Origin of the sequence: Pseudomonas sp. W2-17 (assembly GCF_041060445.1) — a bacterium.
Lineage (GTDB): Bacteria > Pseudomonadota > Gammaproteobacteria > Pseudomonadales > Pseudomonadaceae > Aquipseudomonas.
In genome coordinates this window covers 1-52,200 of the sequence record NZ_JAUFNS010000003.1, presented here as the reverse complement: position 1 = coordinate 52,200, position 52,200 = coordinate 1, and the positions used below count along the sequence as shown (strand labels likewise).

Annotated in this window: 73 protein-coding genes and 3 pseudogenes (1 of these 76 only partly in view); 53 read left to right on the top strand and 23 right to left on the bottom strand. The window is 59.0% G+C overall.

The features are described 5' to 3' along the window. From ispF to rpoS, 6 genes are all read left to right on the top strand, one after another. Positions 1–87, top strand: partial view of a 2-C-methyl-D-erythritol 2,4-cyclodiphosphate synthase gene (gene ispF, locus QWI20_RS04380; protein WP_282369373.1) — the 3' portion only. The gene continues 387 nt to the left of window position 1, outside the view; only the last 87 of its 474 coding nucleotides appear in the window; its start codon lies off the left edge, out of view; it ends in the stop codon at positions 85–87. Then, positions 84–1,142, top strand: coding sequence for a tRNA pseudouridine(13) synthase TruD (gene truD / locus QWI20_RS04375; protein ID WP_369304366.1), 1,059 nt, complete (start codon positions 84–86; stop codon positions 1,140–1,142). The genes ispF and truD overlap by 4 nt, the downstream gene beginning before the upstream one ends. Further along, a complete protein-coding gene (surE, locus tag QWI20_RS04370) occupies positions 1,130–1,879 on the top strand; it encodes a 5'/3'-nucleotidase SurE (RefSeq protein WP_369304365.1) in 750 nt (249 codons plus the stop codon). The genes truD and surE overlap by 13 nt, the downstream gene beginning before the upstream one ends. A gap of 41 nt (positions 1,880–1,920) precedes the next feature. After that, entirely contained in the window at positions 1,921–2,556 is a 636-nt protein-coding gene (locus QWI20_RS04365) for a protein-L-isoaspartate(D-aspartate) O-methyltransferase (protein WP_172610991.1), read from the top strand. Between the two features lie 179 nt (positions 2,557–2,735). Further along, positions 2,736–3,629: a peptidoglycan DD-metalloendopeptidase family protein gene (locus QWI20_RS04360; protein WP_192170840.1), complete on the top strand. Its 894-nt coding sequence runs from the start codon at positions 2,736–2,738 to the stop codon at positions 3,627–3,629. Between the two features lie 103 nt (positions 3,630–3,732). Beyond that, a complete protein-coding gene (gene rpoS, locus QWI20_RS04355; protein WP_065989798.1) occupies positions 3,733–4,737 on the top strand; it encodes an RNA polymerase sigma factor RpoS in 1,005 nt (334 codons plus the stop codon). A gap of 556 nt (positions 4,738–5,293) precedes the next feature. Here the strand turns inward: rpoS and fdxA are convergent. Next, the gene (fdxA, locus tag QWI20_RS04350; protein ID WP_369304363.1) at positions 5,294–5,617 is read right to left on the bottom strand and encodes a ferredoxin FdxA; all 324 of its coding nucleotides are present in this window, start codon (positions 5,615–5,617) and stop codon (positions 5,294–5,296) included. A gap of 239 nt (positions 5,618–5,856) precedes the next feature. Further along, a complete protein-coding gene (gene mutS, locus QWI20_RS04345) occupies positions 5,857–8,397 on the bottom strand; it encodes a DNA mismatch repair protein MutS (RefSeq protein WP_369304591.1) in 2,541 nt (846 codons plus the stop codon). Between the two features lie 235 nt (positions 8,398–8,632). On the opposite strand from mutS, the gene QWI20_RS04340 reads away from it, so the two are divergent. From QWI20_RS04340 to QWI20_RS04330, 3 genes are read left to right on the top strand one after another with little or no spacing between them, the layout of a single operon-like run. Continuing rightward, entirely contained in the window at positions 8,633–9,730 is a 1,098-nt protein-coding gene (locus tag QWI20_RS04340; protein ID WP_369304362.1) for a hypothetical protein, read from the top strand. Between the two features lies 1 nt (position 9,731). Next, positions 9,732–10,058, top strand: a complete 327-nt coding sequence (locus tag QWI20_RS04335) for an STAS-like domain-containing protein (protein WP_369304360.1) — start codon at positions 9,732–9,734, stop codon at positions 10,056–10,058. Next, positions 10,055–10,753, top strand: a complete 699-nt coding sequence (locus tag QWI20_RS04330) for a hypothetical protein (RefSeq protein WP_369304359.1) — start codon at positions 10,055–10,057, stop codon at positions 10,751–10,753. The genes QWI20_RS04335 and QWI20_RS04330 overlap by 4 nt, the downstream gene beginning before the upstream one ends. Positions 10,754–10,758: 5 nt before the next feature. On the opposite strand, the gene QWI20_RS04325 is transcribed toward QWI20_RS04330, so the two are convergent. The 6 genes from QWI20_RS04325 to QWI20_RS04300 are packed head-to-tail and all read right to left on the bottom strand — an operon-like array spanning position 10,759 to position 13,847. Then, entirely contained in the window at positions 10,759–11,742 is a 984-nt protein-coding gene (locus QWI20_RS04325; RefSeq protein ID WP_369304358.1) for a tyrosine-type recombinase/integrase, read from the bottom strand. A gap of 9 nt (positions 11,743–11,751) precedes the next feature. After that, positions 11,752–11,946, bottom strand: a complete 195-nt coding sequence (locus QWI20_RS04320; RefSeq protein ID WP_282372965.1) for a DUF4224 domain-containing protein — start codon at positions 11,944–11,946, stop codon at positions 11,752–11,754. 19 nt (positions 11,947–11,965) lie between these two features. Continuing rightward, entirely contained in the window at positions 11,966–12,619 is a 654-nt protein-coding gene (locus QWI20_RS04315; RefSeq protein WP_369304357.1) for a hypothetical protein, read from the bottom strand. A gap of 54 nt (positions 12,620–12,673) precedes the next feature. After that, positions 12,674–13,123, bottom strand: coding sequence for a hypothetical protein (locus QWI20_RS04310; RefSeq protein WP_369304356.1), 450 nt, complete (start codon positions 13,121–13,123; stop codon positions 12,674–12,676). Further along, complete coding sequence (locus tag QWI20_RS04305; protein WP_369304355.1) at positions 13,120–13,524, bottom strand: hypothetical protein; 405 nt, start codon at positions 13,522–13,524, stop codon at positions 13,120–13,122. Before QWI20_RS04305 ends, QWI20_RS04310 begins: the two co-directional genes overlap by 4 nt. After that, complete coding sequence (locus QWI20_RS04300; RefSeq protein ID WP_369304354.1) at positions 13,521–13,847, bottom strand: hypothetical protein; 327 nt, start codon at positions 13,845–13,847, stop codon at positions 13,521–13,523. Before QWI20_RS04300 ends, QWI20_RS04305 begins: the two co-directional genes overlap by 4 nt. Before the next feature lie 138 nt (positions 13,848–13,985). Here QWI20_RS04300 and QWI20_RS04295 point away from each other — a divergent pair, with 138 nt between their 5' ends. Then, positions 13,986–14,174 (top strand): hypothetical protein, encoded by a 189-nt coding sequence (locus QWI20_RS04295; RefSeq protein ID WP_369304352.1) that lies wholly within the window; start codon positions 13,986–13,988, stop codon positions 14,172–14,174. Positions 14,175–14,220: 46 nt separating this feature from the next. Here QWI20_RS04295 and QWI20_RS04290 read toward each other — a convergent pair whose 3' ends face one another. Then, the gene (locus tag QWI20_RS04290) at positions 14,221–14,838 is read right to left on the bottom strand and encodes a hypothetical protein (protein WP_369304351.1); all 618 of its coding nucleotides are present in this window, start codon (positions 14,836–14,838) and stop codon (positions 14,221–14,223) included. Next, positions 14,835–15,152 (bottom strand): DUF4406 domain-containing protein, encoded by a 318-nt coding sequence (locus QWI20_RS04285; protein ID WP_369304349.1) that lies wholly within the window; start codon positions 15,150–15,152, stop codon positions 14,835–14,837. Before QWI20_RS04285 ends, QWI20_RS04290 begins: the two co-directional genes overlap by 4 nt. Positions 15,153–15,200: 48 nt before the next feature. On the opposite strand from QWI20_RS04285, the gene QWI20_RS04280 reads away from it, so the two are divergent. Next, positions 15,201–16,166, top strand: coding sequence for a hypothetical protein (locus tag QWI20_RS04280; protein WP_369304348.1), 966 nt, complete (start codon positions 15,201–15,203; stop codon positions 16,164–16,166). A 20-nt stretch (positions 16,167–16,186) separates the two neighbouring features. Here QWI20_RS04280 and QWI20_RS04275 read toward each other — a convergent pair whose 3' ends face one another. After that, positions 16,187–17,044, bottom strand: a complete 858-nt coding sequence (locus QWI20_RS04275) for a phosphoadenosine phosphosulfate reductase family protein (RefSeq protein WP_369304347.1) — start codon at positions 17,042–17,044, stop codon at positions 16,187–16,189. A gap of 93 nt (positions 17,045–17,137) precedes the next feature. On the opposite strand from QWI20_RS04275, the gene QWI20_RS04270 reads away from it, so the two are divergent. Continuing rightward, positions 17,138–17,506 carry a hypothetical protein gene (locus QWI20_RS04270; protein ID WP_369304346.1) on the top strand — a complete coding sequence of 123 codons (369 nt, stop codon included), beginning with the start codon at positions 17,138–17,140 and terminating at the stop codon, positions 17,504–17,506. On the opposite strand, the gene QWI20_RS04265 is transcribed toward QWI20_RS04270, so the two are convergent. Further along, on the bottom strand, positions 17,493–18,593 hold the full coding sequence (locus tag QWI20_RS04265; protein ID WP_369304345.1) for a site-specific DNA-methyltransferase: 1,101 nt from the start codon (positions 18,591–18,593) through the stop codon (positions 17,493–17,495). The two genes, QWI20_RS04270 and QWI20_RS04265, sit on opposite strands and share 14 nt — an antisense overlap. A gap of 63 nt (positions 18,594–18,656) precedes the next feature. Between QWI20_RS04265 and QWI20_RS04260 the strand changes: the two genes are divergently transcribed. Further along, a complete protein-coding gene (locus tag QWI20_RS04260; RefSeq protein ID WP_282372979.1) occupies positions 18,657–18,854 on the top strand; it encodes a hypothetical protein in 198 nt (65 codons plus the stop codon). 4 nt (positions 18,855–18,858) lie between these two features. Here QWI20_RS04260 and QWI20_RS04255 read toward each other — a convergent pair whose 3' ends face one another. Next, positions 18,859–19,611: a hypothetical protein gene (locus QWI20_RS04255; protein ID WP_369304343.1), complete on the bottom strand. Its 753-nt coding sequence runs from the start codon at positions 19,609–19,611 to the stop codon at positions 18,859–18,861. A 99-nt stretch (positions 19,612–19,710) separates the two neighbouring features. On the opposite strand from QWI20_RS04255, the gene QWI20_RS04250 reads away from it, so the two are divergent. After that, complete coding sequence (locus QWI20_RS04250; protein WP_192131131.1) at positions 19,711–20,313, top strand: hypothetical protein; 603 nt, start codon at positions 19,711–19,713, stop codon at positions 20,311–20,313. Here QWI20_RS04250 and QWI20_RS04245 read toward each other — a convergent pair. The 9 genes from QWI20_RS04245 to QWI20_RS04205 form a co-directional block, all read right to left on the bottom strand. Further along, the gene (locus tag QWI20_RS04245) at positions 20,288–20,563 is read right to left on the bottom strand and encodes a LexA family transcriptional regulator (RefSeq protein ID WP_192131133.1); all 276 of its coding nucleotides are present in this window, start codon (positions 20,561–20,563) and stop codon (positions 20,288–20,290) included. The two genes, QWI20_RS04250 and QWI20_RS04245, sit on opposite strands and share 26 nt — an antisense overlap. Before the next feature lie 85 nt (positions 20,564–20,648). Continuing rightward, positions 20,649–21,461 (bottom strand): DUF2303 family protein, encoded by an 813-nt coding sequence (locus QWI20_RS04240; protein WP_369304341.1) that lies wholly within the window; start codon positions 21,459–21,461, stop codon positions 20,649–20,651. Between the two features lie 29 nt (positions 21,462–21,490). Further along, entirely contained in the window at positions 21,491–21,838 is a 348-nt protein-coding gene (locus QWI20_RS04235; protein WP_192131138.1) for a hypothetical protein, read from the bottom strand. Positions 21,839–21,916: 78 nt separating this feature from the next. Further along, entirely contained in the window at positions 21,917–22,111 is a 195-nt protein-coding gene (locus QWI20_RS04230; RefSeq protein WP_192131140.1) for a hypothetical protein, read from the bottom strand. Continuing rightward, positions 22,108–22,443, bottom strand: coding sequence for a hypothetical protein (locus QWI20_RS04225; RefSeq protein WP_192131142.1), 336 nt, complete (start codon positions 22,441–22,443; stop codon positions 22,108–22,110). The genes QWI20_RS04230 and QWI20_RS04225 overlap by 4 nt, the downstream gene beginning before the upstream one ends. Positions 22,444–22,919: 476 nt before the next feature. Continuing rightward, positions 22,920–23,105: a hypothetical protein gene (locus QWI20_RS04220; protein WP_369304340.1), complete on the bottom strand. Its 186-nt coding sequence runs from the start codon at positions 23,103–23,105 to the stop codon at positions 22,920–22,922. A gap of 10 nt (positions 23,106–23,115) precedes the next feature. Further along, positions 23,116–23,379 carry a hypothetical protein gene (locus QWI20_RS04215; protein WP_369304339.1) on the bottom strand — a complete coding sequence of 88 codons (264 nt, stop codon included), beginning with the start codon at positions 23,377–23,379 and terminating at the stop codon, positions 23,116–23,118. 417 nt (positions 23,380–23,796) lie between these two features. After that, entirely contained in the window at positions 23,797–24,078 is a 282-nt protein-coding gene (locus QWI20_RS04210; protein WP_369304590.1) for a Rap1a/Tai family immunity protein, read from the bottom strand. Positions 24,079–24,136: 58 nt separating this feature from the next. Further along, positions 24,137–24,907, bottom strand: coding sequence for a helix-turn-helix transcriptional regulator (locus QWI20_RS04205; protein ID WP_369304338.1), 771 nt, complete (start codon positions 24,905–24,907; stop codon positions 24,137–24,139). Between the two features lie 84 nt (positions 24,908–24,991). Here QWI20_RS04205 and QWI20_RS04200 point away from each other — a divergent pair, with 84 nt between their 5' ends. Beyond that, positions 24,992–25,192, top strand: coding sequence for a transcriptional regulator (locus tag QWI20_RS04200; protein ID WP_369304337.1), 201 nt, complete (start codon positions 24,992–24,994; stop codon positions 25,190–25,192). A gap of 71 nt (positions 25,193–25,263) precedes the next feature. Continuing rightward, a complete protein-coding gene (locus tag QWI20_RS04195; protein WP_369304336.1) occupies positions 25,264–25,686 on the top strand; it encodes a phage regulatory CII family protein in 423 nt (140 codons plus the stop codon). Positions 25,687–25,883: 197 nt separating this feature from the next. Here QWI20_RS04195 and QWI20_RS04190 read toward each other — a convergent pair whose 3' ends face one another. Next, positions 25,884–26,294, bottom strand: coding sequence for a hypothetical protein (locus QWI20_RS04190; RefSeq protein WP_369304335.1), 411 nt, complete (start codon positions 26,292–26,294; stop codon positions 25,884–25,886). A gap of 205 nt (positions 26,295–26,499) precedes the next feature. Here QWI20_RS04190 and QWI20_RS04185 point away from each other — a divergent pair, with 205 nt between their 5' ends. The 37 genes and pseudogenes from QWI20_RS04185 to QWI20_RS04005 form a co-directional block, all read left to right on the top strand. Further along, positions 26,500–27,192, top strand: coding sequence for a phage antirepressor KilAC domain-containing protein (locus QWI20_RS04185; protein ID WP_369304334.1), 693 nt, complete (start codon positions 26,500–26,502; stop codon positions 27,190–27,192). Further along, the gene (locus QWI20_RS04180; RefSeq protein ID WP_369304333.1) at positions 27,189–27,980 is read left to right on the top strand and encodes a helix-turn-helix domain-containing protein; all 792 of its coding nucleotides are present in this window, start codon (positions 27,189–27,191) and stop codon (positions 27,978–27,980) included. Before QWI20_RS04185 ends, QWI20_RS04180 begins: the two co-directional genes overlap by 4 nt. Next, on the top strand, positions 27,980–28,660 hold the full coding sequence (locus tag QWI20_RS04175) for a replication protein P (protein ID WP_369304332.1): 681 nt from the start codon (positions 27,980–27,982) through the stop codon (positions 28,658–28,660). Before QWI20_RS04180 ends, QWI20_RS04175 begins: the two co-directional genes overlap by 1 nt. After that, complete coding sequence (locus QWI20_RS04170; RefSeq protein WP_369304331.1) at positions 28,660–29,172, top strand: hypothetical protein; 513 nt, start codon at positions 28,660–28,662, stop codon at positions 29,170–29,172. Before QWI20_RS04175 ends, QWI20_RS04170 begins: the two co-directional genes overlap by 1 nt. 309 nt (positions 29,173–29,481) lie before the next feature. Then, the gene (locus tag QWI20_RS04165; RefSeq protein ID WP_369304330.1) at positions 29,482–29,787 is read left to right on the top strand and encodes a DUF1364 domain-containing protein; all 306 of its coding nucleotides are present in this window, start codon (positions 29,482–29,484) and stop codon (positions 29,785–29,787) included. A 112-nt stretch (positions 29,788–29,899) separates the two neighbouring features. Continuing rightward, positions 29,900–30,316, top strand: a complete 417-nt coding sequence (locus QWI20_RS04160) for a VRR-NUC domain-containing protein (RefSeq protein ID WP_369304328.1) — start codon at positions 29,900–29,902, stop codon at positions 30,314–30,316. After that, entirely contained in the window at positions 30,313–30,471 is a 159-nt protein-coding gene (locus QWI20_RS04155; protein ID WP_369304327.1) for a hypothetical protein, read from the top strand. The genes QWI20_RS04160 and QWI20_RS04155 overlap by 4 nt, the downstream gene beginning before the upstream one ends. After that, entirely contained in the window at positions 30,468–31,769 is a 1,302-nt protein-coding gene (locus QWI20_RS04150; protein ID WP_369304326.1) for a tyrosine-type recombinase/integrase, read from the top strand. The genes QWI20_RS04155 and QWI20_RS04150 overlap by 4 nt, the downstream gene beginning before the upstream one ends. Continuing rightward, positions 31,763–31,969: a hypothetical protein gene (locus tag QWI20_RS04145; protein WP_369304325.1), complete on the top strand. Its 207-nt coding sequence runs from the start codon at positions 31,763–31,765 to the stop codon at positions 31,967–31,969. The genes QWI20_RS04150 and QWI20_RS04145 overlap by 7 nt, the downstream gene beginning before the upstream one ends. Beyond that, positions 31,966–32,277 carry a hypothetical protein gene (locus QWI20_RS04140; RefSeq protein ID WP_369304324.1) on the top strand — a complete coding sequence of 104 codons (312 nt, stop codon included), beginning with the start codon at positions 31,966–31,968 and terminating at the stop codon, positions 32,275–32,277. The genes QWI20_RS04145 and QWI20_RS04140 overlap by 4 nt, the downstream gene beginning before the upstream one ends. A gap of 33 nt (positions 32,278–32,310) precedes the next feature. Beyond that, entirely contained in the window at positions 32,311–32,997 is a 687-nt protein-coding gene (locus QWI20_RS04135; protein ID WP_369304323.1) for a hypothetical protein, read from the top strand. A gap of 207 nt (positions 32,998–33,204) precedes the next feature. Beyond that, positions 33,205–33,592 (top strand): annotated as a pseudogene (locus tag QWI20_RS04130) (hypothetical protein); the annotation flags it as partial. Next, on the top strand, positions 33,576–33,914 hold the full coding sequence (locus QWI20_RS04125; protein ID WP_369304322.1) for a hypothetical protein: 339 nt from the start codon (positions 33,576–33,578) through the stop codon (positions 33,912–33,914). The pseudogene QWI20_RS04130 and the gene QWI20_RS04125, both read left to right, overlap by 17 nt. Next, complete coding sequence (locus QWI20_RS04120) at positions 33,914–34,432, top strand: DUF2514 family protein (protein WP_369304321.1); 519 nt, start codon at positions 33,914–33,916, stop codon at positions 34,430–34,432. The genes QWI20_RS04125 and QWI20_RS04120 overlap by 1 nt, the downstream gene beginning before the upstream one ends. Continuing rightward, positions 34,429–34,557: a hypothetical protein gene (locus tag QWI20_RS04115; RefSeq protein WP_369304320.1), complete on the top strand. Its 129-nt coding sequence runs from the start codon at positions 34,429–34,431 to the stop codon at positions 34,555–34,557. The genes QWI20_RS04120 and QWI20_RS04115 overlap by 4 nt, the downstream gene beginning before the upstream one ends. 274 nt (positions 34,558–34,831) lie before the next feature. Then, positions 34,832–35,191, top strand: coding sequence for an HNH endonuclease (locus QWI20_RS04110; RefSeq protein WP_369304319.1), 360 nt, complete (start codon positions 34,832–34,834; stop codon positions 35,189–35,191). A gap of 203 nt (positions 35,192–35,394) precedes the next feature. Then, complete coding sequence (locus QWI20_RS04105) at positions 35,395–35,880, top strand: phage terminase small subunit P27 family (protein WP_282372748.1); 486 nt, start codon at positions 35,395–35,397, stop codon at positions 35,878–35,880. After that, complete coding sequence (locus QWI20_RS04100; RefSeq protein WP_369304317.1) at positions 35,880–37,613, top strand: terminase large subunit; 1,734 nt, start codon at positions 35,880–35,882, stop codon at positions 37,611–37,613. Before QWI20_RS04105 ends, QWI20_RS04100 begins: the two co-directional genes overlap by 1 nt. Beyond that, a complete protein-coding gene (locus QWI20_RS04095) occupies positions 37,610–37,774 on the top strand; it encodes a hypothetical protein (RefSeq protein ID WP_282372752.1) in 165 nt (54 codons plus the stop codon). Before QWI20_RS04100 ends, QWI20_RS04095 begins: the two co-directional genes overlap by 4 nt. Further along, entirely contained in the window at positions 37,767–39,077 is a 1,311-nt protein-coding gene (locus tag QWI20_RS04090) for a phage portal protein (protein ID WP_369304316.1), read from the top strand. The genes QWI20_RS04095 and QWI20_RS04090 overlap by 8 nt, the downstream gene beginning before the upstream one ends. 3 nt (positions 39,078–39,080) lie before the next feature. After that, complete coding sequence (locus tag QWI20_RS04085) at positions 39,081–39,923, top strand: head maturation protease, ClpP-related (protein ID WP_369304315.1); 843 nt, start codon at positions 39,081–39,083, stop codon at positions 39,921–39,923. A gap of 11 nt (positions 39,924–39,934) precedes the next feature. Continuing rightward, entirely contained in the window at positions 39,935–41,311 is a 1,377-nt protein-coding gene (locus QWI20_RS04080) for a phage major capsid protein (protein WP_369304314.1), read from the top strand. A gap of 49 nt (positions 41,312–41,360) precedes the next feature. Then, complete coding sequence (locus QWI20_RS04075) at positions 41,361–41,789, top strand: hypothetical protein (protein WP_369304312.1); 429 nt, start codon at positions 41,361–41,363, stop codon at positions 41,787–41,789. A gap of 3 nt (positions 41,790–41,792) precedes the next feature. Then, positions 41,793–42,278, top strand: a complete 486-nt coding sequence (locus QWI20_RS04070) for a head-tail connector protein (protein ID WP_369304311.1) — start codon at positions 41,793–41,795, stop codon at positions 42,276–42,278. Then, positions 42,278–42,640 (top strand): phage head closure protein, encoded by a 363-nt coding sequence (locus tag QWI20_RS04065; RefSeq protein ID WP_369304310.1) that lies wholly within the window; start codon positions 42,278–42,280, stop codon positions 42,638–42,640. The genes QWI20_RS04070 and QWI20_RS04065 overlap by 1 nt, the downstream gene beginning before the upstream one ends. Further along, a complete protein-coding gene (locus QWI20_RS04060) occupies positions 42,633–43,094 on the top strand; it encodes a hypothetical protein (protein ID WP_369304309.1) in 462 nt (153 codons plus the stop codon). Before QWI20_RS04065 ends, QWI20_RS04060 begins: the two co-directional genes overlap by 8 nt. Before the next feature lie 14 nt (positions 43,095–43,108). Continuing rightward, a complete protein-coding gene (locus QWI20_RS04055) occupies positions 43,109–43,696 on the top strand; it encodes a hypothetical protein (protein WP_369304308.1) in 588 nt (195 codons plus the stop codon). Then, a pseudogene (locus tag QWI20_RS04050) lies at positions 43,693–43,842 on the top strand (DUF2635 domain-containing protein); the annotation flags it as partial. The gene QWI20_RS04055 and the pseudogene QWI20_RS04050, both read left to right, overlap by 4 nt. Positions 43,843–43,970: 128 nt before the next feature. Then, positions 43,971–45,470: a phage tail sheath subtilisin-like domain-containing protein gene (locus QWI20_RS04045; protein ID WP_369304307.1), complete on the top strand. Its 1,500-nt coding sequence runs from the start codon at positions 43,971–43,973 to the stop codon at positions 45,468–45,470. 57 nt (positions 45,471–45,527) lie between these two features. Next, on the top strand, positions 45,528–45,875 hold the full coding sequence (locus QWI20_RS04040; protein WP_133776789.1) for a phage tail tube protein: 348 nt from the start codon (positions 45,528–45,530) through the stop codon (positions 45,873–45,875). Further along, positions 45,872–46,195, top strand: a complete 324-nt coding sequence (locus QWI20_RS04035) for a phage tail assembly protein (RefSeq protein WP_369304306.1) — start codon at positions 45,872–45,874, stop codon at positions 46,193–46,195. The genes QWI20_RS04040 and QWI20_RS04035 overlap by 4 nt, the downstream gene beginning before the upstream one ends. A 232-nt stretch (positions 46,196–46,427) precedes the next feature. Next, entirely contained in the window at positions 46,428–48,656 is a 2,229-nt protein-coding gene (locus QWI20_RS04030) for a phage tail tape measure protein (protein ID WP_369304305.1), read from the top strand. After that, positions 48,657–50,057 (top strand): DNA circularization protein, encoded by a 1,401-nt coding sequence (locus QWI20_RS04025; RefSeq protein ID WP_369304304.1) that lies wholly within the window; start codon positions 48,657–48,659, stop codon positions 50,055–50,057. It abuts the gene before it with no gap. Positions 50,058–50,061: 4 nt separating this feature from the next. After that, entirely contained in the window at positions 50,062–51,165 is a 1,104-nt protein-coding gene (locus QWI20_RS04020; protein ID WP_369304303.1) for a phage baseplate assembly protein, read from the top strand. Next, a complete protein-coding gene (locus tag QWI20_RS04015) occupies positions 51,162–51,677 on the top strand; it encodes a phage baseplate assembly protein V (protein ID WP_369304302.1) in 516 nt (171 codons plus the stop codon). Before QWI20_RS04020 ends, QWI20_RS04015 begins: the two co-directional genes overlap by 4 nt. Then, entirely contained in the window at positions 51,674–52,078 is a 405-nt protein-coding gene (locus QWI20_RS04010; RefSeq protein ID WP_369304301.1) for a phage GP46 family protein, read from the top strand. Before QWI20_RS04015 ends, QWI20_RS04010 begins: the two co-directional genes overlap by 4 nt. Beyond that, a pseudogene (locus QWI20_RS04005) lies at positions 52,068–52,200 on the top strand (baseplate J protein); the annotation flags it as partial. The gene QWI20_RS04010 and the pseudogene QWI20_RS04005, both read left to right, overlap by 11 nt.

The following is a 52,200-nucleotide window of genomic DNA, read 5'->3' as shown; positions in this document are numbered from 1 at the left end:
AAGGCGACCACCACTGAAAAGCTGGGCTTCACCGGCCGCGAAGAAGGCATCGCCGTGCACGCTGTCGCGTTGTTGATCAGCGCATGACCGAGCTCGAACTTCTGGGCCCGAGAGCCTACGGCGACGCGTTGGGTACTGCTGTGCTGAAGGCCACTGCCGAAGACTTTCAGGTTGATGAAGTCCTCGATATCCCGCTGTCCGGGGATGGCGAGCACCTGTGGTTGTGGGTTGAAAAACGCGGCCTGAATACCGAGGAAGCGGCCCGGCGTCTGGCCAAGGCGGCCGGCGTGCCGTTGCGAACCGTCGCCTACGCCGGTTTGAAAGATCGCCAGGCGTTGACCCGTCAGTGGTTCAGCATTCAGCTGCCGGGCAAGGCCGATCCGGATATGTCAGTGGCTGAAAACGATTCCCTGAAGATCCTCGACAGCAAACGCCACAAGCGCAAGCTGCAACGGGGCGCCCACGCGGCCAATGGCTTTACGTTGCGTCTGACGCAATTGCAGGCCGACAAGGCCGGGCTCGACGCACGTCTTGAGTCGATCAGGCAACACGGCATCCCCAACTATTTCGGTGCCCAACGCTTTGGCTACGAGGGCGGGAATCTGGGTGAGGCCCGTCACTACGCTGAGCGTCAGGCGCTGCCCGAGCAGCGCAATGTGCGCTCTCGACTGTTATCCACTGCGCGCAGTTACCTGTTCAATCAGGTCTTGGCCGCTCGAGTCGCCGATGGCAGCTGGCAACGTGCGCAGGTGGGCGATCTGCTGGCCTTCACCGACAGCCGCAGTTTCTTCCCTGCTGGCGAAGCCGAATGCAGCGACCCACGGCTGGCGATCCTCGATCTGCACCCGACCGGGCCGCAGTGGGGCGAGGGCGATTCCCCGGCTTCAGGCGCCACCGCCGAGCTTGAAAACAGTATCGCCGCGCGGGAGGCGTCGCTCTGTAACTGGTTGATAAAAGCGGGAATGGAGCACGAACGGCGCATCCTGCGACTGCCCATCGGGCGGTTGACGTGGCATTATCCCGAGCCTGACATTCTGCAACTGGAATTCGTCCTGCCGGCCGGATGCTTCGCCACCGCATTGGTGCGTGAACTCGTCGATCTCGCGCCGGCAGGGCAGACGGACAGCTCATGCGTATTCTGATTTCAAATGATGACGGGGTTATGGCCCCCGGGTTGGCTGCGCTGCATGGCGCGCTGGCCGGGTACGCCGAGTGCGTGGTGATTGCGCCCGATCAAGACAAGAGCGGCGCGAGCAGTTCGCTGACGCTGGACCGGCCGTTGCACCCGCATACCCTGGACAACGGCTTCATCAGCCTTAACGGCACCCCCACCGATTGCGTCCACCTTGGACTCAACGGCTTGCTGCCGGATGAGCCGGACATGGTCGTTTCGGGGATCAACCTCGGCGCCAATCTGGGTGACGATGTGCTCTATTCAGGCACCGTCGCCGCTGCCCTGGAAGGTCGTTTTCTGCGACGCCCGTCATTTGCCTTTTCATTTTTGTCACGTCAGGTCGATAACCTGGCAACCGCCGCGCATTACGCGCGGCTTCTGGTCGAAGCCCACGAACGCCTCGACCTTCCACCCCGTACCGTATTGAATGTGAATATCCCTAACCTGCCGCTGGCACACGTGCGCGGAATCCAGCTGACCCGTCTTGGCCATCGCACCCGTGCGGCGGCGCCTGTGCGCGTGGTCGATCCGCGCGGAAAAGCCGGTTACTGGATTGCTGCCGCCGGAGATGCCGAAGACGGCGGGCCGGGCACCGATTTCCACGCCGTGATGCAGGGTTATGTGTCGATCACCCCGTTGCAGCTGGATCGTACTTATCAGGACGGTTTCAACAGCCTGAACGCATGGCTGGAGGGAATGGCCTGATGTCGCGTGAGCAAGATGATCTGTTACGACGTGGCGTGGGAATGACCTCCCAGCGTACCCGCGAGCGTCTGATTCAACGGTTATGCGAAGAAGGCATCGCCAACACCCAGGTGCTGGACGTCATTCGCAAGACCCCTCGACACCTGTTCGTCGACGAGGCCCTGGCGCACCGCGCGTACGAAGACACCGCGCTGCCGATCGGCAACAACCAGACGATCTCCCAGCCTTACATGGTGGCGCGCATGAGCGAACTGCTATTGGCGGCGGGCCCGCTGGACAAGGTGCTGGAGATCGGTACCGGCTCGGGCTACCAGACCGCCGTGCTGGCGCAACTGGTGGAGCGTGTGTTCTCCGTTGAGCGGATCAAGGTGCTGCAGGATCGCGCCAAGGAACGCCTCGTCGAGCTGAACCTGCGCAACATGGTGTTTCGTTGGGGCGATGGCTGGGAAGGCTGGCCGGCGCTCGCGCCTTACAACGGGATCATTGTCACCGCGGTTGCCACCGACGTGCCTCAGGCCTTGCTGGACCAACTGGCACCCGGCGGTCGTCTGGTGATTCCGGTGGGGTCGGGTGAGGTGCAGCAACTGATGCTGATCATTCGTGAGGAAAACGGTTTCTCTCGCCATGTGCTGGGCGCCGTTCGTTTCGTCCCGTTGCTCAACGGACCATTGGCTTAATCGCTATTTTGCGACGGCAATGAATTCCACAAGACGCAGCCGGTCTACAGGCTGGCGTTTTGCAACGATGCTTCGGCCAACTGCCGCAGCGCCGTCTCACACCAAGTTTTTCATGGCTGCCTGGTCTTTTCACGACGCAGGGCAGTTTCTTCTTCAGTCACCGGTAAAGGGAGTGGCGGGTGAGTCTCACAGTCATTCGGCAGCGTAGTTCTTCAACAAGTTTTCAGCGTCTGGTGATTGGAGTTGCCCTGAGTATCCTTCTGGTCGGCTGCTCCAGCACGCCATCGGGCGGCGTGCGGGTTGTCGACCGAAACGGCAAGTCGACGGTGCCGACACGTCAACCGGTCACCACAGGTCAGTACGTCGTGAAGCGCGGCGACACGCTGTTTTCCATTGCATTCCGTTACGGCTGGGACTGGAAAGCGCTGGCCGCACGCAACAATATTCCGGAGCCATTCACCATTCATGTGGGTCAGACGATCCGTTTCGACGGGCGCGCCAGCTCGCCGTCCACGGCCGTGGCTTCTGGCTCGGCCAGCGTTCCGCAGACCACCACGAGCAGTTCGACATCGCCTTCCGGGTCGCTGAAAACCACCGTGATTTCGAGGCCCGTAGGCGCTGTCGCCGCCACGACGCCACCGCCGACCAGCAACTCGACGACCACGCCGGTCAACACAACCGTGGTCACCGGCGCCCGTTCTCCGAGCGGCTGGACATGGCCAACAAGCGGCGTTTTGATCAGCAAGTTCTCTTCAAACGGTAGTTTGAATAAAGGAATTGATATCGCTGGTGATTTGGGACAGCCTGTTTTGGCCGCGTCTGATGGGACCGTGGTATACGCCGGGAGTGGATTAAGGGGCTACGGCGAGTTGGTCATCATCAAACACAGCGATACCTACGTCAGTGCATACGGACATAACCGTCGGCTCTTGGTTCGGGAGGGGCAACAGGTCAAGGCAGGGCAAAGTATTGCCGAGATGGGCTCAACAGGGACTGACCGGGTGAAACTGCATTTCGAGATTCGCCGCCAGGGTAAGCCTGTAGATCCACTGGAATTCTTGCCACGTCGCTGATCGGTTGTCAGCCTGTTCCTGCGTAGAGGGGACAGGCTCAAGTGCTGCCATGGAAGAAGGCGTCACTGGAGCTTGAGGTCGAACTCACCAAAGGACTATAACAATGGCTCTCAGCAAAGAAGTGCCGGAGTTTGACATAGACGACGAGGTCCTCCTGATGGAGCCCGTAATCGTCCTGGATTCTGCAACGGATGAGAAGCCAGCTACACCTTCTGTTCGTGCAAAACCGAAAAACTCTGCAGCGCTCAAACAGCATAAGTACATTGACTACACGCGGGCACTGGATGCGACGCAGCTGTACCTCAATGAAATCGGTTTTTCCCCCCTGCTCTCCCCGGAAGAAGAAGTGCACTTTGCGCGACTGTCGCAAAGCGGCGATCCGGCTGGGCGCAAACGCATGATTGAGAGCAATCTGCGGCTGGTCGTGAAAATCGCCAGGCGCTATGTCAATCGTGGTCTGTCATTGCTGGACCTGATCGAAGAGGGCAATCTGGGCCTCATTCGAGCGGTCGAAAAATTCGATCCGGAGCGCGGATTCCGGTTCTCTACCTACGCCACCTGGTGGATCCGTCAGACCATCGAGCGCGCGATCATGAACCAGACGCGCACGATCCGCCTGCCGATTCATGTGGTCAAAGAGCTCAACGTCTACCTGCGCGCCGCGCGGGAGCTGACGCAGAAGCTGGACCACGAACCCTCTCCCGAAGAAATCGCCAACCTGCTGGAAAAGCCGGTCGGTGAGGTCAAGCGCATGCTGGGCCTCAACGAGCGCGTGTCTTCGGTGGATGTGTCTCTAGGGCCTGACTCCGACAAAACGCTGCTCGACACGCTCACGGACGATCGTCCTACCGACCCGTGCGAGCTGCTCCAGGACGATGATTTGTCCCAGAGCATCGATCAATGGCTGTCCGAGCTGACCGACAAACAGCGGGAAGTCGTTGTTCGTCGTTTCGGCCTTCGTGGGCATGAAAGCAGCACGCTGGAAGATGTCGGACTGGAAATCGGCCTCACCCGTGAGCGTGTACGCCAGATTCAAGTGGAAGGGTTGAAACGCCTTCGCGAGATTCTCGAGAAGAATGGTTTATCCAGCGAGTCACTCTTTCAATAAGCGTAGAGAGTTGGCGTAAGTTACATTGAGCAACACGAAAGCCCCGACGAGTCGGGGCTTTTTTTATGTCGGTTGAACGTGGTTTTGATGGATGCCCCATGACAGCGATTTGATGGGTCGACGTTCTTTTGCACAATCAGGTAAGTGATGCTTACTCAGGCTGTAAGCCGTTTCTTACGCGTTATGTGAGTCATCGTCTCTTCTTTGGCGGATCATGTCTCCGTCAGCTGAAAGCCAATCGTTATGTCGTTGATTTGATTGATCATTTCAAGAGAGTGTCAGCCGGCGTCTGAATTTTCCTGAAAACTCTCGGGCCTTGCCCTGACCGTTTAAATCACTAAGATCAGTCCTGTACCGACGGATTGGTACAGGCGGTCAAGGACGACTGCTCAAGGACATCGCAGGATGCGATTCATCAGGATGATGAAAAAGGATTGAAGGGATTATGGAAAAAATGTGGGCGGGTCAAACCGCCCCTTTTTTCGTCTGCAGAAAAGTGAGGCCGTGGAGGCCCAACGCAAAAAGGCCCCGAAGGGCCTTTTTTATCAGCAAGCGCTTAGCGCTCCAGATCGGCGATCTTGCCGGTCTTGCCGTCCCAGTCCTTGGCATCCGGCAGCGCGTCTTTGCGTTCCGTGATGTTGGGCCAGACGTCAGCCAGCTCTGCGTTCAGCTGAATGAAATTCTCCATGCCGGCCGGAATCTCGTCTTCCGAGAAGATCGCATTCGCCGGGCATTCAGGCTCGCACAGGGCGCAGTCGATGCACTCGTCCGGGTGAATCACCAGGAAGTTCGGGCCTTCGTAAAAGCAGTCCACCGGACAGACTTCTACGCAGTCGGTGTACTTGCACTTGATGCAGTTGTCGGTGACGACGAAGGTCATTTCTAATTCTCTCCTCAGGCGGCGGCAGCAAGGCCGTTCAGTCCGGCTTGCCAGGTACGGGACGTCCCCCGGCCGTAAAACTCAGCTTCTCGAGCAACGCGGCAGGCAAGGTGTCCTGCGCGGCGATGTCCGACCTTGGTTCGCTGCGTTCAAACGCGGCCAGGTGCGCTGTAAAGCCAGGCTAAAAGCTCACAGCGTCCCGAACCGCGCGGGATTCTAACAGCTTGTTACGAATGACGTTAGATGCGTGTCTTCATCGAATACAACAACTCAAGCGCCTGTCGCGGCGTCAGGTCGTCGATCTTCAGGTTCGACAACTCGTCCAGAACAGGGTGCGGCAAACTTGCGAACATATCGCTCTGCATCGGCAGCGGCGGTTTGCCCGGCTTGGCCTTGGGCTGTTCGTGGGGCAGGCTGGTGGTCTCCAGCCGCAACAGATGCTCCTTGGCCCGCGTGATGACGCGCCCCGGCACACCCGCCAGTTGCGCCACGGCAAGGCCATAACTCTGACTCGCCGGGCCCGGCAGCACGCGGTGCAGGAACACTATGCGCTCGTTGTGCTCGGTGGCATTCAGATGCACGTTAGCCACCAGCGGCTCGCTCTCCGGCAACACGGTCAGCTCGAAGTAATGCGTCGCGAACAGCGTGTACGCGCGCAGCTGGGCGAGGCATTCCGCCGCAGCCCACGCCAGGGAAAGCCCGTCGAAAGTGCTGGTGCCGCGTCCGACTTCATCCATCAGCACCAGGCTTTTGTCGGTGGCGTTGTGCAGAATGTTCGCTGTCTCGCTCATCTCCACCATGAAAGTGGAGCGTCCGCCGGCCAGGTCATCACTTGAACCGATACGCGTGAAGATACGGTCGACCAGCGAAAGCTCACAGCTTGCTGCCGGAACGAAGCTGCCGATATGGGCCAGCAGCACGATCAAAGCGGTCTGCCGCATGTAAGTGGATTTACCGCCCATGTTAGGACCGGTGATCACCAGCATGCGCGTGTTGTCGTTCAGGTCCAGGTCGTTGGCCACGAACGGCGACGACAAGACCTGCTCCACCACCGGGTGACGACCTTGCTCGATGCGCATGCACGGCTCGTCGGTGAAGCGCGGACGGTTGAGGTCCAGGTTGAGCGCGCGCTCGGCCAGGTTGCTCAGCACATCCAGCTCCGCCAGCGCGGCGGCGGTGTCCTGCAGCGGCGCCAGGTGACTGATCAGGTCTTCCAGCAGCGTCTCATAGAGCATCTTTTCCCGAGCCAGCGCGCGGCTCTTGGCCGACAACGCCTTGTCTTCGAATTCCTTGAGCTCCGGGGTGATAAAGCGCTCGGCGCCTTTAAGCGTCTGGCGGCGGATGTAATCGGCCGGTGCCTGTTCGGCCTGCTTGCTCGGCAGTTCGATGAAGTAGCCGTGCACGCGGTTGTAGCCGACCTTGAGATTGGCCAGCCCGGTGCGCGCCTTCTCCCGGGTTTCCAGATCGATGAGGAACTGCCCGGCGTTCTCGCTCAGGGACAGCAACTCGTCGAGCTCGGCGTCGTAACCGGTTTTCAGTACGCCGCCGTCGCGAATCACCGCAGGCGGGTTGTCGATGATCGCGCGTTGCAGCAGGTCGGCGAGCTCCGGGTAGGTGCTCGCGGTTTTTGCCAGTTGCTGGATGTGCGGCGCCTCAAGCTCGGCCAGTGCCAGCTGCAATTCGGGGAGGGCGCCGAGGGCATCACGCAGCCGCGCCAGGTCTCGCGGGCGGGCGTTGCGCAGGCCGATCCGCGCGAGAATGCGCTCGATGTCGCCGATCTCTTTCAGTTGCGGCTGCAGGTTCTCGAAGCGATAGCGTTCAAGGAAGCAGCCGATCGACTCTTGGCGGGCCTGAAGGATGTGCAGATCGCGCAGGGGACGGTTCAGCCATCGGGTCAGCAGGCGCGTGGCCATGGCGGTCTGGCAGCGATCCATCACCGACTGCAGCGTGTTGTCGCGCCCGCCCGCCAGGTTGGTGTCGAGTTCCAGGTTGCGGCGGCTGGCGCCGTCCAGAATGACCGTGTCGTCAAGGCGCTCATGGCGCAGGCTGCGTAAGTGAGGCAACGCCGTGCGTTGGGTTTCCTTGGCGTAACCCAGCAGGCAGCCGGCCGCGCCGATCGCCAGGGTCAGGTTCTCGCAGCCGAAGCCTTTCAGATCCTGAGTGGAGAACTGCTGACACAGGCTTTTATGCGCCGAATCGCGCTCGAAATCCCACGGCGCGCGACGACGGGTGCCACGGCGTTTTTCCGCTGGCAGCCCTTGGGGCCAGTCATCGGGAATCAGCAGCTCCACCGGATTGATGCGCTCAAGCTCGGCCAGCAGGTTTTCCCAACCCTTGATTTCCAGCACGGTGAAATTGCCGCTGGTGATGTCCAGCACGGCAAGCCCGAACAGGCGTTCGTCACCGAGCACGGCGGCGATCAGGTTGTCCCGACGCTCGTCCAGCAAGGCTTCGTCGCTGACGGTCCCCGGCGTGATGATGCGCACCACCTGACGATCAACCGGTCCTTTGCTGGTCGCCGGATCGCCGATCTGTTCGCAGATGACCACCGACTCGCCCAGTTTCACCAGCTTGGCCAGATAGCCTTCCGCCGCGTGATAGGGGATGCCGCACATGGGAATGCTTTGCCCCGCTGACTGGCCGCGCGCGGTCAACGTGATGTCGAGCAGCTTGGCCGCCTTCTTGGCGTCTTCGTAGAAGATCTCGTAGAAGTCACCCATGCGATAGAACATCAGCTGGTCGGGGTGCTGATTTTTCAGCCGCCAGTATTGCTGCATCATCGGGGTATGGCTGGAGAGGTCCGTATTCAAAGGGCTGAGCTCAATCTGTCTTTTTGACAATGGTTAACTGTCTAATACTACGGGAAATGTGCCGATCCGTCGCGCCACATCGCTCCCTTAGTCCGTAACAGACCTGGAACCCACTCCCTGTTGACGCTGGTAGGGTGGCTCGTTGATATTGCTCATGTAAGGAGGGTCGCTGCTGTGGCGGCTGGGTGAGGCTGGGGAAGGGAAGTTGAAAAAACTGGATGTCATAAGGAAAAAGTACCGGCTCCGCGCAGTAAAGGCGAACTGGCTGAACGAATTGAAGCGTCAGACTAGAACTTACGCTTCAACAAGCAAAGGGTCATCCCACAAAACGGGCGATCGGAGAGAGAAGATAATCGCGCCGCCTATCATTTCCATCTACGATTTCAACGCAACTAAGTCGGACGCTTTTGTACAAACTATGGCGTTCCTGGACAATATCAAGAAGAGATTTAAGCTCGCTAATTGTTATATAGATTTTAGCGGTACTGTCTCGGTGACCGCTGCTGCAATTGTTGTTGTTTACGCGGCGATTGAGCAGGCAGGTGTCGGTCGGCTTGGTAAGGCAGATATCATCTGGTCTAAGTCTTTTAGAATTAACGTGCTGCTCCGGCAGAGCAATGTTCCGAAGTTAATCCGCGGTTACAAGGTTTCGTATGACTTGACCAGCGTCAATCACATGCCGGTGGTCTCAAGTGTCGGTAATACGATGATGGATGAAATCGTGGATTTCATTCAGAATCGTATTTATGAAAATATGAGTGATGAGACCGAGCATGCCTACGGTGATGCGGTGTCTGAAACTATAAATAACGTAGGTTTCCATGCTTATCCCGAACGAGATGTCTCTCAGCGGAAGTGGTGGCTGATGTGTCACACACAAGGTAAAAAGCTTTATTTGGCTATTTACGACACCGGCGTGGGAATCCCTAGGACCGTCATCGAACGACGCTGGTTCATGGATTCATTCAAGTTCAGCTATCCGCAGGCTTTTAGAGATCTGATTGCTGAGAATCCGGGGAAGGAGAAGACCCTGCTCACATCAATCATCCCTTCGCGCATTAAGGACTCTGAACTGATAGGCATGTCGATGCGTGGCGACGTCTCTCGAACGAGGGAAGAAAAACATGGTCAAGGTAGCAAGAGTATCCTAGCATTGGTGGAGGAAACAGCCGAGGGCTTGCTGTGGGTATTTAGTAATGGTGGTGTGTACAGGTTCGATCAGGCAGTAAAAAAGCCGGAAATGTATGACTTACCGATGTCATTTCCCGGAACGCTAGTTCAGTGGAATATTGAGTTGCCATGATATGTTTATAATTAACGTAGTTAAAGATTTCAGCAAAAGGCCTTATGGTCGCTATCCGTTAAATGACGGCTTAGGCTGTGGGGAACTTTTCCGTCAAAACTTACTAGCACCTGCTCTCCGCAAACATGAGCATGTTCATGTTGATTTAGATGGGTATAATCGCTACGGACGTTCATTCTTGGATGAGGCTTTTGGGGGGTTAATACGCGAAGAGAAATTCACGTGGGCAGATCTTAAAAAAAGACTCACATACAGCCATTCTAAGGTTCGGACAATTGAGTTGCTCATTGAAGAGAGGCTCGAAGCAGCTAGGAAGGCATGTGAATGAATTTCGAAAACTTTCCCGCGCAGGTTACAGCTCTAGTAATCGGGTGGTCATTCACTGTTTATCTGCAGCAACGATCAAATCGCCGGGCTGAGTCGCTGAAACGTAAGGATAAAATTGTTGACAAGTTAGAAGAGCTGTCTGGCTGGCTTGAATCGGAAATTGAGAAAGAGATATTTAGCGCGCCCAGAGCTGAGTCCACATATTCAGGCATGCTTTCGCAAATTGAAATTAAGATTTCTCAGCTCAATAATCATGTTGGTAGACCCGTTTTCAATGTGGAGTCCCTTTCTACTTTGAGGGAGGTAGAGATATTCGAGTCCGCTAAGGAGAACATCGATACACCTTATTCAGTGAGGGAATCGGTCGCGGATATTGTAGAAGAAATCGAGTCGTGCTGTGATGGGGAGTATTTCGCTCGGCGAGGTATTGTGGGTCGGTTAAGATCGGGATGTTTGGTGCTCAATGATTATGTAAGGCAGCTGAGAGGATTCCTCATTTTCGTTGCCTGTGTTCTCATTGTCATGGCTATATATCAGTTCTATTATAAATACATGGCAAGACCTATTGGGACATGTGTTTACGGCAGTGTATGTCAGTCCGCGCCAGGGATGATAACTCCCGAAATCCACCGCCAACTTGATTCCCCCCGCGGGGATAGACCTAGCACCTTGGTGGGCCCCCCACAGAAATCCTGAGCGTCCTACGAAGGGGCCTGCTTATTCGGCATTTTAGGCGGGTCTGCGACGTCTATTTCCCTCAGGCGGAGGTACCTGGCAGTCATCTTGGCATCAGTGTGTCCACCCAGTTTTTGAGCATTGTTGCCTTGCTTGTCGGTGTCGGTCAGTGACTTGGCCCGAAGATCGTGGAGGGTGGTGCCGGTCACTCCCGCCTTCTTGCAGTCGGCCCGGAAAGCGTCCTTCACGGTCGCGTAAGCCACAGGTTTGCCCGCGCTGCGGGCAGTGAACAACGTCAGCCCGCGAACTCTCCGTGGCAGGGCCTTGATGCGCACAATCAGAGCTTCAAGGTCGGGTGTCATACGCACGACCAGCCGTGCTTTGGTCTTCTGCTGAGTGAAGGCGATCCCTTCGGCCGAGATGTCTGCCAGACGAATACCCAGTACGTCGCTGATCCGCTGACCGGTCAGGTAGCACATCTCGTAAATACACCGCATGTTGTCGCTTGCTACGGCGCAGATCGCGTTGAACTCACCGTCGGTGAGATATCGATCTCGCTTTTTCTCCGGGTGGCGTTTTATGCCGATGCACGGGTTGGAGTCGACAAGACCCTTTTCCAGCGCGTAAGCAAACACCATTCGCAGAAACGAGATGATGCGGTTGTTCATGTTCGGCGTGGCGGCTCCGTGCATCTTGATCGCCGCGACGTGGCGGGGCAGCACATCGCGTGGTTCGAATTCCGCCAGCTGATCTTTAAGCCGCTCAGCTGCAGAGCGGTACTGCTCGATCGTGTTGGCCGCCAGCTTGGGCTTCATGTACGCAAGTGCGTCATCGATCAGCTCAGCCATCCCGCCTTTTCCAGCACGGCCCTGCTCCCGCGCGTACGCCATCAAGGCGGCCTGATAGTCCGTGTCCAGGCGCTTCCATTTCCCCTTGCGCACCAGGTAGTAAGCCCCGTGCTTGAAATACATGCACGCCGGCAGGTGCCGGTCTTTTTTGCGCGGGCGCATATCCCTTCCTCAAGCAAGCCGCAACTGCGGTCCTTTCTTCGATTGAATCCCACCGAGGCGCGATATCACAACATCGCGCAGCACCTTTGGGTGCCCATCCCCGCCGACTGCGTATCCGTACCGCTCGGCCTCCAGCCACTTGATCTGGGCGCTCGGCTTAAGATAGCCCGTCAGATCGGCCACTTCTTGTGCTGTCAGAAACATGGCTACCTCCGTCCGGGGTCTATGCGGGGTTCATTGCCTGTTTCGCGTTTGCGATGGCTGTGCGGGCAGAAGAGCGAGCGCGGTCGAGATCAATCAACGCGTCCGCCATTCCATGTTTCTGATCGGCTTGAAGGTAGGCCTCGCTGGTGGTCAGTTCGGTGCGCCTTTCGTTTGCACGCTCAAGATTTTCCAGCGCCGCTAATAGCTCGTCGCGCTGCTGCGTCAGAACCATCCGATTACGCTGGAGATCGAAGTTGTTCAGGTCGCCGGATTCCAGGGCCTTGGTACTGATGTTCTTACAGGCCGCGATGCAGGCCGAGACGCGTCGCGCAGCATCCTCGGCGCCTTTGGTCGTAGGCTGACCAAAATTGACAACTGTCGCCTCGAAGCGCCCGGCGAGCGCCGCGTTAACTTCGGCCTTCGCGGTACTCTCGTCGGTACCTTTGGAGCGATGCAAAGCCTCATAGCGGCGCAGGGTTGCTGCCGCCTCGATCAGATCGGTCAGCAGAGCTTCGTTTGCTTCCTTGGCGCCGCGCTGGCGACCGACAGCGTACGAGGCGTCCTGAAACTGGATTGCTTCGTCACCCAAAGCACCAATTCGCTCAAGGTGCTGCGCGTGGATGCGCTCAATAAGTGTTTGGTCTTGGTGGTGGATCGGGTTTTCTTTGGACATGCGTATCTCCTGCCCGCCGTACACCGGCAGGCATGTGGATAGATGGGGAAGGGGTTACTTGTCAGATGTGCGTTTGCGGGCAGCCAGGACCAGTGCTTTCGAAGCCTTGGCGACACCACCGACAACGTCTTCGGGAAGGATCGCAGTGTTGCAGTGCGGGCAGAGCGGCGCGGTCTTCGTGCTACGCCAGGGTTCGTCCATCACCTTGGCTGCCCTGCTGCGCGCTTGGAACTGCTCAGCCTCGGCCAGTTCGGTCTCGCGTCGCTTGATGCGTCCAGCCGCTGCACTGAACATGCTGACCAACCCTTCAAACGCATCAAAGGCCTCAACTTCTGTTTCGCAGTCGCTGCACCAGATTCGTCGCTCGTGGTGGTCGTAGACCAGCTTTTGGTGTTTGCATGAGGAAGTCGGACGGCGAGTGAGTCCCCGAGAGACGCGTAAATCCTCAATCTGGACCACGTTCACGCCGTAGATGTAGTTCTGTGGCTCAATAGGCGCGCTCACGCCGTCACCTGCTGAATATTCGACTCAACCCATTCCCGCATGCGCACCCATCGCTGCTCAGGCGTTTCTGCGTTCCAGCTGCCCTCGTCGTTCATGAAGACAATCTCAGCGGCAAGCGCCGGAGCGATGCCGAACGCCTCTGCCACGCCTTCACGATCATCAGGGTCAAGGGTTTCCATGTTGATGCCGCGCTTGGCCCCAAGCACGCCGATCGTGCAGAACTGCCCATCAGCCTCCAGGACGTCAGCGACCAAGCGCTTTTCTGGCATGGCATCCATTGCGTCGCGAAGCTCAAGCAGGAACGCCTGGCCGCGCTTGCCCTTCAGGGCCGAAGTCACGGCGCCGCGCCAGCAGATCAGGCTCCAGTTTTCGCAATCGTCGCTGTATCCGCTGCGGCTCATGGCGTCACCAGTGGTCTTACCCAAACGCAGATGGGACCTTCTTCAGTGTCATGAATGGAGAAAATGAACCAGCCATCTCCAGCGGGCTTGGTAGGGTTCCAAGGTGTGCAATCGGTTTCGCCTTCGCCAAACCACGCCGCTACCAAGTCCTCTGGACCATCGTTTTCCATTGTAAGGAGGCCGAACTCAAGGCCATGGTCGGCGAACCAGCTATAGGGAAGCTGACTTTCTTCGCCGTCATCCGGCCAAGCTGGGTGGGTCCATTGGCCGTACTGGTCGCGCTCAACCGGCAATTGGATGATTTTCTGCTTATCTTCAGGCATGACTTCGTCCTCGCCGCATACGCAGCAGGCAATAGGTATAGGATGGGTGATGGCGGCGATCTGACTGGATGAATCCGTGCGTCAGTGCCGACCAGAGGTAGTCGATTTCCGATTAGCTCACGCTTGAGGATCTTTCACATGCAGTCCGCTCAGAATTTCAGATACGAAGCGCATCAGTTGATATTGGTATTGGATGGCGCAACTGCTGCGATGATGGGTTTGATCTCCGCATCATTGATCGGTACCGAGGAGTGGAGATCGGCCGTAAGCGCGCAACAGGAAGCGTTCGTTGAGCTGCACCTTCATCTCAGTCAGGCTGCCACCTAATCGCAGCAGTCAACAGGGATAGGGTGGTGCCGAACGGGCGGCGGGTTTATTGCGGGTTGGCAGGGTGTGTCGCGTTCCACTGCTCGAAGGCTTCTTGCGTGGTGGTGGCTGTAATCGTTTCGTCGCAGGTGTGACAGAAGGCCTTGCCACCGCACGCGCCGACGTCGCCGTGGCCCTGCTTGCATGGGTTCATGTGCCAGTCTTCTTCGTTTGGCGCTGGCGCATCTTGCCCGCGGCTCTCGTCGACGTTGTGGGCGATGGGGGTGGCGGGCTGGCCGACCCTGAGAAATGCTCCGACCTTCATCTGCCAAACTGTGCCGGGAATATTGATATCGTTCAGCAACTCCTGCGCCTTGGTCAGCTCGGATTGTAGGTTTCCGTGCATCCTGACCCAGCGGTCGCGCTGCATTTTCAGCTCGTCTCTGTGCTCGGTCAGTTCTTTCACGTTTGCCAGCAGCCCGTCACGCTCGGCGGTCAGGCAGGTGACGTGGTCGTCGAAGTCTTTCGCTAAAACCACTTGGCGCTGCATGGTTGTAGCTCCCACATGAATATTGACTTTGTAGCGCAGCACTTCCACATCGCCAGCAGGCGGCACAGCTTCACCGCGACAATGCGCCAGGCGCTCTGCAGGACAATTGCTCAAACGCTTTGCTTGATTGCTCATAACCCCTCCTGCGGCGCAACGATGCCGCTTGCTTGAATGACGGCCATTTTCAGATGACCGGCCAGTTCGATTTCCACGTTGGCGCCTCTCGAGATTTGCCAGCCGGGCAGATACGCCACGGTGTCACACGTGAGCATCTGGCGGATCGCGTCACGCATGCACATGTGCCAGGGCGCGTCGGCGGGTAGCGGGTTCTCGGCGGGATTCTCGACTGTGTAGCCAAGTGCGCGGAGTCGGGCGGCCTCTGCGTTGAATGCCGGGTAGTTGTAATCGGGCAGGCCCGTCATGGGCCCGCTTAAATAGATTTTCACCATAGGAGTCTTCCGCGTAAGGTAAGCCGAGCAAACCAGGAGTCGGCGTTTATGCCAAGTGGAAGCGACACGAAAGTATTCATCGACAGGAATCTGAGATTCGGCGCGTTTTGGAGGGATCCATGCGGGGATCTAATCTTATTTGATCCCCGTAGCGCCGAACGGCTGTTCAAAGCAGACCTGACTAGATGGAATGATCACAGGCAACAACTAGTTCATCCAGAAGATAAACATTACGATGATGACCTACTGTGCGCAGCGTATGATTTTTCACTGGGTGGCATCTACGTTAATAAGGATACCGTGCAGCGCCTCACCCTTCCGCTAGGCTCCTATTACCCCCGGGTGTGGCGCGGTATACCAAGCAAAGGATTCATGGAAGGTTACGTTTCGAGAGCACCCACCGTAGCGGAGCACTCCGCAAAGCTTCAATCTACGGTTGCTGCCACCAGCTTGTTCCAGGAGTTGGAGGGGCTGTTTCGATATATCGAGCCAGACCCTAATAACGCAGCTGCTTACGGGCACAAGATCCGAGAGTTATTGATTCTAGCGTGCACAGAGGTCGAAGCTAGTTGGCGCGGCGTTATTGTCGCTAATTGCTCTGAGATCAAATGCAGCACTCTCACCACCCGGGATTACGTCAAACTTCTCCCATTGCTGAGACTGGATCAATGGTCCGTGCGCCTGAAGAATTACTTTTCGTATGAAACAATTTGCCCGTTCGAAGGGTGGACCTCTGACAGGCCTACCAAGAGTCTGAGCTGGTACGATGCATACAACGCCGTTAAACATGATAGGGAGGGAAATTTCAGCAAGGCAAGCATTGAACATCTATTACAGGCAATGGCAGCTGTGCACGTGCTACAGATGGCTCAATGGGGGCCGGATATCTATAGCGAAATATTCCAAAGTAACTTCTCCCCATTTCGGGTTATTAAAACACCCACATTGTCCGTGTCCGACATGTACGTGTGTCCACCTGGCTATAAAAGCGAAGCCGTACTGTATTTCGATTAACGGGGTATCAACCGCGCTGTTCAATCCCCACAGAAGCAGGCGATCTCGTCCTCGTGGTCGGCGAACATGTCGAATTGGGTGTCGGCGTAATCAAGCATCTGCTGATAGCTCGGTCGGTCGAAGCGGAACAGCGCGCCGTCGCCGGTGGTGCTTGAGCTGGATTTAGCAGTCCGCTCCATGCGTGCCCACCATTCAGCCTTCTGCCTGTCGCTGGCGATGATCGAATAAACCTGCTTGGCGCCCTTGAGGAAGCATAGGTCGCAGTTGCCCTCCAGCGTTCGGCCATTGATGGTCGGCAACATCAGATCGAAAGGCTGAGCTTTCCAGAAATCGGTCACGTCCTGCACTCCTACGCCGGCGTCCGCCAGCGGCATCACCATCGTTGCGTGCTTGCTCTCGCTGGTGGTCTTGCGGTGACGGATCTTCGCTACTCGTCTGGGCTCATCGGCGCGGATGCCGGTCATCATGTCCACCGGTGTCTCTTCGGTGGAGCAGCCCACCATCCTCAGGTATTTGTGGATGACCCTAATCTTCAGGTCGATGGTGCAGAAACGCGTGACAGGATTCGGCAGGTAGCTGCGTTTCCTGATCAGGTCCTCGAACGGCTGCCCATCCCGACTGGCGGTTTCGTAATCGACGATCGCGAATCCGCGGTCATCGTCTCGGTATTCAAGCCAAACAATCGGCACGCCCCAGCGCTCGGAGCACTCCTGAACGAAATCCAGTGTGGCGGGGTGCTCCTTGCCGGTGTTGGCGAACGTGACGATCAAATCGCCCAGATCATCGTTGCTGTCCAGTACCTGGCGCAGCATGTACGCGCTGGTCCGGCCGCCGGAAAAGCTGACGACAGTCGTCCCGGACATGTTGTAGGGAGACATGGCTGATCCTCGCCAGTGGCGTGATTCGTGGAAGTTGGGTGAAGATGCTCCGGCCGGTGGAAGGCCGGGAGTTGTATTTAGGGAGATCAAAAATTGAAGCGACTTTTTGCCAACAAATGGATCGTTACCGGGATAGCATTTCTTTCGTTCGCAGTAGGAGCATGGGCCAGCGATCATTGTCATCAATCAATGTGGCTTGCCAGGTCCGGAGCAGTTGCGGTTGCAATGGGCATATTTCTGATGGCTAATGCTCAACTCAACGGGGTGGACATCCAAGATGTCTGGGACGAGTCCAGTAGATTCAGAGTTGATGATCCAAGGCATTACCAAGAGCGCAAAGAAGCTGTACCTAACTGGGTCAAACAGCACAGTTCAGCGCGTTTTGCTGTTGAGGTGTTGGGGCCTGTGGTCACGTTGACGGGGACTGTTATTTGGGGTTTTGGAGATCTCATACCTTTCTGAGCTCCGCCGCGTCATAGAAAACATCCATTTGCGCCGCGCCATCCAGCCAGGCCGCATCGATACGAGCTCGCGCCATGGCTGCGTAATCTGGGTTCAACTCGCAGATGATCGAGCGACGACCCTCCTGCATCGAAACCAGCGACGTGGTACCGGCGCCGCCGAATGGGTCCAGCACAACTCCATCGCGCGGCGCGCCTGCCAGAATGCATGGCCTAATCAGGTCTGGCGGGAAGGTGGCGAAGTGGGCGCCCTTGAAACTGTGGGTGGCCACAGTCCAAACAGAGCGCTTGTTTCGCTCCGTGGGCATGATTGCAAGGGCCGAATTCATTGACTCGTTGTCCTTGACTCGGCCGGTCTGGCGGGGCTCTCCCTCCGCGTATCCCCAGCCAACGCCGTTTGACTTGCGCACTGTGGCCTTCATGTTCCCGTTACTCTTTGTACCGCCGTTGGCGCGCTCGCTTCCGATCTGGGCTTGTACGTCCTGCGACAGCCGCGCGTGAGTGTTCGGGGAGCACGGTTCGAGAATGGCCGGCTGGTCGAAGTAGTACTTCTTCGATTTGCTCAGCAGGAAGATATATTCGTGCGACTTGGTGCACCTGTCTCGCACGCTCTCAGGCATCGGGTTCGGCTTGTTCCAGATGATGTCCTGCCTCAGATACCAGCCATCGTCCTGCAGGGCGAAGGCGAGACGCCACGGCATGCCCATCAAGTCCTTTGCCTTGAACCCATCCGGCGGGGTGCGCCGATGGCCGCGCCGCACAGCCCCGCGAGTTGCTATCGACACCACGTCGTGTTTGCCGGCAGAACCCCCTTCGGCGTAGCCGCCGGCGACTGACGCGTAGCTGTCACCCATGTTCACCCAGATCGTTCCGTCGTCTCGGAGTACTCGACGCACTTCGCGGAACACGGCAACCAGTCGCGCGATGAACTCGGCGGGCGTTTCTTCCAAGCCGATCTGCCCCTCAACGCCGTAATCGCGCAGACCGAAGTAAGGCGGGCTGGTCACGCAGGTGTGAACTGACTGGTCCGGCAGCGTCCGCATCATATCGATGCAGTCGCCGACCAGGATCTGGTGCTGCTGGCTCATGGTTCGATTCCATGCGATGGGAAATATGGCCTACGCTTACCGCTCCACAGGAAGGGATACGGCATGTACGAAGATCGAGAGAAGGGTTTGCATCTTGCGCTCAAGGCAGTGCTAAGCGTTGCGCAGAAGAGGGGGTTGAACTTAGATGATCTTACAGAGGCGGTAGCTGATGAGCTGCTGCAGTACAAGTCTTATGATTCGCAGCATGTGCCGACTGCCATCAAGGAGATCGAGCTTGCGGTTGACGCGCTGTTGGTCTGATTGATTAGGCTGCTGCGGCCTGGGCCTTCTGCGCCGTGATCGCCTTGGCGGCATGGTTGATCATGTACAGGCACTGCACCAGTCCTTGTGATGGCTCATCTACGCGGTTTTCGTACCACTCATCACCCAGGCAAAGCGGCTCGCTGTTATCGCGCATGAACATCATGGCTTCTTCAGTAAAGGCGACGTCATGCGCTGCATCGAGGGCATCATCCCAGTGCATCCAGCGGTCATCGGTGTGGCTCATGTCCCGCCGCTTCGCCAGGACAAGCTGTCGAAATTCAGGCCACTGGACCGCGTCAACTTGATCAGGATCCTGTAGCCACTCAGGAAGCGATTCGAACATCTCTTCCTCGCACTCTTCACGCAGGGCCTGGGCGATGTTGCGCATCAACACTTCGCGGAATAGGCGCTCGCTGAAACTGCGCTTCTTGCACACCTCACTCAGTTTCGTGTGCAGGTAGTAGGTCACGTCGTCACCAGCCAAAAACTCAATGCCGTAGCCCAGGCCCACGCTGAAGGTCAGGTTGTCGATGTCACCGACTACGGCGATACCGAAGCGCGTCATAAGGATGTCGAAGGCGTAGAAGGTGTTTTTTGCAGCTTTGCAGCGCCAGATCACTGCGTCTTTCTGGTCGACGATGCAGGTGTATTCGTGATCGACCATGTTTTCTGCGGCGCGGGCCCGATAGTCCTGCTCAGTTTTCTTGCGCTTCGCGATCGCTGCTCGGCGTTGAGCTTCGTATTTGTCGCTCATGGTGATCTCCATGTGTGCGCCACCCTCCGAAAGTTCGGTGGCGAATAGGTTGGTGGTAGGCTATACGTGGGGACCGGGAATCAGCCGTATGAGGGATTTATGAGCTATGAATCATGGAGTTCGCTGTTAAAAATCGTCGGATACGCTGGCGCGTTATTTGTTCTGATCTCCACTGTTGGCCTAGGGGTGGTCAACGAGCAGCTTGATAAGGTCAAAGACGCAAAAATAGATGATCTGGTCTCAGGTAAAAATGCGCTCCTGCAAAGCGCTGAACAGTATAAAAAGCAGGCAGAAGAGAAGCAGAAACAAATCGACGAGCTCAAGGCAAAAGCGGCCAACGCATCGCGCGGTATTACGAAATTCAGGGAGTTCAGCGGAGTTCTAAGGGAGACTAGGGCTGGGTTTAGCGCGGTGAGAACAGGAAATAGTTTCGAAGAGTCTATTTTTCCTACGTTGGAGGAGCTCGCGAACACGCATCGCTGGACTGAGTTAGACTCATTGTGCACGGAGGGCTTAACCAAATCTTCGAATTGGATGACTCTCTTCTTTTTTCGAGGTCTGGCGAGATTGAATCTAGCTCAGCTGGATTTGGCTCGACACGATCTCGAGACTGTTTTAGATAACGTTGGTGATAGTCCCGATTACGCCCAAGCGAATAATTGGCTGCAAGCCATCGCTAATCAACGCGCCGGTCAAAGCTAACCTTAGATGTGCTATCCAATGTGAAGCTGACCGGGCGAATGCTGCGCGCGATGCCGTCAGCCTTCGTGATGGCGCCCTTCTTGATCAGCGCCGCGATGCGCCCGCCTATCGCGTTAACGTTAACCTGCTCAGCCTTGGCAATCTCTGCGATGGTCGGCGAGTAACCATGCTTGCGAATGTAGCTGCGGATGTAGGCGAGAGTTTTTGCCTGCGCCTGTGTCAGTTCACATTTCGGCACCTTGTTCTCCATCCCGCCGGGCCCATGGGCTGCACAAGCAGGGTCATAGTTATGTTTGCGTGACATCGACCGTGCGATGCCACGCTTGCGTTACATGTCAGGCCGAGAAGCTGCCAAGCGCGAGTTTCGCCGCCGCGCCGATCTTGTCCTCCAACACAGACTTGAATTCCTGTGCGATCGCTTCACGCTGCACTTCCTCGCCGACCCAACGCAGTTTCAGAACCGGCACCGGCCCGCTGGTGATGACGGAAATGCGCAGTGTGATGAGCTGCTCGGTCAGGCCTTCGAATGGCACGACGTGGAAGTGCAGCGCCGCCGGCAGTGTTTCTTTGCTGCGCGCCTCGATCTGGTCCATTGCACTTCGGCTGGCGCTGGTGTCACCAACGGTTGTTTCCGATTCGCTGGTGGCTTTGATGGTGATGGTGCGTACTGCCGCGATTGCCTTGGCGATTGGAATGGCGGTGCCTGCGTCGTCAACCGGCGTCAGGTATTGGTGCCAGTCTTCAATCCAGTCGCTCAACTCTTTCTGGGCAAGGCGCTGACTCGAGATCTGCTGCGCCGCGGTGTAGCCGGCAGTTGCCTTGAGCTTCAACACGGCACGATCATCGGCGTGGCCAGGGTCAGAAGCGGTGCCGAGGTTGAACAACAGAACGCAGCTCATTTCCTCCTGGTTGATGAAGCCACGCGCGCCAGCCGCGGCGCGGTCGGCGACGTAGGTGCTGAAATCGGCCAGGGCGTGTGTGGTGTAGGTGCCGCGAAAGCGGCTACGGCCAGCCTGGTACTTTTCCAGATCCACAATCTTGGTGCCTTCCGGCAGCAGCGCCGTAGGGGTGTCGGTCGGCAGCGCTTTGCCTGTTGCTTCCAGCGCGGTGTCAGTGATGAGTTGAATTGCTTCTTTGCTCAGGGACATTTCACAGATCTCGTGTGGGGAAGGGGTAATCAGGTGCGGGGTTTGATCGGCGCTTCGTCACGACTGAACAGCTGGTCGTGCTTCTCCTGAAACAGCGAGATCTTGCCGCCGGTACCGACATGCATCGGCGTGTCGAGGCTGGTGTTCTCGCTGCGAGTGCCGCGCTTGGTTGGCACCTTGTAATCGAGCTTGTGCTTGATCTTCACCTGGTGGGATTCGCCGATCTGGCTGAAGTCCAAGGTGATGACCAGCTTGCCGGCCTTGCCGTGATCGACGACGCCGGCGGCAACTTCAGAGAGGGCGTGCCCAATCTGGCTGGCGAACGCACCGCCGTTCAGCTCTTCGAGGAATTCGGCGGTATCTGTGGGAGTGGACATGCGTGTTTCTCCGGTGGGGCCGGGAGCCCGCTTGGTGGGAGTTGGTGTTGGTTCTGTCGGCGGCGCTGGTGAACGCGGTTAATCGGTCGACGCATTGCTGGCGCTGGCCTTCTTTTTCTTGGTACGGCTGGTGGTGCCAAACATGCGAACGGCTCCGGTGGCACCGGGCGGTACGTGTTGAATGCGCTTACCGGTGACCAAGTACTCGTCGATCTGAGCGCTAAGCCGTGCGATCGCTTCTTTGTGCGGGTCAGGCTGGGGCGCGAAGTTCACTGCTGATACCCCAACACTACGATTCCGAGAATCACCATGCACAAGACGCCGGTCCATCGCAGCATCAGCCTTGCGAAGTTGCCTACTGTTAGCTGCGCGGCATGGGTGAACTCCGCAACATTCTCAAAGCTCTGTGCGGCCTGGCAGGCGCTGTTGTGGCCCGCGACCTCGGCCCGCTCCACACCCGTCCGCCGATCAACCACACCGAACAGGTTGTTCTGGTGAGGAATCACGACGTAACGCGGTTTCGCAGCGAACTCGGCGCGCGCCTCGGCGGCGCGCTGGCGCAATCCATCGTGGACGGCGCGCATTTGTCTAATGGTCTGGTTCATGTCCTTTCCTCAGATGGTTGCGTTTATTCGTCAGCACTCTGGCCGCCTGACGTAGGCCGATTGGGCGCAGGGGAGAGTGCTGACGGGTAAACGCTGGGTGAAAAAAAGCCCCATCGACGCGGGGCTTTTCATGTCGCTGGTTCACTAGGCCTCCCTACGTGAGCCTTGTTTGCCGGCGCCGCCTGATGCGGTAGGCCGGGTCAATGTCGTTTACATGGCTGCAAATCCTTGAGAAGTTGATAGGCACAATGCAGGTGGGCGGTTATAGGCCGCAGTTTCGTCCGCATCGGGGTGTGATCTGCCGTCCGGGGTAGCCTGTCCGGATTACCGGTCGAAACCTGCTAGATCACCTACCTCCCCGCGAGAGGCATATGTATTTAGGTGCAGGCAGATCACACTCCGATGCAGCCTGGTCAGCGTTCAAACGTTCCAGGGTATCGGGCAGTTTTCGTCAGGCTGACGCTGGCGCTGGTTGTCTATCTGCCGACTGCTTCCAGTTCGGCGTGCTTGGCCTGAAGCTTCTCGATCAGCTCCAGGCGCTGTGGGCCGAGCAGGCTGCATGCTGCGTAAAAGACTCCCTCGGCGGCCGCACCGTCGTACTCGGTCGTGATGGTGGGCTGCCACAGCTTGAACTTGATGCGATTGGTGGGGCGCTTTGCCATTTGCCCGCCCTCAATCTAGGCCAGTTTCTGATGGCGCAATCCGTACCATCTTCGCCATTCGTTCAAAGGTGCTGGCCATCTCTTCGCGTCTCGCTTTCGACTTAGGTAGCCAGAACGTCACGGCGCTACGGTCGTCGTCTTGTGGCGGGTGATGCAGTCGCTCGCTGCTGTGCAAGATCATTTGCACAGCGCTGTAGGTGAGTCCGGTGTTCGATTCTTTCTGGATCTCAACCACTTCGCTGGTGAGCTCTTGGCTGTACACGTTGATTCGCATGTTCGTGCTCCGGTTGATTTCCCGTCTGGCCCTGTTGCCAAGGCCAGGCAGTGAAATCTTTCCCATTGCCGCCGGGGTGGCGGGGCGCACTGCTTGCCGGGTCATTCGCGCGGTTCTGACGTTTCGTCATCGATCAGCCGTCCAGGGTTTTCCCTGTCGTTGGCAGGCTTTCCTCGTTCACCTGTCTGATCGCCGGTCGCCGGTAGAGGCAATGCGGTCTGTTGATTTGTTGCGGCTGGTTTTTAAAGAGCGGCGGGGCGCCGCCCCTTCGCCGTGTTGTCGCTGGCGATGGGTTTAGTAAACAACACGTTTATAAACGAGTCAACACAAAATGTTTATTTTGTTTATTGGGTTTTCGCCGAGACTTTCGCTGGACGAAAAAAAACCCGCTCATGGCGGGTCGATTTAGGGTGTTCTTTACTTTTTCGGGCAGGGGAAAGCGTCAGATAGAGCTGCGAAGGTCAAGCCGCTTGCCGGTCCGGCCCAGTCTTTAGGGTGGTCCGATAGCCACTTCCAAACGATCGCTGCATTCTGTCCATTGGTGACATTCGACGGCGGACAGAAACCTATGCCGGAAAATGATTCGGCAACACCAACAACGAAGCCCATATATAGGCCGTTCGCAAAGGTCCCAGTATTTTTTTCGTACCCTTCCCCCCAAGCACGAAGGTCGTTCCCGGTTGCGCACCATGCCGTCATGGGGGCAAAGACGAGAACCATTGCCGCCAGTATTCTTCCGTTAATCAAGGTCTGTTCCCTACCAGAGTACTGATGACCAAAAAACTTTCCCCAGGATAATGATCTCTTTATCAATCATTTCCTGTGGGCCGTATTCCTCATCAGGATGTTCCTCGCGATTATAGCTGCGCATACGAACACCACCACCGGGTAAGCGATAGAGAGTTTTCACGCGAAGCTGGCCTCCGTGATTTATCGCATACATCTTGCCGTCGGTGATGGCCGTGGAGCCCTGATCCACGCCGACAGTACTGCCATGGGGAAGAACCGGTTCCATGCTGTTGCCGCTTACCGTTACGCAAACTGCCTCGCTCGGCTGAACGTTCTGACGCCGCAGTGTCAGCTTACCAAACCTGAGTTTCTGCCTGTGCGACTGCTCAACAACTGTGCGACCGCTACCTGCAGATAGTTCTACTTCCTTGAGAAACGGCACGTAAACCTCATCTGCATCGAGCGGTGTATCGTCATCCCACACGTCAATAGGTCCAGCGAAGGAGGCGTTAGAAAGCCCCTCTCGTACTTCCAGTTTTCTTTGGTGCGCTTCGAATCCAGGGTCGTCCCCCCAAGGATATGGCTCTACATCAGGCAGACCATCCCCAGCAACTAACCAATCTCTTCGGAGATGGTAAGTATCAAGGGCCTTCTGAATCTCGCGCGCAGGCACGCCACGCTTGAACCAATTGTTCAAAACCTGAGGCGTAACGCCCAATTCCTCAGCCATTTTTTTGAAAGAGATGTCCCGCTTTGCGGCAATCAGCCGTAAGCGATCCCCAGAATGCTCAGTAGTCATAAACACAAAGTTTACTCGTCTTGCGTTGTTTATTAAATAAACGTATCGTTGACGAATGTTTATTCGCCAGCGGCGGACTTGTTTATGAAACCCACAGCTCTTGAGCGCGCAATCCTCGCCGCTGGCTCGGCGAAAGCCTTGGCCAGAACCCTTGGCGTAACGCCGATGACTGTCTCCCACTGGAAGGTTAGGGGCGTACCTGCAGAACGGGCGGTGATGATCGAAAGGGCTACCGGCGTTTCTCGTCAAGATCTCCGACCAGACCTTTATTGCAGCGCCGCCTGATCGTGCTGGACTGAAATATTTTGCAACGCGTGATGGCACGCAGCCACTGAAACAAATTTGAGGGTTTACGAATGGAAGATTTCTTGCGGGCTTGCCACACGACGGTGAAGGAGAGCGGCGCGGAGGAGTTGGCCGGAAAGATGTGCCTGGCTCACGTGAGTCTGCTGCAGCGTTCTAACCCCGACAACGCGGCCCATCACCTGACCATTGAGCACTTGTTCGGGATTTTGCTGCACACCCAGGACATGCGTCCTCTGCTGGCGCTGGCTGATTCTTTCGGCTTCGAGCTCATTGCGAAGACGGCGCCGAACCCGCAAGCACTCACATCTTCGATGATCAGCGTGGGCAAGGAGGTGGCTGATCTGACGATCGCCGTGCACCAGGCGCTGGAGGACAACTACGTCAGTCAGTTCGAGAAGTCTCAGATCAAGGTCGAGATCAATCATGTCCGGCAGAGCCTGGATGTGATGGAAGCCTCTGTGAAGGCGGCTTGAGATGGCTCAGCGAGTAAACATCAAGCGCAGGCTGATCAGTTACAAGCGATCAGCCTTGCTCAGATCCGATGAAAAGAGCCGTCGCGCCTTCTACTGCGCAACCCTCCTCAAGTGGTCGTTCCTTGGCAGTTTTCCAGCCAAAGACAGCCGGGTTTCGCAATCTTTTCTTGAGGAAATTCCGGGGCGAATCCTTCCGGTTATTTCGGAAGGTTCGCCGATGCGAGCAGGTCGGGATAGCAGCTTAGATCAGCGCACCAATCCTTCACAGGCTCAAACTCTGCCTCCGTCATCGGCGTCTCAATCAGCTCTTCATGGAGAAGAGCAACAAAATCACTTTTCTGAACTTGCTTCAGCGTATCAGGGGCCCAGTGATGCTTGTTGAGCAAGTACAAGCGACCCGCCTCGAGGGGGCTGAGGCTCAACCAAGCCGTTGCGTACTTAGTACACAGGCCCTCGAGAAAGCACTCAAGCTTATACGAGCCAAACGCCAGCCGTGCCAATTTGGAGTCCGGACTTTCTCCCTGCCTCAAAAGGCGGTCCACCGAAGCGTCGTTGTCGTCGACAGCTTTACCCCATGCATTCCTGTAGTTCATTCCAACCAGTTTCATATGTCCGGCCTCCGAGGCCTTTTCGTGTGGAAGCCAAAAGCTACCACGGATGCGCCGGACACCTACACCGCCTGAATTTCGGGCACAAAAAAGCCGACGGTCGAGGTCGGCTCTTTCTACAGCGTTAGCGAGGTCGATTATGCACACCACGAACACCGAGAGCAATGGGTTCGCTGATGCGTCAGTTTTCCCAAGGCGGCAGAACATGGCGCGTCAGTCCATGTCGTCGCGTGAGATATCAGACCTGCTCAATTCTCGTCACGACAAGGTCAAGCAGTCCATCGAGCGGCTTGTTCAGCGGGGCACCATCGTCCAACCCCCAGTGGGGGACGAACAGATCAAAGACTCGCTGGGCCGTCCGCGCACCGAATCCGTTTACCACCTGTGCAAGCGTGACAGCTTCGTCGTCGTGGCCCAGCTCAGTCCCGAATTCACGGCTCGCCTCGTTGATCGCTGGCAGGAACTGGAGGACCAAGCAGCTGGCGTACATCGCATACCGGCTGATTACGCAGAGGCACTGCAGCTGGCTGCCGATCAGGCCCGTGAGAACAGCCGACTTTTGGGCGTGATTGAGCTGCAGGCGCCGAAGGTTGCCGCTATCAAACGTTTGGCCGCTGCCGAGGGCGCTATCTGTATCACCGATGCTGCCAAGCACTTGGGCATTGCCCCTGCAAAGCTCTTTGACTGGATGCACGCCAATCGTTGGATATTCCGTCGCGGCGGTTCTGGCCGGTGGGTCGCAATGCAGCCTCGCATCCGTTCTGGATTGCTCAAGCACAAAGTAACCGCGCTGAAGCCACACCCTGAGACTGGGTTGGATCGGGCGGTATTCGATCCCCTCGTAACTCCGAAAGGCCTCGCGCACTTGGCCGAAGAGAACATTGGAGCCGCGCTGTGAGTGTTCAAGCTATGTCATGGGCTCTCGCACTGCCGAAGGCTTCACTCGAAAACCCTGCCGCCCGTCACGTGCTGCTGTGCCTGGCCAACTACGCCGGCAGCGACGGCCGTGGTGCCTTTCCGTCTGCGCTGACCCTGTCAGACGACACCGGTCTTTCCGAGCGCACCGTTCGCCTGAAACTGGATGAACTAGAGAAGGCGGGCTTCATCACTGAGGGCAATCAGGCCATTGCCGCGGCGTACATCGAGCGCCGCGACCGCCGCCCAGTCGTGTACGACCTTCAACTTAAGCGGGGTGCAAATGCTGCACCCCGTAAAGAACGGGGTGCAGATAGCCGCACGGGGTGCAGCTCACAGCAGAGCGGGGTGCAGGAAAACGCAGAACGGGGTGCAGCAGCTGCACCCAATACACCACCTAACCATCAAGGAACCGAACAGCAGCAGCTGCAGCGCGATTTGGCCGCTGAGATTGCCGAGCAGGACCTCGCCGCCGCTGAGTGCCCATCGCCGAGCGAACGCTTCGCCATGCTCGCCGCGTGGGAGCCAAACGCCAAAGCCTTGGCCGACCAGATCGCAATCGCCGGCATCCCGGCAGACTCGGTGCCGGACGCGGCAGTTCGATCGTTCAAGGGTTTCTACGCTGCCCGCCCGGGCACTGTCGATTCGGCGCATGGCTGGTGTTATCGCCTAGTGCAGTGGGTTAAGCGTGAGCGAGTCAAGGCAGCAGGCCAAGGCCAGGCGCCAGATTTCGACGACACCAGTTGGGCTGAAAACCTGGGAGGTCTGTGATGAAGTCCGTCGCGAGCATCATGCAGCAACTGCCGAACGTTCCATCTGCCGAGGTCGTGCCGCTCACGATCGACGCGGGCACCGTCCACGTGATCAACCAGCTGTTCCGTGAGCTGAAGGCGATCTTCCCAGCGTGGAAGCAGGCCTGGCCTGACAAGGAAGACATCGGCGCGGCAAAGGCCACATGGGTCAAAGCTTTCATGGCCGAGAACATCACCCGCATCGAGCAGATCCGCTTCGGCATCGAGCAGTGCCGCAAGCTGGGTTCGGACTTCGCACCGAGCGTGGGCAGGTTCATCAAGCTGTGCCAGCCCACGCCGGAAATGCTCGGCATCCCTCCACTGGAGAAGGCTTTCCGAGAGGCCTGCCGCAACGCTCACCCATCCATGGCTGGGCAGGGCAAGTGGTCGCATCCGGCTGTCTGGCACACAGCGAAGGAGTGCGGCTTCGAACCGCTCAACCGCCTCGAAACCTCCCTCGCCATGAAGCTGTTCGAGCGCAACTACGTGGTCACCTGCCGCCGCATGATCGAGGGTTTGCCATTGCAACCAATGCCGTTGGCCCTGCCAGCTCGGGCCGAAGCCCGCCGCACTCCCGACATCGGGAACAAGGCCCTGGCCGAACTGCGCGCCCGCCGCGCCGCTCGCTCGCCAGCTGACCTCACCGCGGAGGCTAGCTGATGGCCTTTACAGATTCCCGTATTCAACAGCTGCTAGCCGGGCAGTCCTCCACCGCTCGAAAGATCTTTGAACACGTGCCTATCCAGGAGCCGTGGAGCGCGCATGAGATTCACTGCGCCGTCCTGACAGCGAACGCCACGTCTGTTGCCGTGCACGCGGTCCGCCGCGCGCTCGGCGAATTGAAGGACGCCGGAATTATCCGCGAACCAGTTGGCAGCAAGTTTCAGCGCGACGCCGTAACCACAAAATTAAGGATTGAAAAACCTATGTCGAAGCCTGCTAACGAAACCGTCGTCCCACTCAAGAAGCCGGATGTCCAGGCGCTGGATGCGCTGGTGGGGCTCTCCGCTGAGGTCATCAATTTGGCTGACGATATCGGTGCGCGCCTGAAGGGATTGGCGTTGCGCATCGAGGAGGTTGCCCTGTCGGTTGAAGTTGAGCGCGATACCAACGCCGAGGCGCTGGGCAAGCTCAAGCAGCTCCAGACCTTGCTGAAGGGGATAGCACAGTGAGCGCCGAGAACAGACTTGCTCGGCCAGACCCCGCAGCTTTTCGGTATGTGGTCTACGCGTGCTCCTCGAAGATCGATCTGTCGATTCCACCGGATCCTGCGATTGCGTTGTTCGATAACAAGGGCATTGCCGAGTCGTTTGGTCGGTCGATGTGGCCCAGCACCTTTGAAGTCGTCGATTTGATTGGTGGCGCACGATGAGAACGATCAAGGCACTCACCAGCGTCGCGAGGTGCTTCATCGCTTTCATGGTGGCCGGCTACGACGGCTCTGTCCCTCCAGTTGAATCTCAGTTCGGGGCATGGCTGTGATGACCAAACAGACGAAGTTAACCAAGGCCGCGCGCGGCCGCGACTGCCAGATCCGTGTGCCGGGGGTGTGCAACGGCAATCCGGAAACTACCGTGCTGGCTCACCTGCGCATGGCCGGCACTCGCTGCGGCACCGGCCTGAAGCCGCACGACTTGCAGGCGGCCTGGGCGTGCTCGGCCTGCCATGACGCCGTCGACGCGCGCCGCAACACCGAGTTCAGCCGCGAAGAACTCCGCACGATGCATATGGAAGGCATGGTGCGGACCATCGACATTCTGGTCAGCGAAGGGAAGGTGGCGGCGTGATCACGACTTGGGACCAACTGAAAGCCCTGCTGAACAACTCCACGGTGATCCGTGCCGGCCGGGACGGCTTTGTTTTCACCCCGGCCTGCGGCTCAGCTAAAGGCGCAGCCAAGTGAGGCTGTTCAAGGTAAAGGCCACCCGCGCCAAGCCTGTTGACCGCGAAGGCTTGGAGCAGGCCGCGCTGATGAAGGAACTAGAACTGTGCCTGCCGGCGGTGGCCACTTTGATCTACCACGTCCCCAACGGCGGGCACCGTCACAAGCTGGTGGCCGTGAAACTAAAAGAGCAGGGAGTCAAAGCCGGCGTTCCTGATCTGGTGTTGCCTATGGCCCGCGGCGGTTATTTCGGGCTGTACCTGGAATTCAAGGCTACGCCGCCAGGTGCGGCTCCGGTCTCGGCAAACCAGCACGCGTGGATTCGCCGGCTCAATGAACAGGGCTATTTGGCGATCGTGTGCCGTGGCCACTTCGACGCTATGGAGCAGATCCGCGCTTACCTGCGACTCGCTCCGACAGTGGTGGCCGCATGAGCACGGGTGAGTCGATTGTATATCTGGTGATCGTCACTGCATGGGTGTGTGGCATCGCGGTCGCCAAGGGCTTCTGGCTGACGCTCGGCTGCGTGACGCTTCCGCCGTTGAGCTGGGTCGTGCTGGCGCAGTATCTGATGGGGCTGGTTGCATGAGTAAGACCCGCGCTGTGAAGCTCAGCGATGCAGAGATCCGCCGGCAGGCGGCCGATGTCGCCGTGCACGACCTCCGTGACCCTCGTCACCCGGGCCTGTACCTGCGATTCGGCAAAGATCGGCAGCGCGGCTCCTGGTATCTGGTCAAGGGCAAGGCGTGGAAGCACCTCGCGCGCTGGCCCGAACTGGGTGCGGCCGCCATTGTTGCGGAGCTGCCTGCGCTGCGTCAGCGCCTGCTTCACGATCCAGAAGCCGCCGTGGCGGTAGGGCAGCTCGCGACTTGCGGGCAGCTGATCGACTGGTACGGCGAACGCATGAGCCTTGACCGCTCGCTGTCGGCGAAGCGCAAGGCCGGCGCCAAGTCAGCCATCAAGTGCCACCTGAAGCCCAGGCTGGAGCACGTTCCGCTGCGTGACCTGACTGCCGCCGTGTTGGACCGTGAGCTGATGTGGCCATGCCAGCAAGAGCTGTCGCTGTCGTACGTGCACCAGTTGTTCGTGCTGCTGGTGGTCGCGTTCCTGCAGGCCTCCAAGCTGGGCCTGATCGATAAAAACCCGATGGCCGAGATGAAGTTCGTGGACTTCACGAAGGCTCGCATCATGCCCAAGGCCGCCCGGTTGCGCGGCGGGCACCTGGTTGTGGTGGTGCCCATGCTGGCCGGCCTGTTCGAGCTCCAGCCCGGCGAATCAATGCTGGCGCTGATGATGCTGTGCCACGGCACCCGAGTCGGTGAAACCAGAATGACGCGCTGGTCAGACATCTCCATCCCGGACGGTGAGTGGTTCATCCCTGCCGAGAACACCAAGACCCGGACCGAACATCGCGTTCCGTTGACGGCTCAGGCCAAGGCGCTGCTGGCCCGGTACAGGGCCATCCAGCTGGCTCGCGGTTACGAGGGCATCTACCTGTTCCCGTCACGTCGCGGCCGTGTGCTGAGCGAAGGGCAGGCGAGCGCGGTGTTCACCCGCATCGGCCAAGGTGAGTGGACCAGTCACGACCTGCGCAAGGTTGCGCGCACAGCGTGGACCGACCTCGGCATCGACGGTCACATCGGCGAGATGCTGCTCAACCACTCGCTGGGCAAGATAGCGTCCACCTACATCAACACTCAGGCTCGGGCACAGCGTCTGGCAGCGCTGGAGAAGTGGCACAACTGGTTAGATGAGCGCGGCCTGAACGCGATTCACAACCTGACAGACACCCAATATGAAGATTCGCAAAACCCCGCGCAAGCCACGAACGGCGAGGGCTGCGAGCCTGTTTCCAACATTGTGAATGGCGAGGTTTCAAAATGCTGATTTTGGTCGATCCGCGCCGGGATCTGGCAGTTCAGCCAGGCGATATCAGCTCGATGCAGGCGGTGGTTCTTCCCAACGGCCGCTCCGCGCTCGAGCTGCACATGATTTCAGGCAGGGAGATCCTCATCCCGGCCTATGACGATTCGGGTCGTGTCGACCTCAGTGCGGTGCACGCCCAGATCATGGAGGCCAGCAAGTGAAGAGCCACGGGCCAGCCTTTCGGAAGGAGTTGAAGCCGTTGATGGAGTGCGGCATCTGCCGCGGCGCGACGGTCGTGCGCGGCATTTTCCATCAGTTGGACTGCGACCACTGCAACGCCTCTGGCTGGGTCTGCGCCAGCACCGGAGAACCGCTCCCGCTGCCTGAGATGGTGCAGCAGCTCAACTTGAAGCTGCGCAGCGTCACCGCCGAGCTGAACCGGGCGCGGCACAGCCAGGGCGGCGCGCACGAGCAATACGAACAGAGCAACCGCCGCGGCGCCGGCGGCACGAACTACACCGGCGACTGACCGGCACGAATATTTGATTGGGGAGAGCAGCACATGAAGTTGATAGGAGCTCGTCAGGCCTGGACCGATTCGCAGCATGAGTCCGGGGCCTCAATCTCGGCGGTGGCCATCGAAACCGCCAAATCAGGCATCAAGAAGAGCAAGGCCCGGATCCAGCGCCGTGACGCTTTGTTTCCCGCCATGGGCCCAGAGGAAAACGAGAAGGCCGGCCGATTCCCGGTGCTGGGCCAGCGCATCAGCATCAGCGAGACACGCAGGACACCCGCGGGGCGATCCACCGCCCGCGCTGCCCATCTGACCATGATGGGCAAGTTTCAGCGTGCGATCGGGTCGCTGCCGTTCCAGGTGCAGCAGTTCGGGCACTACATGTATTCCCCGATCCCGAACATGCGCTATGTGATGAATGCCGTGCTGCTGATCGCCACACGTGCTGAGCTGTCCGAGCTGACGCCGTTGCGCCGCGCTCGCGCTCAGTACCTGGTGACCGCCGCGCTTCAGTCATTCAAGTGCGAAGTGACCGGCGCTCCTGAGTGGGGCCCGGCACGTGTCGCTGAAGAAATGAATGCCTTCTATGGCATCACGGTTGATCCGAACAACTGGAACCGGGACTGGAGGCCGACGTGGGAGATGCTGAAGGCCACGATCAAGGAAGTGGATATTGAGGCGCAGTGGCCGCTCTGGCAGGTAATTCACGCGGAAAAAGAGGAAGGAGCAGCATAAAATCTTGTGCTGAATGGAAAAGCCAAGTACATTTCCCATAGTGCGCAAGTTACCTCAGCCGCACCCAAACTCAGAACCCGGCCAAGCGCCGGGTTTTCTCGTTTTCGGCTCCTCCACACCCATTGCTCCGAGCTGGGAGTGCTGGGGATGCCGTCTCAAACGCTCCGTCTTGCCCGCACGCGCGGGCTTTTTTATTTCGAGGTAATGATGGACCCAACCGACCTTGGCCCAGGCACAGCTACCTGGCTGGGCGGCACGGGGACTGTCTTGCTCGGCGGTTTTCTTTGGTTGAAAAGATTTCTTGCTAAGGAAGCGACCGAGCGGGCGATGGACAACGCCGATATCGGCACCGTCCGGCGTCTGAATGAGCTGCTTGATAGCGAACGGAAGCGTGCGAACGCTGCCGAGGCTCGGGCGGATCAGTTCGCCAAAGAACGTAATGAACTCGCTGCGGCAGTAGGTCGGATGGAAGGGAAGGTGGAAGCCCTAACCAGCCAGATCGCGCAACTCACTGACAAGGTAACCAGCTCAAGCGCAGAGATCGCGCGGCTACGAGCCCAGATCGGAGGCGCCACCTGATGCACAGAATCGCAATGGAGTTTGTCGCTCGCCAGTGGTGGCGACATGCGCAAGTCTGGCTGATCGCCATTCTCCTTATCGCAGGCGGGTCGGTTCTGGGATTCCAGGCCGCTCAGTGGGCTCTGGCCAGCTACTACACGAAGCAGGTCGCAGAAGTGCGGCGTGCTTACGATGAGGCAATGGGGCAGCGTGACCTGCGCTTGAACACGCTTGCCGAGAAGGCGGGCAAGGCAGCAGAGAAAGTCGAGGCCGCCGCGAGCACTGCCACTCAAGCGGCCGGCGTTGCCAGCAAGGCCGCTGACAAGGTCAACGAAGCAGTTGACCGAGTGACCCCCTAATGGGCGTACTCAAGCTGGTTCCGGTTTGGGCATGGCTGCTGCTGGGTCTGATAGCGGCGACCGGCTACTTGGTACTCCGGTTGGATCATGCCAAGACATCACTGGATGAAGCCAAGACAACATTGGTCGCCGTGACAGGCGAGCGTGACGTCGCCACCGCCCGCGCAGCATCGATCGGCAAGACGCTGAGCCTGCAACGCCAACTCACTGAAGATTCGAACAAGGCGACAGACCATGCGACCGAACAGGCTGAACACATTACGGTTGCCGTTGCTGTTGCTGATGACCGCGCTCGCAGCCTGCAGCAACAAGTCACCGATCTGCTTGCCAACCGAAAGCGTTGTCCTTCCGACGTTGCCAGCACAGGCAAGACAAGAGACGACCTCGCCGTTGTGCTCGCCGAGCTGCGTCGAAGTGCTGACGAAGAAGCGGGAAGCTTGGCAAAAGCGCTTGACCGAAGCCGAATAGCTGGTCAGCTGTGCGAGGCAATGTACTCCGCAGCAATGAAGGCGAGATGAAGAAGTCCTGGTACGTCACCGTGCCGGGCTATCCACCATTCCCCATGATCATGCCGGAAGACCACGACTATGCAGGCGCGCTGGCTGTTGCGCGTTGCAAGTGGCCGGAGTGCAGCGTTGAGTAGTCCCATGGACAATCAGAAACCGCCTCTCCGGAACCCGCCGCCTCCGACCACCGAGTGGGTTGGCCGGCCTGCTGGCTGGCAACCACCACCTGCGCCGCCGCCTATGCGCGGCGGATCAATGCCGCACGCGCATGGCGCTCCAGTCCTGATCATCGCTGTTGCCCTTCTTGTGGGGGTTGCGATTGGCTTCAGGATGGCTGGCGGCTTGTGATGGGGTCATGGTGATCGGCACCGTCACCGACGGTTAGCCGTCACACCTTATACGGAGGCGCAGATGCCGCAGAGAACTCTCAAGCCGTGCGCTGCCCGGGGTTGCAATGTACTGACGCGAAACACTAAGTACTGCGACGCTCATCTGGATCTCGCCAAAGCATGGGGAACCAGGCAAGGCTCAGGCCGTGGCGGCAGGCCCTGGCGCCGGCTGCGAGATCAGATTCTCGCCCGCGATCATTACCTGTGCCGCTGCGAGGAGTGCGGGCGGCTTGGCCGGGTACGTGCTGCGACTGAGGTCGACCACGTCGTGGCGTTGGCACATGGCGGCACTGACTACCCAAGCAACCTCAGGGCGATCCATCACGACTGCCACAAGCTGAAGACGGCGCGCGAGGCGCAGGCTGCACGCGCCAACGGCTGAGGCGTGGCGGGATGCTGTGGCACGTGAGTAGCCCTGTGTGGCACGTCACAGGCCCGATGTGGCACGTCAACTCCCCGACCGTTCGTCGGCATTGCACCGTTTTGGGGCAGGGGGAGGGTCGAAAGTCCAGGGGTTTACGAGGCGGACACCGCCTGCCCGTCGTTTTTTTACACCCGCGAAATTAAAAATTCAGGAGTTGCGCGATGGGAGGCACCGCCACGGTCGCCGGCCGTGGTCGCAAACCCAAACCAACGGCCAAGAAAGCATTGGCCGGGAACCCGGGCAAGCGTGCGCTAAACACTGCCGAGCCCCAATTTTCGAAGATTACCCAGGTAGATCCTCCCGAGTGGTTCAGCCCTCGGGCCGCCACCATGTGGAACATGATTGTTCCAGAGCTGCTGCGCGAAAACGTGGTTGCCATCACCGACCTTCATAACGTGGAAGCCTTCTGCACCGCCTATGACAACTGGCGTATGGCGCAGGAGTCGATCAAGGCGCACGGCATTGTGGTGACCGGGGCCACCGGCGGCCCGATGAAGAATCCAGCGCTGACCGCGGCAAACGAAACGATGCGCCAGATGGTGACGTTCGGATCAATGCTCGGTCTGGACCCAGCCAGTCGCACGCGCCTGATCGGTGGCAACAAGGAAAAGGAAACCAACGAGTTCGCCAAATTATTGAGTAGCTGATGCCCAAACTTGCCCACCCCAACGTCGACAAGGCGATGGCGTGGGGTCGGTCATTGCTGCGCGGGAAGGTGCCGGCCTGCCGTTTCATTCACCAAGCTGTGCAACGTCACTTTGATGATTTGGCCGCCAGCCGCAAACGGGGCTTCCGCTACAAGTTCGATCCGATCAAGGCCGAGAAGAAACTCAAGCTGATGCAGCTCCTGCCGCACACAAAGGGTGAGTGGGCTTTCAAGCGTCAGCTGATCAGCCTGGAGCCTTGGCAGTTGTTCGGCCTAGCGGTCACGTTTGGCTGGGTCAAGAAAAAGGGCGGCCACCGTCGCTTCCGCGAGAGCTACTGGGAAGTGCCTCGCAAGAACGGTAAATCCGTTGTCGCCGGTGGCGTTGGTATCAGCATGTTTGTAGCTGACGGCGAGTTCGGCGCCGAGGTGTACGCAGGTGCAACCACAGAGAAGCAGGCGTGGGAGGTGTTCCGGCCTGCGAAACTGATGGTCAGCAAATCGCCGATGTTGATCCAGGCGGCCGGGATCGAGGTCAACGCCTCGAACATGAATATCCCGTCCGACTTCAGCCGTTTTGAGCCTCTGATCGGTAACCCTGGCGACGGTGCGTCGCCCAGCTGCGCGATCGTCGACGAGTATCACGAACACCCGACGTCGGCCCAGTACGACACGATGCTCACAGGTATGGGCGCGCGCCGTCAGCCGCTGATGTTCATCATCACCACTGCGGGCGCGGATATCGAAGGGCCGTGCTACGACAAGCGGCGCCAGGTTGTAGAGATGCTGGCCGGAACGGTTCCAGACGAAGAGCTGTTCGGCTGGATCTGGACTCTGGACGAAGGGGACGACTGGACCGATCCGAAAATGCTGGCCAAGGCCAACCCGAACCATGGCGTATCGGTGTTTCAGGAGTATCTGGAAAGCCAGCAGGCGCGGGCGATTCGTTCTGCTCGCTTCGCAAATACGTTCAAAACCAAGCATCTAAACCTTTGGGTCAGTGCCAAGGCCGGCTTTTTCAACATGGAAAGCTGGAAGGCTTGCGAGGACACGTCACTGACGCTCGAACAATTCGAGGGGCAGGAGTGGATTGCCGGTTTCGACCTGGCGCGCAAGCTGGACATGAACTCAAGGGCTCGCCTTTTCTGGCGTGTAATCGATGGCAAGACCCACTACTACAGCATCGGGCCGAAGTTCTGGGTTCCCTACGACACCGCTTACAACACCGATAACAAACGCATGGCGGAACGCTTCCAGGCTTGGGTCAACTCCGGGCATCTGGAGGTAACCGATGGGGCGGAAATCGATTACCGCGAGATCCTCGAGGACACGAAGGAAGCCAATCATCAAGCCCCTTTGAGCGAATCACCCATCGACCCCCACGGTGCTACGGGTCTGAGCCACGACTTGGACGACGAGGGCTTCAGCCCGATCACGATCACCCAGAACTACACCAACATGTCAGACCCCATGAAGGAACTAGAGGCGGCTATAGAGGCCGGCCGGTTCCACCATGACGGCAACCCGGTAATGACCTGGTGTATTGCCAACGTGATTGGCAAACACCTGCCAGGCAACAACGACGTCGTACGCCCGATCAAGCAGGGCGACGACAACAAAATCGATGGCGCGGTTGCGCTGATCATGTCGGTCGGTCGGGCGATGACGAAAGTCGTTGTGGGCGATGGCGGTGTGGACCGATTCATGGATTCAATCCGGGACCCAATATTCGAATGAATACAGCATCGATTATTTACTTGCTGATCGCAGTGCTGGGCTTCGCCTGTGCTGTGGCAGGCGTTTACATCCTGCTCGGCATCGGCTGGGCACTACTTGCTGCCGCATCATCCTGCTTCGTTGCTGCGGCCTTCATTCGAAGGGGACTGACCAGTGGCTAAGTCTCTGCGATCTGTTTTAAGCATTGCGGTGACGGCGCCACGCTCTTCGATCATCGATTGGGTGGGGCGATCAATCTCTGGCGGTGCTTCCGGGATTTGGGCGCAGACGGTCGGCAGTACTTCTGCCAATGGCAAGACAGTGACGATCAACAAGGCCATGCGACTGGCGGCCTGCTGGTCCTGTGTGCGCCTCATTTCCGAAACGATCGCCACGCTGCCCCTCGGCTTGTATCGCCGAATGCCGGACGGCGGTCGAGAGGTGGCCGGCGACAACGACCTGCACTGGATACTCAACACCAATCCCAATAGCCGAATGACGGCGGTCCAATTCTGGGAGGCCGTAGTTGCTTCCATGTTGCTGCGAGGTAACGCCTTCGTCGAGATCATCCGCATCAGCGGCCGAATTGTGGCGCTTGAATTCTTGCTGCCCAACCGGGTGGAGCTCGATGTAGCTGATAACGGTGAGCTCCTCTACCGGTACCGGGAGAAAAACGGAAAGCTACGCGATATCGCCGGCAGCGACATGATGCACATTCCCGCGTTCTCTCTGGACGGGCAAGTCGGGCTCTCACCCATCGCTTATGGCGCCGATGTCTTTGGCGCCGCGATGTCGGCTGAAGACGTGGCCAGTGCCACCTTCAAGAACGGTATGCACCAGACCGTCGCCTTCGAAGTTGATCAGACGCTTAACAAGCAGCAACGCGACGACTTCCGGGATTACGTTCAGCGTATCAGTGGCGCGATGAACGCCGGCAAGTCGCCCGTTCTCGAGAAGGGCGTTAGTGCCAAGGTAATTGGCATCAACCCCATTGATGCTCAACTGCTGGAATCTCGCGAATACAGCGCCGAGGAAATCTGCCGGTTCTACATGGTAGACCCGACGCTGGTTGGCTACAGCGATAAAGCTTCGAACTGGGGCACCGGCTTGGAGCAGAAGCTGCTGCGGTTTCTGACCTTCACGCTGCGCAGTTACATGCGCCGCATCGAGGAGGCTATCAGCCGCAAGTTACTGACGCCTGCGCAGCGCCGGCAGATCTATCCGGAGTTCTCCATTGAAGGCTTGATGCGGGCTGACAGTGCCGCGCGCGCCACGCTGTATTCGCAGATGGTGCAGAACGGCATCTATACCCGCGACGAATGCCGGATGAAGGAGAACCTCCCTAGGATGGGAGGCAATGCCTCAGTGCTCACCGTACAAACCAACCTCTCCCCAATCGACCAACTCGGCCGGGGCGACGACGGGCAAGCCGCAAAAGCTGCTCTGCAGAACTGGCTCGATCAGCCGGCAAATTCGAAGGACTAACTCATGCAACCAAAATCCAAAGCTGGCAGTTTTAACTGCGAGCTGAGTCCGCGTGCGCTCGACAGATGGAACCCGGCCATCAAGGCAGCCGTGGAGTCAACCAACGACACCATCACCATCTACGGTGTGATCGGCCAGGACTGGTACGGGGAGGGCGTGACCGTCTCGCGCATCGACGCGGCGTTGCGGTCCATCGGCGACAAGCCGGTCGACGTCTATATCAACTCGCCGGGCGGCGACATGTTCGAAGGCCTGGCCATCTACAACCGTCTTCGCGAGCACAGCCAGGCGGTAACCACAAAGGTGCTTGGTTTGGCTGCCTCCGCTGCCTCTGTCATCTACATGGCGGGCGAAAAGCGCGAGGTCGCGAGTAGCGGCTTTCTGATGATCCACAACTGCTGGACCGTTGCCGTCGGCAACCGCCACGACCTGCGCAACACCGCGGACACCATGGAAGAGTTCGACGCGGCAATGGCTGATCTATACGCGGAAGGCAGCGGTCAGGCAGTCGCCGACATCACCGAGATGCTGGATGACGAGACCTTCATCCGCGGCAAACGAGCGGTGGAGCTCGGTTTCGCAACCGGACTGCTGTCATCCGACGAGATCACCGAGCGCGAAGACGAGCAGACCCAGCAAAGCAACGCGCTCAAAGCTATGGATGTGGCTCTCGCAAAGGCGGGAATGGCCCGCAGCGAGCGCCGCGAGCTCTTCGCCAATTTCAAGTCCAGCACGCCGCGCGCTGCTGGCGGGGGTACGCAACACGCTACCTCGTCCGACAAGCCCCGCGCTGTCGAGCTCGACCTTGCACCCCTGCCAAAACTCTCTTTCTCAATTCCTGCGTGAGGCTTCACACCATGATGAAATTTCGTCTGTCCCCGGCATTCTTGATGGCGGTGCTGGCCATCGCTGCCATGATTCCGCTGACCTTCGGCGTCACACCCCAAGCCATTGCCGGCGCTGTTTTTCTGATCGGTCTCACGACCACGCTCGTGAAGCGCGGTACCTCCCGCTACACCGGCTGGAATGCCCAGATGGGCAAGATCGGTGAAGCCGACATCGAAGCCCAGTACAAGGAGACTCAGGCCAACCTCAAGGACATCGGCGATCAGCTCAAGGCACATGCCGAGACGGCGCAGAAGCACGTTGATCGCCACGAGGGCCTGAGCAAGGAAACCTCCGCCAAAGTCGACGAGTTGCTGATGAAGCAGGGCGAGCTTCAGGCCCGTGTGCTCGAGGCCGAGCAAAAGTTGGTCAATGCCAACCGAGACACCCAGCGCAACGAGCCGCCAAAGTCGGCTGGTGAACTGTTCATCGCCAGCGAGCAAATGGAAGGCGTCAATTCGTCTTTCCGCGGCTCTCGTCGCGTTTCTGTGCCGCGCGCCGCAATTACCACCACCTCCGCCGGTGGCCTCGCTGCAACCGAGCGCCTGGACACTGTTGCCCTGCCGGGCATGCGCCGAGCCACCATTCGGGATCTGGTCGCACCTGGTCAGACCGAGGCAGGTTCACTCGAGTACGTTCGCGAGACCGGGTTCACCAACAATGCCGCAGTTGTGGCAGAAGGGGCTGCCAAACCATATTCCGAAATCACGACGGCATTGGTCACTGCGCCGGTCCGCACCATTGCGCACCTGTTCAAGGCATCTCGCCAGATTTTGGACGACGCGAAGGCACTGCAAAGCTACATCGACGCTCGTGCTCGCTACGGCCTGCTGTTGACTGAAGAGTCTCAGCTGCTTTATGGCAGCGGCGCTGGTGCGAACCTGCAGGGGCTTGTCCCGTTGGCAAACATCTATGCCGCACCTACTGGCTGGACCGTAACCGGCGAGCAGCGCATCGACCGACTTCGTCTGGCGCTCCTGCAAGCCGAACTGGCTGAGTTCCCTTCCGACGGCATCGTTATCAACCCGACTGACTGGGCTTTGATTGAGTTGCTCAAAGACGGTCAGGGTCGCTACTTGATCGGCCAACCGCAGGAAGGCACCGCTGCTCGCTTGTGGAACCGCCCTGTCGTAGCAACCCAGGCCATGAAGCAGAACGATTTCCTGGTGGGTGCCTTCAAGTTGGGCGCGCAGATCTTTGACCGGATGGAAGTTGAGGTTCTGATCTCCACCGAAAACGACAAGGACTTCGAAAACAACATGGTCACGCTGCGCGCCGAAGAGCGCCTGGCCTTCGCCATCTACCGTACCGAAGCGTTCGTCACCGGCAAGCTCGCTGCTGCTGCGTAAACCCAACCCCTGAAATGGGGCGGCGCTCCCGTCCCCATCGAGGTGAGATATGCCAGATGTATTGATCAAGCCGCTGCGGGCCTACGAGGATCGCGGCACCATCCGCGACTTTGATAACGAGCCTTACGCGGCCCCGGTATGGCTCGCGAAGGAGTTGGAGCAGCTCAAGCTGTGCCAGATCGTGAGCGAAGAAGGCGCTGAGGCGCTGGACCTGCCGGCCAAAGCTGACACGACCCTTGCGCTGAAGATCGCCAAGAAGGGGCAGCGCTGGATTGTCGCTGACGCCCAGGGTGCCCAAGTCGGTGATTTCATTGGCAAGCGAGATGAAGCCGAAACCGAGCTTGCGAAACTGGTGGCGGCCGCGCAATCAGACTCTGCTGATGTACCAGAAACGCCTATCGCTCCACCCACCGAGCTGTTGGTCGCTGAAGAAGACTCTCCTCCGCTGATCGAGTCGGACGAACCCGTTCAGGAGTAAGTGATGTCCGCGATCAATATCGAGGTGGCGATCGAGCACCTGCGCGCCGAGGATGATGATCGCGAATTCATTCAAGGCTTGCTGGACGCGGCAGAGGAAGCGGCTTGCAATTTCATGGCGCGCCGGGTGTATGCGGATGCTCCCGCTATGGTCGCAGGCCGAGCAGCTGCTGTTGAGTTGCGTGCCCAGGCCAGAATCAGCTACAGCGCAGCGATGGCAACGGCTGATCTCATGTATGAAGAGGATGATCGTTTGTCTGCGGTTGAAATTGCTGGATACAACCTTAAGCATGCGATCACTCAGTCTGAAGCGATGAGCCTGAGCATCGTACTCACCCCTGCGATTCAGGCTGCGTGCCTGCTCATCCTTGGGCACCTCTACACCAACCGTGAGGATGTTGTGGCAGGCGCCGGGACAATGACCGCGGTTGCACTGCCGCAGGGTTCGAGGTTTCTGCTCGCACCTTATCGCGTGCAGATGGGGGTCTGATGGCGATGTCTGAACCTGGTGCCGGCGACTTGAACCGCCGCGTCACCCTGAGGAAGCGCTCAGATTCCCCGGCCGATGATGGTGGCCTTGCTTCGCAGTTCAGCGAAGAAAAAAAGCGCTGGGCTCGCATAGAACCGGTCGGGACAGCCATTTACCAAAATAGTGTGCAGACCGACTCCAAGATTACCCATCGCATTACCTTGCGGTATCTCGGCGTTCTCCCCATTGATTTCGAGGTGGTCCACGGCGGCGTTGTTTACCGTGTCAGCCGTGCAACCGATATGAACGGTAGTCACAAATTCACCGTTCTGGAAGTTGAGGAGCTCGGTATGGATCAGCCGGGAGGAAGCCTGTATGGCTAGACCTGCAGCTTATTTGCATTTCGGCGAGTTCGACAGCTACGGCAAGCTCGATTTCGACAAGAAGGAAATCCGCAACGGCATGCGCAAGGCCGGCGTGCTGGTGCGCGCCGAGGGCCGAAAGCTGGTCAGCAAGCGCGCAGTGTCAGGAAAAGGCCAGTACCCCGGCATGCGCAAGGGCAGGCTGCGCCGTTCGATCACATACCGGGTCAGCCGTGCCGGCTTCCTGGTGAAAATCGAACCGCAAAAGACCGCCGACATGAAGGACTTCTACCCGGCTTATCTCTGGTACGGCGTGCGCCGCGGTGCCAAACGTGGCAAGTCCCATAAAAAGCAGGAAGCGACCGGGGCGTGGCGGATCGAGCCGCGCGAGAACTACATGGTCGACGCGCTGAACAATCGAGCCGATGACGTGCGCTCGATCCTCAAGCGCGCTTTTGCTGAAGCCCTGCGCTGACAAAGAGACCTCTCATGAAAATCACTCCTGTGGTGCTGCACCTGCGGCAGCGCTGCCCGCTATTCGGTGGGCGCGTGGCGGGCGGCATCGACTTTGACGCGGTGAAGGCCAGCCAGCAAGTGGACCGTCCCGGCGCGTTTGTCATTGCAACCGGTGACGACGCGTCCGACAACGACCTGCAGAACGGTGTCCGGCAAGACATCACAGACGCTTTTGATGTGGTCGTCATCCTGGATGCCAAGGATCAACGCGGGCAATTGGCCGTGGATGTGCTGCACGACATCCGAGCGCAGCTGTGGCGGGCGTTAGTTGGTTGGAGGCCCGGCCCCGAGTACGACCCCATCACTTACGACGGCGGCGACCTGGTGCAAATCGATCGGGCGCTGGTGATCTACCGCTATTCGTTCATTACCGCCTTCCAGTTGGGGCGCAACGCTGAAACAGAACCTGCCGAAACCTGGCATGAGCTGGAGCTCGACGGGCTGCCCAGGCTGGAAGGCATGGACATCAACGTGGACTGCATCGATCCGGCAGACCGCAACCTGAAATACCCCGGCCCGGATGGGCGCATTGAAATACAAATCAAAGAGGACATGCCATGAAGCGCATTACCGTGGTGCCGGCCGAGGGCCGCGCGGTGCCGGATCCGGAAACCGGGGAGCTGTTGCCGGCCGAGGGCCGCGCCGTGCCGGACGATATCTATTGGCGCCGCCGCGTCAACGATGACGACGTGAAAATCAAGGATGAAGACGCGAATTCGGGCGAACCCACAGCGCCTGCCCAGCAGGACCTTGGGGCCGAACCGGAGGCCACAACTGACCCTTTCGACCCAAAGGCCTCTGCCAAAAACCCGTCCGCTAAAGAGGTCTCGACCAAATGAGCGTAGGATTTCAGCAAATCCCGCAGGACATCCGCGTCCCGCTGTTCTATGCGGAGATGGACAACTCGAACGCCAATAGCGCGTCGAGCGCGCTGCGCCGCCTGATCGTGGGACAGGTCAACGACCTGTCCACCGCAGATGAAATCGGCAAGCTGGTGCTGGTGTCGAGCCTGGCCCAGGCCAAGACGATCGGCGGCCAAGGCTCGATGCTCGCGGCGATGTACGACACCTGGCGGCAGAACGATCTGGTGGGCGAGATCTGGTGTTTGCCGGTCAAGGCCAGTGCCGGTGCTGCGGCAACGGGCAAGGTGACCATCACCAACACTGCCACTGAAACCGGGCTGATCAACTTGTACGTGGCGGGTGTGCGTGTTCAGGCGACTGTAGCCTCTGGCGCTGCAGCGGCCGTCGCGGCCGCAGCGTTGGCTACCAAGATCAACGCTGCTGCCGATCTGCCGGTTACCGCTGCTGCGGCAGCGGGTGTGGTAACGCTGACGTCCAAGTGGCTTGGTGACTCCGGCAATGATATCGGCCTGAGCTTGAACCGCCTTGGCAAGAGCAATGGCGAGTTCACCCCGGCGGGCCTGACTGTTGTGGTAGCGCCGATGTCCGGCGGCGCGGGCACCCCCGATGCCACAGCCTCCCTTGCGGCGCTCGGCGACGCACCGTTCGAGTTTATTTGCGTACCCTGGGCCGACACCACCACCCTGGACGCATGGAAGATTGCGATGGGTGATGCCAGCGGCCGCTGGTCGTGGGCAAAGCAGCTCTATGGTCACGTTTACAGCGCCCTGCGCGGCACGCTTGGCACGCTGGTAGCAGCCGGTCAGCCGCGCAACGATCAGCACATGACCATCTTCGGCTTCGAAGCGGGCGTTCCTCAGCCATTCTGGCGCGTGGCGGCTGCTGGCGCTGCACGTCAAGCGGTGTTCCTGTCCGCCGATGCCAGCCGGCCAACCCAGACCGGGGCGTTGGTGGGAATTGATCCCGCGCCTGAGGGGGCACGCTTCACGCTGACCGAGTTCAACTCGCTGCTGCAGTACGGTATCGCGACCTTGTTCTTCGAAGGCGGCTACATGCGGGTCCAGCGTGCGATCACCACTTACCAGAAGAACGCTTATGGTCAGGCGGATGATTCCTACCTAGACAGCGAGACCATGCACCAAAGCGCGTACATCGTGCGCCGCCTCAAAGGCATCATCACCAGCAAGTACGGTCGCCACAAGCTGGCCAGCGATGGCACCCAGTTTGGCGATGGTCAGCCGATCGTCACGCCCAATGTGATTCGCGGTGAGCTGATCAGTGAATACGGCAACATGGAGCGCGACGGCCACGTCGAGAACTCGGCGCTGTTCGCCCAGTACTTGATCGTGGAGCGCGATAGCAAGAGCCCGACGCGCATCAACGTGCTGTACCCGCCGGATTACGTGAACGGCTTGCGCATCTTCGCGCTGCTCAATCAGTTCCGCCTGCAGTACACCGCCGAAGCGGCGTAACGCTGTCCCGTTTTCAAGGCCCGCCACGAGCGGGCCTTTTTATTTGGAGGCCCACTCATGGGGCAGAAAGTTGCTGGTACCTGCTACGTCAAGGTTGACGGCACGCAGTTAACCCTCAAGGGCGGCGTGGAAGCACCGCTCATGGACAAGACGCGGGAGACCGTGGTCCCTGGATTTTTCAAGGAGGAGGACAAGGCGCCCTGGCTCAAGTTCTCCGCGGTGCACACAGCGAACTTCCCGCTCAAGGCTTTGACCGAGGGGACGAACATGACCATCACTGCCGAACTCAAGAACGGCAAGGTCTACACACTTTCCGGCGCCTACCTGGTGGATCAGCCGAGCTCCAACGGCGAGGAAGGCACCATTGAACTGCAATTTGACGGCGTTAAAGGGGTATGGCTGTGAGTGAAGAAAAGCAGGTTGTTGACCCGAACGCGCCGATCAAGTTGAGCTCCCCGATTCAGGCGCATAGCGAACAGCTCACTGAGTTGGTGCTGCGCCGCCCGACGTCGCAGGAAGCCCGGGCGATCAAGGCATTGCCGTACAAGATCGACGCGGATGAGGCGGTGTGCCTGGATCTGGATGTGTCGGCCAAGTACATCGCCGTGTGCGCCGGCATTCCGCCTTCGTCGGTGAATCAGCTGGATCTGGCGGACCTCAACAAACTCGCCTGGATGGTGGCAGGTTTTTTCATGACCCCGGCGTCACCAGTCTCGAAGACCTGATTTCTCTGGTCTACGACCTGGCCTATTTCTGGAAGGTTGACCCTGAACAGATGATGGCCAGGCCGCTGGATATCTTTCTTGAATCGCTGGCTCAGGCGCAGCGGATCAATCGCGCGTTGCAGGTGGACTGATGGCAGATCAATTTCAGCTCAAGGCACTGATCACCGGTGTCGACAAGCTGTCGCCAACGCTGGCCGGCATTCGCAAGAACGTTGCCAACTTCCGCAAGGGCTTGCAGAACACAGGTCTGGGCAATCTCAGTTTCAAGGAGGTCATCACCGGCGGCGCGCTGGCAGCGCCGTTCGTGATGGGGACGCGCGCAGCGATAGAGTTCGAATCGGCGATGGCCGACGTGCGCAAGGTAGTCAACTTTGACGCGCCCAGCCAATTCAAGGAGATGGGCGATGACATCACCAAGATGTCGGAACGGCTGCCGATGGCCGCCAATGACATCGCCAAGATCGTTGCAGCAGGCGGGCAGTCAGGCATTGCCCGGGGAGAGCTTCTGGGTTTTGCACAAGACGCGGTGAAGATGGGCATCGCGTTTGATCAGACCGCTGAGCAAAGCGGCGACATGATGGCCAAGTGGCGGACTTCCTTCAAAATGACCCAAGCCGAGGTGGTCGGTCTCGCTGACAAAATCAACTACCTGGGCAACACCGGGCCGGCCAACACCAAGCAGATCTCCGACATCGTTACTCGCGTCGGGCCGCTTGGGGAAGTCGCGGGCGTAGCGTCGGGTCAGATTGCGGCACTGGGCGCGACTATGGCTGGCACGGGTGTCGAGCAGGAGGTGGCTGCCACCGGCATCAAGAACTTCATGCTGGCGCTTACCAAGGGCAGCGCCGCGACGAAGACTCAGTCAAACGCGATGAAGTCGCTCAGATTGAACTCGAAAACCGTGGCGGCAGGAATGCAGAAGGATGCTCAAGGCACGATGCTCCAGGTGCTAAAACGTATTGCTGAGGTTGATGCAGTCAAGCGCCCAGCGCTGCTGACCAATCTCTTCGGCACTGAGTCCGTTGCTGCAATCTCGCCACTGCTAACCAATCTAGGGCTACTCGAGAGCAACCTGAAAAAGACCGGTGACGCTTCGCAGTACGCCGGCTCAATGGAGGCCGAATACGCTTCGCGTGCGGCCACGACTGAAAACAATTTGACGCTCATGCGAGGTTCTTTGAACCGGGCGAGCATAGCGTTGGGCCAAGCATTTTTACCCCCGCTAAATGCCGTGATCAATAAGCTGCGGCCCTTTATCAGCCATGTGGGCGACTTGATTCAGGCCAACCCTGCGTTTGTCAGAGGACTCGCCATGGCGGGCGTCGCTTTCACTGCCATTCGCGTGGGCGCGGTAGCAGCAACTGTCGCCACCAGGTTGTTGGGGCTTGCGTTTTCAGCGACCCCGATTGGCATTGCGGCCGTGGCTATTGCCGCTGCTGTCGGTGTGATCGTCGCAAATTGGGACACCTTGGCGCCGTACTTCGAGCAGCTGTGGGACAGCATCAAGGGACCGGCAATGGCGGTATGGGGCTGGATGAAACAGTTGTTCAAGTGGTCCCCGGTGGGACAAGTCATTGCCAACTGGGAGCCCATCAGCGAATTCCTCGGAGCGCTTTGGGACGTCATCAAGGCCGCCGCTGTGTCCACCGGGGACTTCATGAAGGCTGCTTTCAACTGGGCACCCATGACGGTCATCGCTCGCAATTGGCAACCTTTGTCTGAGTTCTTCAGTGCGTTGTGGGACGTCATTCGTGCCTTGGCAGCCGTCGCATGGGAGGGCATCAAGGACACCATGGCCGCGGCGTGGGGCTGGATCAAAGAGCAACTGGGCTTTGACCCGGTGCAGATCGTCACCGAAAAGTGGGAGCGACTGGTCGCTTACTTCAAAGGCCTGTTCGAGAGAATTCGACCTTATATACAGCCGCTGATGGATGCAGGTGACTGGGCCAACCAGAAGACCGATGCGGCCACTGGTTGGATCAAGGGCAAAGCAGCGCAGGTCAGCAACTTCTTCTCGAAAAGCGACCCTGCCGCGCTGTCCGGCGGTGTGATCAATACCGGCACGGAAGGGCTCAGGCACTTCGCAGCGGGCATCAGTCAGCAGCCTGCGCCCGTGATTGCAGCAGATGGCATTAAACAGGCTGCTCCTGTTGTTGCAGCACAGGCTCCTCGGCATTTTGCGCCAGTCGCTACCGCCGGGCTCAGTCAGCGAAAAGAGTCGTTTACGGCCGACAACGGCCCGATCCTTGATCGCCCGCTGCCACTTATGCCCGGCGCGATACTGCCGGCACCAGGCAGTTTGCTCGCCGGTGCGTCAGGCAAGTCGCAGTTGAACGGGGAGCTGGTCATTCGCCTGGAGGGAGATACGCGGGGCGTAAGGCCTCAACCGGCCACCACCGATCAGCCCGGGCTCAAGATCAGCACCAATGTCGGTTATAGATCCCTTTCTGGAGCGCAATAGATGGCCGATACCTGGCGCGAGCAGTTATTGCCGGCGTCGTTTCGGGGCGAGACGTTCCTCATCGAGGACACGTCGGTGCCGGTGGGGCGCAAGGTCCAACTGCACGAGTACCCCAAGCGAGACGAGTCGTTCGCCGAACAGATGGGCAAGGTCGCCCGCGTGCATAAGGTCAAGGCGTACATCATCGGCGACGATTGTTTCCAGCGCCGCGACAAACTGCTCAAGGCTTTGGAGACCGAAGGGGAGGGCACGCTTGTTCATCCCTGGCTTGGGCAATTGCTGGTGGTGCCCGGTGCTTGCGAGATGGCCCACAGTCGCCGAGAGGGCGGCATGGTCACCTTCGACCTAACGTTCTATCCAGGCAACGCCCAGATAAACCCCTCGGTGCGCGCCAACACCGCGCGCATGGCGGGGCAGACCTCGGCCAGCTACTGGAGCGCCGCGCTTGGGCGGTACAAGTCGGCCATGGCGACGGTGGACGCCGCGCGTATCAACTTGATCGGCCTGCAGAACACCGTCACCGGTTTGTTTGGCGTCATCACCGGGCAGTTTTCGCCGCTGGGCAGCGCGATCGGGTCCGCCCGATCACTGGCTCAAATGCTGACCAACTCGCCTGGCGCTCTGTCGAGCCTGTTCAGTGGGTACTTCAGTGACCTGGGCCAGTCCTCAGCAAAGAGCTCGAGCGTTGCGGCATCGAGCGGCACCGGATCATCTTCCAGTGCAGGCGCTGGCGGGACGTCCGGTGGCGCCACCAGCGGCAGTGACGTCGATACATCTGCCTCGGCATCCGTGACGAGTGCCACGAGCACCACCAGCGCCGGCGCCTCGATGTTCACCAGCTACACCGATGCGGTGGGGATAGTGTCCAGACAGGCAGAGGATGCGGCCAGCATTGATACGGTCATGGCGGGCAGTGGGGCTGATACCACGGCTGCGGCGCAGGCGCTGGCCAACCTTGTTCAGGATGCGGTCCTGGTGCAGGCAACCGCGACGATCGCGCAAATGCCTGTGCTGACCCCCGCTGCCAAGGATGAGTCGACGGCGTCGCTGCAGCAGCAAGTCGTCGAGCCCGTGGCGCGAGCCGAGGTGCCGGTGGCCGATGAGGTGATTGCTGTAAGGGACGCACTGGATGCGGTGTTTTGGCAGGCGGCTCTCAAGGCTGACGCGACCTTTTACCCCGCCATCAATGAGGCCCGCCAGCAGGTATCCAGGCACCTGACGGCGGTCGCCGCTTCCGGTGTTCAACTGGTCAGCGTCACCCCGCTGCAAACCGTGCCGGCGCTGGTGATGGCTTATCGGCGTTTCGGCGACGCGACTCGCGAGGGTGAAATCGTGCAACGCAACAAGATCAATCACCCGGGCTTTGTGCCTGCCGCCCCCCTTCAAGTAGCCAGGGAGTAACCGCATGTCCGACCCGAAGACGGTTGTGACGCTGACCGTTGACGGGCTGGATTATTCCGGTTGGACCTCGGTGGAAATCAGCGCAGGTCTTGAACGGCAGGCGCGCAGCTTCAACATCGGCATCACCTGGAAGTGGCCCGGACAAAACGTGCTACGCCCGGTCAAGCAGGGTGCTCGCTGCGAGGTGCGCATCGGCGGTGATCTGGTGGTGACGGGCTGGGTGGATGCCACGCCGATCAGCTACGACCATGAGAAGGTCACCACCTCCATTGCCGGCCGATCGTCAACCGGCGACCTGATCGACTGTGGCGCGATCAATCAGCCGGGCCAGTGGAAAGGCCAGAGCGTGCAGGCAATCGTTCAGGCGCTGGCCAGCCCCTACGGACTTTCGGTCAAGAGTGAGATCGCGACCACCGGCAGTTTGACGGACCACACCATTGAGCCGGGAGAAACGGCGTTTGAATCCATCGATCGCCTGCTCACCCTGTATCGGGTGTTCAGTACCGACGATGCGAGGGGCAACGTTGTGCTGGCCGAGGTTGGGAGTGCAGGGCGCTCAGCCGAATCGCTGGAGCTGGGCCGCAACGTGCTCAAGGCAGACGCCGCGCTGGATTTCACACGCGTGTTCTCCGAATACCGGGTCATCGGCCAGCGCTCAGGCACCGATGAGGACTTTGCCAAGACCACCACCGAGGTCAACAGCTCCGTCACGGACCCGCGTATGGCGCGCAAGCGAGTCAAGGTCATCCATGAGAGTGGACAGCTCAGCGACAAGCTGGCGGCCGACCGGGCCAATTGGGAGCGCGGCACCGCCGTGGGCAAGGCGCTGGAAGTGACCTATGACGTCCAGGGCTGGCGGCAGAGCAACGGTGCGCTGTGGCTGCCAAACACCATCGTGCGCGTCGTTGATCCGGTGATCGGTTACGACCGCGACATGCTCATCGCCGAGGTGACCTACACGCTCGACGAGCAAGGGACGATCTGCCGTCTTCGAGTGGGACCGCCCGAGGGCTACCTGCAAGAGCCTGACGACCCGCACAAGAAGCGCAAGGCGAAGAAAACCGACGCCGTCGAATACCTCCTACCTGCGGACTACAAAGACAAATGAGCCGACTGATGAACCTGCTGACGCGCGGCGTCGTGGCGATGGTCAAGTCTACGGGCAAGATGCAAAGCCTGCAGATGCGCCTGACCCATGGCGAGCTCAAAGACGGGATGGAGCACCTTGAGCCCTACGGTTTTACAAGCTGCCCCCACGAGGGAGCAGAAGGCCTGGCCGCGTTTATGGGGGGAGATCGATCCCACGGCGTCGTAGTGGTGGTCGCGGACCGGCGATATCGCTTGCAAGCGCTGCAATCGGGTGAGGTCGCGATATTTACCGATGAGGGCGACAAGATCCACTTCAAGCGCGGCCGCATCATCGACATTGAGACCCAGACGCTGAACATTCGCGCGGCCAAGGGGGTTCACTTCGAAACGCCCAGCATCACCCAGACCGGGAAGATCGTCAGCCAGGGCGACCAGATCGCCGGGGGCGTCAGCCAGATCAACCACCCGCATACCGGTGTGAAGTCAGGCCCAGACCAGAGCGGACCGCCGGTCCCTGGGGGTGCGTCATGACCGTCATCGTTGCGGATGGTGTGGAGGTCAACCTGCGCCGGGCCGTGGAGATCAGCCTGTTTACCTGGCGCCGCGCCAATGCCTCCGACCAGGTTGAGGACGAAGAGCGTTACGGCTGGTGGGGTGACAGCTTTCCGCTGGTTGCGAACGACCGTATCGGCTCGCGGCTCTGGCTGCTGCGCCGGCGCAAGCTCACTACTGCGACCATCGGTGATGCCGTGACCTATGCCCAGGAGGCGCTCAGATGGTTGCTGGATGACGGACATGCCACTGCGGTGCAGGTGCTTACAGAACGCGCCGGGCATTCCCGGCTCAACCTGGGCGTAGTCATGACCCTGCCCTCGGGCGAAACACTGGATATCTACCCTAACGAACATTGGCAGGTGCTTTATGCCGTTTGAAACCCCGACCTTGCCCACACTCATCAGCCGCACTGCTGCTGACCTTGCCAGCGACGCCCTGCGCCAGTCAGATGCGCAGGTGCTGTCACGCACGATCAGCGGCGCGGCTTATGGGCTGTACG

Coding starts and splice junctions, on each gene's coding strand:
- QWI20_RS04300 (WP_369304354.1), bottom strand. CDS start 13,847: ATGCCTGAAGATAAGCAGAAAATCATCCAATTGCCGGTTGAGCGCGAC.
- QWI20_RS04315 (WP_369304357.1), bottom strand. CDS start 12,619: ATGTCCAAAGAAAACCCGATCCACCACCAAGACCAAACACTTATTGAG.
- QWI20_RS04235 (WP_192131138.1), bottom strand. CDS start 21,838: ATGTCCACTCCCACAGATACCGCCGAATTCCTCGAAGAGCTGAACGGC.
- QWI20_RS04075 (WP_369304312.1), top strand. CDS start 41,361: ATGCCAGATGTATTGATCAAGCCGCTGCGGGCCTACGAGGATCGCGGC.
- QWI20_RS04290 (WP_369304351.1), bottom strand. CDS start 14,838: ATGAGCAATCAAGCAAAGCGTTTGAGCAATTGTCCTGCAGAGCGCCTG.
- QWI20_RS04100 (WP_369304317.1), top strand. CDS start 35,880: ATGCCCAAACTTGCCCACCCCAACGTCGACAAGGCGATGGCGTGGGGT.
- QWI20_RS04095 (WP_282372752.1), top strand. CDS start 37,610: ATGAATACAGCATCGATTATTTACTTGCTGATCGCAGTGCTGGGCTTC.
- fdxA (WP_369304363.1), bottom strand. CDS start 5,617: ATGACCTTCGTCGTCACCGACAACTGCATCAAGTGCAAGTACACCGAC.
- QWI20_RS04165 (WP_369304330.1), top strand. CDS start 29,482: ATGACCAAACAGACGAAGTTAACCAAGGCCGCGCGCGGCCGCGACTGC.
- QWI20_RS04055 (WP_369304308.1), top strand. CDS start 43,109: ATGAAAATCACTCCTGTGGTGCTGCACCTGCGGCAGCGCTGCCCGCTA.
- QWI20_RS04320 (WP_282372965.1), bottom strand. CDS start 11,946: ATGTTTCTGACAGCACAAGAAGTGGCCGATCTGACGGGCTATCTTAAG.
- QWI20_RS04070 (WP_369304311.1), top strand. CDS start 41,793: ATGTCCGCGATCAATATCGAGGTGGCGATCGAGCACCTGCGCGCCGAG.
- QWI20_RS04330 (WP_369304359.1), top strand. CDS start 10,055: ATGAATTTCGAAAACTTTCCCGCGCAGGTTACAGCTCTAGTAATCGGG.
- QWI20_RS04335 (WP_369304360.1), top strand. CDS start 9,732: ATGTTTATAATTAACGTAGTTAAAGATTTCAGCAAAAGGCCTTATGGT.
- QWI20_RS04245 (WP_192131133.1), bottom strand. CDS start 20,563: ATGGAGAACAAGGTGCCGAAATGTGAACTGACACAGGCGCAGGCAAAA.
- QWI20_RS04195 (WP_369304336.1), top strand. CDS start 25,264: ATGGAAGATTTCTTGCGGGCTTGCCACACGACGGTGAAGGAGAGCGGC.
- mutS (WP_369304591.1), bottom strand. CDS start 8,397: ATGATGCAGCAATACTGGCGGCTGAAAAATCAGCACCCCGACCAGCTG.
- QWI20_RS04295 (WP_369304352.1), top strand. CDS start 13,986: ATGCAGTCCGCTCAGAATTTCAGATACGAAGCGCATCAGTTGATATTG.
- QWI20_RS04115 (WP_369304320.1), top strand. CDS start 34,429: ATGAAGAAGTCCTGGTACGTCACCGTGCCGGGCTATCCACCATTCCCC.
- QWI20_RS04040 (WP_133776789.1), top strand. CDS start 45,528: ATGGGGCAGAAAGTTGCTGGTACCTGCTACGTCAAGGTTGACGGCACG.
- QWI20_RS04125 (WP_369304322.1), top strand. CDS start 33,576: ATGCACAGAATCGCAATGGAGTTTGTCGCTCGCCAGTGGTGGCGACAT.
- QWI20_RS04260 (WP_282372979.1), top strand. CDS start 18,657: ATGTACGAAGATCGAGAGAAGGGTTTGCATCTTGCGCTCAAGGCAGTG.
- QWI20_RS04175 (WP_369304332.1), top strand. CDS start 27,980: ATGAAGTCCGTCGCGAGCATCATGCAGCAACTGCCGAACGTTCCATCT.
- QWI20_RS04155 (WP_369304327.1), top strand. CDS start 30,313: ATGAGCACGGGTGAGTCGATTGTATATCTGGTGATCGTCACTGCATGG.
- QWI20_RS04285 (WP_369304349.1), bottom strand. CDS start 15,152: ATGGTGAAAATCTATTTAAGCGGGCCCATGACGGGCCTGCCCGATTAC.
- QWI20_RS04225 (WP_192131142.1), bottom strand. CDS start 22,443: ATGAACCAGACCATTAGACAAATGCGCGCCGTCCACGATGGATTGCGC.
- QWI20_RS04150 (WP_369304326.1), top strand. CDS start 30,468: ATGAGTAAGACCCGCGCTGTGAAGCTCAGCGATGCAGAGATCCGCCGG.
- QWI20_RS04250 (WP_192131131.1), top strand. CDS start 19,711: ATGAGCTATGAATCATGGAGTTCGCTGTTAAAAATCGTCGGATACGCT.
- surE (WP_369304365.1), top strand. CDS start 1,130: ATGCGTATTCTGATTTCAAATGATGACGGGGTTATGGCCCCCGGGTTG.
- QWI20_RS04060 (WP_369304309.1), top strand. CDS start 42,633: ATGGCTAGACCTGCAGCTTATTTGCATTTCGGCGAGTTCGACAGCTAC.
- QWI20_RS04220 (WP_369304340.1), bottom strand. CDS start 23,105: ATGGCAAAGCGCCCCACCAATCGCATCAAGTTCAAGCTGTGGCAGCCC.
- QWI20_RS04190 (WP_369304335.1), bottom strand. CDS start 26,294: ATGAAACTGGTTGGAATGAACTACAGGAATGCATGGGGTAAAGCTGTC.
- QWI20_RS04145 (WP_369304325.1), top strand. CDS start 31,763: ATGCTGATTTTGGTCGATCCGCGCCGGGATCTGGCAGTTCAGCCAGGC.
- QWI20_RS04255 (WP_369304343.1), bottom strand. CDS start 19,611: ATGAGCGACAAATACGAAGCTCAACGCCGAGCAGCGATCGCGAAGCGC.
- QWI20_RS04365 (WP_172610991.1), top strand. CDS start 1,921: ATGACCTCCCAGCGTACCCGCGAGCGTCTGATTCAACGGTTATGCGAA.
- QWI20_RS04010 (WP_369304301.1), top strand. CDS start 51,674: ATGACCGTCATCGTTGCGGATGGTGTGGAGGTCAACCTGCGCCGGGCC.
- QWI20_RS04170 (WP_369304331.1), top strand. CDS start 28,660: ATGGCCTTTACAGATTCCCGTATTCAACAGCTGCTAGCCGGGCAGTCC.
- QWI20_RS04120 (WP_369304321.1), top strand. CDS start 33,914: ATGGGCGTACTCAAGCTGGTTCCGGTTTGGGCATGGCTGCTGCTGGGT.
- QWI20_RS04085 (WP_369304315.1), top strand. CDS start 39,081: ATGCAACCAAAATCCAAAGCTGGCAGTTTTAACTGCGAGCTGAGTCCG.
- QWI20_RS04045 (WP_369304307.1), top strand. CDS start 43,971: ATGAGCGTAGGATTTCAGCAAATCCCGCAGGACATCCGCGTCCCGCTG.
- QWI20_RS04020 (WP_369304303.1), top strand. CDS start 50,062: ATGTCCGACCCGAAGACGGTTGTGACGCTGACCGTTGACGGGCTGGAT.
- QWI20_RS04265 (WP_369304345.1), bottom strand. CDS start 18,593: ATGAGCCAGCAGCACCAGATCCTGGTCGGCGACTGCATCGATATGATG.
- QWI20_RS04015 (WP_369304302.1), top strand. CDS start 51,162: ATGAGCCGACTGATGAACCTGCTGACGCGCGGCGTCGTGGCGATGGTC.
- QWI20_RS04240 (WP_369304341.1), bottom strand. CDS start 21,461: ATGTCCCTGAGCAAAGAAGCAATTCAACTCATCACTGACACCGCGCTG.
- QWI20_RS04185 (WP_369304334.1), top strand. CDS start 26,500: ATGGCGCGTCAGTCCATGTCGTCGCGTGAGATATCAGACCTGCTCAAT.
- QWI20_RS04110 (WP_369304319.1), top strand. CDS start 34,832: ATGCCGCAGAGAACTCTCAAGCCGTGCGCTGCCCGGGGTTGCAATGTA.
- QWI20_RS04305 (WP_369304355.1), bottom strand. CDS start 13,524: ATGAGCCGCAGCGGATACAGCGACGATTGCGAAAACTGGAGCCTGATC.
- QWI20_RS04105 (WP_282372748.1), top strand. CDS start 35,395: ATGGGAGGCACCGCCACGGTCGCCGGCCGTGGTCGCAAACCCAAACCA.
- QWI20_RS04280 (WP_369304348.1), top strand. CDS start 15,201: ATGCCAAGTGGAAGCGACACGAAAGTATTCATCGACAGGAATCTGAGA.
- QWI20_RS04080 (WP_369304314.1), top strand. CDS start 39,935: ATGATGAAATTTCGTCTGTCCCCGGCATTCTTGATGGCGGTGCTGGCC.
- truD (WP_369304366.1), top strand. CDS start 84: ATGACCGAGCTCGAACTTCTGGGCCCGAGAGCCTACGGCGACGCGTTG.
- QWI20_RS04325 (WP_369304358.1), bottom strand. CDS start 11,742: ATGCGCCCGCGCAAAAAAGACCGGCACCTGCCGGCGTGCATGTATTTC.
- QWI20_RS04210 (WP_369304590.1), bottom strand. CDS start 24,078: ATGACGGCATGGTGCGCAACCGGGAACGACCTTCGTGCTTGGGGGGAA.
- QWI20_RS04135 (WP_369304323.1), top strand. CDS start 32,311: ATGAAGTTGATAGGAGCTCGTCAGGCCTGGACCGATTCGCAGCATGAG.
- QWI20_RS04215 (WP_369304339.1), bottom strand. CDS start 23,379: ATGCGAATCAACGTGTACAGCCAAGAGCTCACCAGCGAAGTGGTTGAG.
- QWI20_RS04205 (WP_369304338.1), bottom strand. CDS start 24,907: ATGACTACTGAGCATTCTGGGGATCGCTTACGGCTGATTGCCGCAAAG.
- QWI20_RS04065 (WP_369304310.1), top strand. CDS start 42,278: ATGGCGATGTCTGAACCTGGTGCCGGCGACTTGAACCGCCGCGTCACC.
- rpoS (WP_065989798.1), top strand. CDS start 3,733: ATGGCTCTCAGCAAAGAAGTGCCGGAGTTTGACATAGACGACGAGGTC.
- QWI20_RS04200 (WP_369304337.1), top strand. CDS start 24,992: ATGAAACCCACAGCTCTTGAGCGCGCAATCCTCGCCGCTGGCTCGGCG.
- QWI20_RS04275 (WP_369304347.1), bottom strand. CDS start 17,044: ATGTCTCCCTACAACATGTCCGGGACGACTGTCGTCAGCTTTTCCGGC.
- QWI20_RS04025 (WP_369304304.1), top strand. CDS start 48,657: ATGGCCGATACCTGGCGCGAGCAGTTATTGCCGGCGTCGTTTCGGGGC.